Origin of the sequence: Planosporangium spinosum (assembly GCF_049999945.1) — a bacterium.
Lineage (GTDB): Bacteria > Actinomycetota > Actinomycetes > Mycobacteriales > Micromonosporaceae > Planosporangium > Planosporangium spinosum.
The window spans coordinates 1-48,535 of the sequence record NZ_JBLYUB010000042.1 but is presented as its reverse complement, the minus strand read 5'-3'; the positions used below and the strand labels follow the sequence as shown (position 1 = coordinate 48,535).

Genomic DNA, 48,535 nt, shown 5'->3' with positions numbered 1-48,535 from the left:
GGGTCATCGCGTACTCCGTCCTCTGGGTGTTCTTGGTCGTTCACACAGAGACTCACGCGATGACCCTCTTCATGTCTGCGATACGCCGAAGTGGATCAGCTTCTACACCACTCGGTGGGACGCAACCTGTTCCCTGTTCCCCCGCGTCCGCTACACGCTGCGCGGCACGTCCTACCTGTCGCACCGCATCGGCTGGTCGGTGCAGGTACCCGCACATCGTGCGGTCGAACGCGCCGAGCAGGCGGTCGCGGCGTGGCGGCGGGAGGCATGGCCGGCGGGAAAACGGTAGCGGCGCAGCGCGACGCGTGGATCTGCTTCGAGGACGAGGCGGGTCAGACGCTGCGCCCGCCGAAGGCGCGTACTTGGGGCCGCCGAGGCCGTACCCCGGTGGTGGCGGTGCCCGGCAAGGGCTCCGGGCGCGTATCGGTCGCCGGCTTAGTGTGCCTCAAACCGGGCCGGCGCAGCCGCCTGATCTACCGCACCATCGTCCACCGGGGACGCAGGAACGAGCGGCGCAGCTTCGCCGAGACCGACTCATCGCCCTGCTGGATGCTGCACACCAACAGTTGGGCGGCCCGATCGTGCTCGTCTGGGACAACCTGAACAACCACGTCAGCGTCGCGATGCGGCAGTTGATCACCGCCCGGGACTGGCTGTACGTCATCCGGCTGCCCGCCTACGCCCCTGACCTCAACCCCACCGAGGGAGTCTGGTCGCATCTCAAGCGCAGCATCGGCAATCTCGCCGTCTATGGCGTCGATCATCTTCAGGCCGTCGTCAAGCAGCGGCTCAAGCGGATCCAGTACCGCACCGACCTGATCGACAGCTTCGTCGTTCACACCGGCCTGACCCTTGAGCCGCACCAGCCCTAGCCTGAACGGTCCACCAGCTGGTCGTCGGCGACCTTGGCCTGTCCGAACCACAGGTCAGCAACCGCGCCCTGGCTGTCGTCTGGTGGATCGGGCAGCACCTGGAAGAACTTCCACGCGTACCCGTGAGGGTCCTCGACCTCGACGTAGCGCTCGCCCCAGGGCGCATCCAGCGGGCCGGCCCCGATCACGCAGCCCGCGGCTCGGCAACGCCGGGCCGCCTCATCAACATCGTCCACCTCGATCCCGATGACCACGCCAAGACCGCGTGGCCCCACCTTCGTCTGACGCTCCCGCACGCTGTCCGCGAACGGCATGCCCACCAATGCATCGACCAACAGCTGCAACGGACCCCGACGAAGGATCGCCATCACCACCTGGCCGTCCAGTCCGGGCACCGTTCCGACCGGAACGAAACCGAAGCTCTCGTACAACGCCGCAGCCGCGCTCACGTCCTTGACCCGCAGTCCGACCCGCACCGGAGGCTCGTCACTCATGGCCACGACCGTACCGAACGCCCCACCGCGCGAACACCATTCAACCTGGCCTTTCAAGATCTGTAGCGGCGATTGACACCGCAGGACGCAACCGGAGCGCTTGGAGCCCCCAGCACGCCATAAGTGTTGTCGAATCTGCTGCGAGCCGAGGTCGCCTGACCGGATAGCGAAGCACTCAGGTCCAGGAACGCCCGGATTGGCCCCGATCGCGCTCCCGAGTACAGGCGACTAGCTGACCCTGTGCAGGCCCACAAAAAAGGATTGGCACGTAACAACAATCATGATATAGGCAGATTTGAACGCGAGTTATACAACATGACTATCACGACAAAGGTTGCTTAATCAGCGCAAACTACACCGGTACATGCTGATCTCTTGATATCTAGGGGCTACTTGATTCAAGCTGTCAGTGACGTACAGCTATCGGAAGGGAGCAGTACGTATGCCTCTCTGTTCTGGCTAGGTCTTGACCGGTTTCTGCCGAACGGGAGGCACGCCGATGGCACGCACGCCCAACCACAGCAAGAGCGAAGGATCGACCGGCGCTTTTCCTGCGCAGGTTGAACGAGCGGTCGCAAAGTTTGGTGCAGTCGTAGCGCCACTCCTACGAGCGCAAGTTGGACAAGCAGAGGCGAACCTGACCGCCGCAGTGGAAACGCTCCTCAGGGACGTCGCGCACGCACTCGGGCTAGATTTACTCTCCCACCGAGAAGCAGCAGAAAAGTCACTCAGAATCCGACCAGACCTGGCAATCGACGTTTCTGGTGCACGCGTCGGTGTCGTGGAATTGAAGGCGCCGGGCATGGGAGTACCGGGCTCGCCGCGCTGGGGGAAGGCCAGGGATCGGGAGCAGTGGGAGAAGCTAAAGGCGCTCCCAAACGTGCTCTACACCGATGGAACTAGTTGGGCAGTCTATCACTACGGACAACAGAGCGGTGATGTCGCAGCCCTGGAAGGAGATCTGGCACGGTCAGGATCCCGACTTCGCCCCAAGAACGACACATTCGCGTCGCTGCTGCAGAACTTCCTCTGCTGGAAACCGACACCGCCCCGGGATCTCCGCGATCTAATCAAAATTTCCGCAAGACTGTGCCACCTTCTGCGAGACGAGGTCGCCGAAGCGCTTCAGAGGGAACGCCGAGGCAACACAAAGGCATTGTTCTCCGAGCACCTTGCAGACTGGCAAGAGTGGCTGTTTCCGGACCTCACTGACGATGAGTTTGTCGACGCATATGCCCAGACCATAACCTTCGGACTGATGCTCGCCCGGCGGGAAGGTGTCATTTTCGAGGGGCTGGAGATATCGGACATCGGCGAAAAGCTTGCCAAACGGCATCTCCTGGTCGGCCGGGCTCTTTCCATCCTCACAGCTCGCCCTGACCGCGGAATGAGCATCGAAGAGCGCAGCATTGCCCTGCAAACGATGCGTCGGGTCATCGGTGTAGCGGATTGGAGTCGCTGGCCCGCAGCTGGCACCCACCACTGGCTTTATGAGGAGTTTCTGGAGGCTTACGATCCAGTAATACGGCGACAGACGGGGGCGTATTACACCCCGACAGCGGTCACTGATTTCATGACCCGCTTCGTCGACGAAGTGCTGCGGACCAAACTAGGCGTTGAGCGGGGCCTCGCCGACAATCACGTGGTGGTCCTCGATCCCGCCATGGGTACCGGCACCTTCCTTCAGAGCGTGCTAGACCGAGTAGCAGAAACAGTTAAGGGCGAGGGTGGCGATGTTCCCGCGTCGCTACGCGCCCTGCTGACTCGACTAGTCGGGTTCGAAAGACAGATCGGTCCGTACGCGGTCGCAGAACTCAAGCTCGACCAAGCGTTGGACGCCTACCACGCCGAAGCCAAAGACGAAGACTTTCGGCTCTACGTTGCGGACACCCTCGATGATCCGAATAAGATGCCGTTGCCCGCGCGCGCCCGGATGTACGCGCCACTTGCCGACTCCCGCCGAGCGGCGAACAAGGTCAAGACCGACGAGGGAGTGATGGTGGTCCTGGGCAACCCGCCATACCGAGCGAAGGCGAAGCCGTATGGCAAGTGGGTACTGGACCAACATCCGGGCCAAAGATCACTGTTGGATGATTTCCGAGCGCCGGGAAACTGGAGACATGAACACAAGCTACACGACTTAGCAATCTACTTCTGGCGATGGGCACTCTGGAAGGCATTCGAGTCGACACCCGAACAGCCGGCTGGAGTGGTGGCCTTCATCACCACCTACGCATACCTTAACGGACCGGGCTTCGCCGGCATGAGACGCTACCTACGCGAGCACGCGGACTTCGGCTGGATCGTCGACCTGTCCACCGAAGGCCACTGGTCCAATACCAAATCCCGCGTATTCCCCGGCGTACCACATCCAGTCTGCATCGCAATTTTCGCGCGACGTTCAACATCTAAACGTGCCGAACCAGCATTGATTCAACACCTGGCGTTGTCCGGAGACCAGGCGGAGAAGTTCAGCCTGCTGAGGCAAATCCAAATAGACGATTGGCGCTGGCGGGACTGCCCGATCGACTGGGAAGCGCCGCTGCAACCGACCCAGGATGGTTCTTGGACCCGGAACCCACGGATCGAGGAAGTGCTCCCGTACACGTCCCTGGGCGTGAAGTGCAATCGGGCTTGGGTTCACGCTCCGGACCGAAACGTTCTCCTGCAACGTTGGCGAGCGCTCATCAATGCCAACCCTACAGAAAAGGCTCGGCTAATGAAGGAGACTCGCGACAGGGATGTCAACAAACGGCTCGTACCATTCCCAGGCGAGACAGATTACGTAACAATCAGAGACGAGAAGTCACCGACACCCAGAATACAGCGCATCGGATTTCGAAGCTTTGACCGCCAGTATCTGATCGCCGATCAACGCGTCATTGATTTCCTCCGTTCCGACCTCTGGCGGATCGCCGGCCCTCGTCAAGTTTATCTGACCACACAACTACGCGAACCGCTTACCAGCGGTCCTGCCGCCGTCTTCACGGCCTACGTGCCCGACACCCACCACTTCAGAGGACATCACGGCGGTCGCGTCATCCCGCTCTACCGTGACACGAGCCGGACACTACCAAACGTGGCGCCGAACCTTGCGACGCTGCTGCGCCAGCGCCTCGGTATCGCAACCGACGACACGGACGTTATGGCTTACGTGGCCGGAGTAGTTGCACATTGCGGCTACACCAGGAGATTCCACGAGGAGCTTCGACAGCCAGGTGTTCGAGTACCGCTCACGGCGGTCCCAGACTTATGGCACGAGGCAGTTCTGATAGGCAGGCGTGTGATATGGCTACATACCTTCGGTGAACGTTTCGAAGACATCGTGGACGGCAGATCACCTAGGCAACTTTCAGCCAAGCGGCCGGCCGTCCTCTCCCCGATCTCCGGACACGCAACGGACATGCCAGACTCAATCACTTACGACGAGGTGGACCAAAGCGTCGTGATTGGCTCAGGCCGGGTCGGTCCTGTCAGCGCCGCCGTGTGGTCCTTCGAAGTATCTGGTATGCGAATCATCAAGCACTGGTTCGACTACCGGAAACGAAACCCATCTGGTCGGCGCGGCGGGTCGGAGCTCGACGAGCTCACCTCCGCGCGATGGACGCTGGACATGACCGACGAGCTACGCGACTTGGTTGCCGTCCTCGAAGGCTGCGTGGAGCTTGAGGCCAAGCAGGCAGATCTCCTTGAGCGGATCATCGCCAACCCGCTTGTTACCGTGACCGATCTAGAGGATGCCAACATTCTGCCGCCGCCGCAGCATGCACACCGTATCGTGCAGAACGGCGATGGCGTCACACTCTTCTGACAGCCCGTTTGCGTAACAGAAGCCAGGTCTAGCTCGACTCCCGCCATCCTTTGTCGAGCCGCGAAAGGTGAGCCAGTAGCGCCTCGATGTCCGACGCGTCGGACGAGTCGGGTCCGTGGACACGGCGTACATGAGCCAGAAGTTCCTGGAGCTGCCGCCGGGCCTCGTCGACGTCCCCAACACCCGCGGTCAGAAGGGCGATCTCATGTTGCAGCGGGAATGTCTCAGCCGCACCGACGCCGAGCACCCGCCGCTGATCCGCCAGCAGCGCCCGCAGCGACCGCAGCGCCTCGGTCGCCTCCCCGAGCTCGGCCTGGCAGGTGGCGCCCTGCTGCCGGCAGTACCACACCAGCTCGTCATCGGGGCCCATCCGCGCGGCGAGGTCGGTGGCCAGCCTCTCGAACTCCGGCAGCGCTCGCCTATAGTCACCGGCGAGCAGCAGCATGCTGGCGAAGTCGAGCCGGGCGTCGAGGACCCTGGGATGCCGTCCGCCGTACGCGCCGAGCGCAGACCGCAGGGCGCTTTCCAACGCCTCGGCGGCCTGGCTGAACCGCTCCTCCTCGGCCAGCGCGGCAGCCCGGTCCCGGACCTCCTGCAACTCCGCGAGTGTCGGGACCGAAACCTGCCTGCCGTCCGCCTTGGTCGGCGCGGTCGCTCGACGGCGGGGCAGCGGGCCGAACGGGTACCGGTACGGCATCGTCGGGTCCGCCACCGCACCGTCCGACCCGGACATGACGGCCTCGCCACCGGCCACGCCGACATCCTCGGCGGCCCACGGCATCAGCAGCTCGTACACCTCGACGGCTGACTCCGGGCGGTCCAGCGGGTCTTTGGCGAGCAGCCGGGCAACCAGTTTCGTCAGACCGTCGGGTACGTCGTCGCGGTGGTCGTCCACCAGCGGCACCGGATCGTTCATGTGGCTATGCAGCATGCCCAGCGCGGTATCCGCCTGGTACGGAGGCTCCCCCACCAGCAGCTCGAACAGCACACACCCCAGCGCGTACAGGTCGGCGCGCGGTCCGACGGCGCCGCCCAGGGCCTGCTCGGGCGCCATGTAGGTGGGTGTGCCGAGGGTTTCGCCGGTGACCGTCAACCGGGGCACGTCGGCCGGGCCGAGCAGCGCCGCGATGCCGAAGTCGAGCACCTTGACCGTACCCGCCGGGGTGACGATGACGTTCTGCGGCTTGAGGTCCCGGTGCACCAGCGAGTCGGCGTGGGCCGCGGCCAGTACGGAGCAGATCTGCGCCCCGATCGCCGCCGACCACGGCACCGGCAGCCGGCCCCGCTCGGCGACGAGGTCGGCGAGTACGACCCCGGACACGAGCTGCATGACGATGTAGATGTCACCGTCGTGGAAGCCGACGTCGTGGACGTTCGGTACGCCCGGGTGGTCAAGCCGGGCGGTCACGCGGGCTTCCCGCATGAAGCGTTCCACCGTGGTGTCACGGTCGGCTTCGGCCATCGCGACCTGGTGGAGCACCTTGACGGCGACCGGCCGGTCGAGCTTCCGGTCGTACCCAGCCCAGACCTCGCCCATGCCGCCCCGCCCGACCGGGTACGTCAGCTCGTACCGGTCACCGACCAGCGTTCCCGCCTGCATGCGTCAGATCCCGTCGCCGTACCTGGTGTTCAGCTCGCGGTATGCCGCCATGACGGCCTCGGTCTGGTCGGCCAGGGCCGCACCGGCCCGCGACTCGCCAGGCAGGTCGTGTGGGGCCAGCTCGGCGAGTCTCTGGTCGGCGTCGCGAACCAGCTCGCCGATCTCCCATTCCCGGATGATGTTCTCACCGGCCACAGCGGTCGCTGTCAACTCGGCCAGGCGACGGCCGACCTCGGCGTCGAGATCCGCCAGCGCCGTCGCGACCTTCGTGCGCTGAGCCAACAGATTGCGAACAGCGGGACTGTCGGCAGGCAGCCCTTCGTGATCATGCTCGGCCAGGTCGTCTCGCATCTCCCGGAAACCCTGCCGGCGTTCCAGGAGATCGGCCAGCTCCCACAGCGCGTGGGCGAGCAGGCGCTCCGCCGCCACCGTGTCGACCATGCCCCGCAGCGCCGGCCACGTCTCGGCGATGCGCTCCCCCAGATCAACCGCCGCCGAGAGCGCCTGACGGTCCTCGTCGTCGACCAGGATCCTGTGGTCGTCCCGCCGGTGACGTAGCTGTGGGGCGAGAATGGTGCCCGCCTCCTGCGGTACGGGGTAGACCGCGGCGACCACCAGGGTGGCGAACCCGACCAGGCAAATAGCCGGCCACCATCGGATGCCTACCCATCCGACAAGCGCCGAGAGCACAAGAAGTGCGGAGCCGACGAGACGGCACAGACGTCGGACGTCCACGCCTTCACCAGGCGGCGCCGGGCTGATCTCGAGAACGCTTCCCCAGCGGTACGTTTCCGCTCTGCCGCCATGGACCTTCAGCGGGAGGATCGAGACGATGACCGTACTGTCGTCATGGGCGACGTACAGCGCCGGCGGATCTACCTGCCCCACAGCGGGCTTACTCCTTCGTGGTCGACCGACGAGCTAGGCGATGCCTTTCTGCCGGCGGATCATCTGGTACGCCTGGCGCCGCGCGAACTGCTTGAGCTGGGTCTGCAGCGTCTTGTCGTCGAGGTACCGCTGCATCAGCTTGCCGTTGTCGTCGTGGCGCGAGATGACGATATCTTCAAATCGCTTGTCGAAGACGACGCCGAAGTTCGATTCGTCGTTGACGATGGCGGCCGCCTGGAGCGTACCGTCCTCGGCCGCGGCGGCGATCTGCTGCTCCACCCAGATCTTGTCCGAGTCGCCCAGGCCGATGCCGAAGTGGTTGTTGAACTCCTCGATCAGCTCGGACAGCGCGACCTTCTCCGACTCGTGTTGCGGGCCGGCGCCGCCACCGGTGAACCCTGGCAGCACCTGCTCGCCCTCCGACGTAAGGCTGACGTCGTGTTGGCCGGTCTTGCTGATGCGCAGGTGGGTGAGCACGACCTCGCCGATGTCGACGGAGGCGTCGCGCTGGCGCGGCAGCCGGTTGAGCAGGGCCCGGCCGAACAGGTACAGCCGCTCCAGCTCCTCGTCGTGGTAGGGCACGACCTGGGACAGGAAGGCATACATCCGCACGTAGTCGCGCAGCGCGGCGCGGAAGCCGTCGGCCCGCTCACGGTCATCGGCGGCCAGCGCGACGTACCGGTCCCGGGCAGAGTCGGTGAGGTGGTAGAGCGCGGCGTGGGCCCGCTGGATCGCGGTGTCGCTCTTCGCCTTCCGCTCGGCGGCGAGCAGTTCCTCGGCGTACTTCTGCATCTCCGCATCGACGAGCAGCGCGTACCCCATGACGTTGTTCTGCGCGGTGTAGAGCAGGTTCGGGTCGGTCGGGGTGGTGGTGGCCGTCTCGTAGAACGGCTTGAACTGCTCGGCGATGGCCTCGGCGTCGTTGCGGAAATCGAGGACGAAGATGTCGCCCTGCGTCTTCAGCGGGTGGGTACGGTTGAGCCGCGACAGGGTCTGCACCGCGGCGACGCCCTTGAGCGCCTTGTCGACGTACATCGTGGTCAGCAGCGGCTGGTCGAAACCGGTCTGGTACTTCTCGGCGACGACCAGGATCCGGTACTGCCGGTCCTGCTTGGCGGCGGGCGTGCCGGCGTGCTTGTCGTCGGCGGCGGTGTAGGCGAACCGCGCCGGCAGCTCGCCTTCGCCGAAACCGTTGAGGCGCGCCTCGGTCACCTCGACACCGTCGATCTCCAGGTCGCCGGAGAACGCGACGAGCGTCTCGCAGTCCGGGTAGCCCTGGTCGTCGACGTACTTCTTGATGGCCCGGTACAGCCGGACCGCGTTCTCGCGTGACTGGGTGACCACCATGGCCTTGGCGCGGCCGCCGAGCCGGGGCGCGGTGTGCCGGCGAAAGTGCTCGACGATGATCTCGGCGCGCTGGGAGTTCGAGGTGGGGTGCAGGCTGACGAACCGGGCGAGCTGCGCGCCGGCCTTCTTCGGGTCGACCTCGGGGTCATCCGGGTTGGCGTTCGCGAGCTTCCAGTACGACTGGTAGGTCACATAGTTGCGCAGCACGTCGAGGATGAAGCCCTCCTCTATGGCCTGGCGCATCGAGTACGTGTGGAACGGGTGCGGGTTACCGGTGACCGGGTGCGGTGTACCGAAAAGTTCGAGGGTCTTCGGCTTCGGGGTGGCCGTGAAGGCGAAGTACGACAGGCTGTCGTGCCGGCCGCGGGCGAGCGCCGACGCGGTGAGCGGGTCGCCGTCGGCGTCGATGTCGTCGCTGCCGAGTTTGAGCAGCACCTTCTTGAGCGCCGCGGCGGACTCGCCGGCCTGCGACGAGTGTGCCTCGTCGACGATGATGGCGAACCGCTTACCCTTCAGTCCGCTGACCTTGTCGAGGATGAACGGGAACTTCTGTACCGTCGTGATGACGATCTTCGCGGTCTCACTCTGGAGGGCGGCGGCGAGTTGGGCGGAGTCCTTCTCGATGCGCTGCACCACACCGGGCACGTGGTCGAACTGGAACACGGTGTCCTGCAACTGCCGGTCGAGCACGAGCCGATCGTTGATAATGATGATCTTGTCGAAGACCGGCTGGTTGGGGCCGAGGCCGGCTGCGTGGGCCTTCGGGTCGAGGGCGGCCGGGTCGGCCGGGGTGTGCAGGCTGGACAGCCGGTGGGCGAGCCAGGCGATGGTGTTGGACTTACCCGAGCCGGCGGAGTGCATGACCAGGTAGTTGTGGCCGGAGCCGTGCCGCGCCGCGTGGTCGGCGAGATTGACCACGGCGTGCCACTGGTGGAAGCGCGGGAAGATCAGGCTCCCCTTCCCCTCCGTATGCAGGAACCGGCGTACCAGGTCGAGCCAGGTGTCCGGGTGCCAGATCTGCTCCCACAGGTACGAGGTCCGGTAGCCGCCGGGCTTGGCGGGCGGGTTGCCCGCACCGCCGGATACGCCCGGCCCTTCGGAGCCCATGTTGAACGGCAGGAACCTGGTCTTGTCGCGGTCCAGCCTGGTGGTCACGAAGACCAGGTCCGGGTCGACGGCGAAGTGCACAAGGGCGCGGCGAGTGAACAGCAGTTCCTTCGGGTCACGGTCGTCGCGGTACTGCTTCTTGGCGTGCTCGACGGTCTGCCCGGTGAGCGGGTTCTTCAGTTCGGCGGTGGCGAGCGGGATGCCGTTGACGAACAGCACCAGGTCGAGCGCGTTGGTGTTGCTCAGTGAGTACTGAAGTTGCCGGGTGACGGTGAGCCGGTTCTTCCGGTAGAACGCGAGCGCATCGTCGGTGATGGTGTGGGCGGGCTTGAAGTACGCGAGCCTGATGAGGACACCCCGGTCCTTCACGCCTCGGCGCAGCACGTCAAGGACGCCGCGCTCGTCGATCTGCTTGCCGAGGTACTGGGCGAAGGCACGCTGCGCGTCGTCCGGGTCGTTGCCGTGGTACGCGAGAAGCTTCTCCCACTCCTTCGGCTGGGTGTCACCGATGAAGGCGAACAGTTCGGCGGTGTCGAGGCCGAGGTCGGGGCGGTAGTTGTTGGGAGTGCCGGGTAGCCAACCGGAGTCGAGCAGCGACGCCTCAATCGCGGCCTCGAACGAGTGCTCCTTGTATACCAAACCCACAGTCATCACACTCCAAAGTCCACCTGATCAGGGGGCCAGCCGACTCTCAGTCGGCATCGTTCTGTTTGTTGAGGATCTCGTCGGCAAGCTGGGCCAACGATCCAGCACCGGTCACAAACCACCGCGCTGGCCCCTGCACAGCCCTTGGTCGTCCGTCTTCCCAGCCGGCCAAATCCCACATTCGTTGGACCAGCCCCGTGGGCGTGTACTGACGGCCATCCTCAGCCCAGAGGAGTGGTCGAACCCGATCATTTATCCACGAAGCCTGACCACGCCGCGGGTCGTCAGCAAGCCACGACTCCAATGCGGCAATCTCAGGCTTGTTCTGCCCTCGGTACGAGAGGATAGTGCCATCCTTGACTGCGCCGGCCTCAACGATTGTTCGCACCGCGTTTGGACGACGGGGAGCGCGGAGACGACTGTAATCCGCCGATAGTTCCGGCGCTGGCCCACCTAGGTCTAGACTTGCCGAAACCTTGGATGCCAACAGCACTAGTCGCGCAGGATTCGAGAAGGTGTTTGTTATTGATGAAGTCGCACCAAATTCATCATCAATATGCTTAATCAGCCAATCGGTGACTAGAACAGCCGTCGCAGGCACCGACTCCAGCAAAGCCGATATGCCCAAATCCGGCTTGTCGATGTCCCTGAGATCCAGCCTCCTCAGCGTTAAGTGAGCAATAAGAAGCTCCCCCTGTTCAACAACCGCTTCAGCCCGGCCACGGCGACTGTTTCGACTATCAGCCAATGCGGTCTTGACAGCACGCAGAAACAGCACCGACCGCCAGATCTCTAGGGCGGTACGCGGCCTACGGTGAAACAAGATTGCATAAGCACCCTGCGGACCTCGCTCCCAGAGCAAATCAAGATCAGCAATCGCACGGATCACAAGTTCCGGATCCCTACGTGCGCACGCCAGCGCCTCAGCCGCCTCCTCGACCGTGCAACCATCCTCCGGTGCCGGAATTTCGTCACCCCTCATTACCACATATCGCTGTGGCAGGGATAGCCGAAAGTCCTCTTCAATATCTGCCTGAACAGGATCGAGGGCCACAAAGTCGCGCAACTCTACCTGGTTCTGCCTATTGGTGGCCTGCGTAATTTGGACACCTAGCTCTGGAGGCGCGTCCCGCAGGGAAATCACCTTGACCGAAACATATCCCACCTTTGTTGCCGTCGGGTCCTGTCGCACCGCCTCTCGAACAGCCGAAACTGTTTGCGCTCCATTAACCACGCTCGCACCAATGACCGTGAGATTTACGGGACTCTCAGCGGCACTTGGATTCCAAAGGTTAGGAACCACGGATTCACAAAGCATAGTAATACCGTTATTGAGGGCGCAGAAGTTTTCCGGCTCCCTGAGTAAGGTATTGACCATGCCCAGATTAACTTCAGTTTGACCGAGAGGCTTGCGGAGGTTCCGCTCAAACAAGCGGTCACCGTGTTCGTTGTACCATGCAGCTACCGAACCAACCGCAACTTCGCCTTGGTACGCCTCGAGATGGCCCGACAACTTGTGCCAGGTACCCATGCCAACCGTCAAGCTAATCGGCGCTTCCCGAAGGTCATCTTTAAGTATCTGACGAAGATCCTTCATCAGGAATACTCGGTAGTCCAGTATCGGGTCATCTCGGTTATACCGGTTAGATTCGACGACGGCATCATCGAGCCGACGTGCCACATCCCGTGAAATCTGCTGAGAGCCCATGACCGAAAGGACGAGGGTAATCTTCCGCTTCGGATTATTTAGTACTTCGGTGATTTGCGGCTCGAAAGCTTGCAACCGAGGGTTGAGGCCCGAAAACTCTCTCCTACTTAGAAGACGAAAGCCATCTAGCAGACTGTTAACTTCCCCAACAGAGATACTTTTGTCGCCGTGATCGCTCCACTTACTTTGAACTAACCAAAGCCGCGCAGTGGCATCAGTCGCGACAGCGTCAATTCCTTCGTCATTGAAACCATCGACGATACCCCCAGCCGCCGCAGCGCTGTCACAACCTGTTAAGCTCCTTACCACCAACGCTGCTGCCGCTCGACTTCTGAACATTTGCCCATTAGAATCGCGCTGCCCGGCTGGGTCCGTCATGTCGATCAGGCCGCCGAATTCCCTCTCCAGCGCCTTTCGCAACTGCCATGCGGCGAGCGGAACGCTACTGCCCATGGACCTACCTGCGGTCATACTCCCACCTCCCGGTCATCGCGCATATGCGCCCGCCTACTCGCCGCCTCAGCCAGCGCTCAGTCGGCCGCCGTACCCACTGGATCCATGACGCCGGGTTTCCCGGTGACTGCCGCAGCTATCACGGCCTGTTTCCGTTCTTCGATAAGGAGAAGCTGACGCCTTATAGCCTCCGCGGCCGCCTCGCATTTTCTGCGCAACTCTGAAAGCTCTTCAACCACCCCAAATTGCACAGCCATGGGCGGAACGGGTAGCACAATCTCGCGAACTACTTCTAAGTTGATGCGAGATCTGGTAGAACCGCGCTTTAGAGCCGAAATCTGCTGAGAGATTGGGCCAGAACTGAGTGCCCAAGCCGCAAACTCATGGGAGATCCTAGTCTGATCCAAGCGAAGCCTGAAGCAATCTGCCTTTACAATTGCCCGCCCAAGCCCAGTAGGCACGACTGACGCGCGCCCAAGCGGATGGTTCTCGTCGCCTAGGCCGGCCATCACCAAATCACCCGCGCATGCTTCGTGTCGCCGAAGTTGCGAGAAGTAGGCTCCCGGAATGAAAGCCGCATCGCGATTTATGAATTGCGCCCGCCCGATGTTGCCGAGACGAATTACTCGGGCACCTTGGTCCGAGTAATGACGACTAGTCAACGCACTACCAAATGGCCCATCACACATCGCCATGATCAATCGACGCATAGGGATCGGACGGTATGCATCTATGAGTTTTGCGAGGCGAGTGGACCATGCCGCTTCGAGTCGGCTCTCCACCAGCGCCAACTGGCGGCGTCGCGCCATCGCGAGATGGTCGAGCCGCGTGGTGACTTGGTCTATATAAGCTATCATTTGCAGTTGCACATCCACGGGAGGAAGTGGAGTCCGCAACTGCTCGATGTCCGGCATATAGACAGTCTTATGGGTTGAACCAGCAGCGATCCGTCGAAGATCCGGCGCGGTTGCACGCAATACGTACAGAAGAAACCGTGGGTGCAACTGTGGTCCGCACGTCCAAGTAGCAAAATCCTGGCTCGTCGCCATACTTCTCTTCATAATTCCAGAGAAGCCTACCGAAGCAGTCCTAGAAAGGATGACAGTGCCGGCCGGATGAATTACCGCCGCCGAATTAGCCAAGCCTTTCTGACTAATTTTCTCCTTCGTATCTTCTATAAAGTCGACCGCACCACTTCGGAGTTGCCAGACATCAGCAAGTGTAATCCAAGGTATCGTGCAGTCTTCCCAATAGTCTGGCCTGCTACGACTAGGAGTATGGCCGGTTCCCAGCTTTGCGACGAACCTAATCGGCACTGTTTCCCAGCGCGTGTCGGTAAGCCACGGAGCCAAATTCGTCACTTCCGCGTCACCTGCTTTAGGAGACTCTGAATTTCGGTGTCAAGGGCCACAATCTCTGCGTCGATCGCTGAAATCGCCCGAGGCGGCTCATATACGTAGAAGTAACGAGTAAACGGGAGTTCGCACCCGATCTTCGTCTTCGTCTCGTCAATCCACGCGTCCGGTACGTGCGGCAGCACCTCGCGCTTCAGGTACTCGTGGATGTCCTCACCCAACGGCACGTTCTCGTTGTCACGCAGGTCAGGGTCCGGCAGCGGGTTGCCTTTACGGTCGGTCTGCACCTCCCCCTCCGGGTCGGGCACCGACACGGCCTCCCATACCGCCTTCTCCACGGGAGCTGGCAACTTGCCAAGCCCTGCAATCGCCTGGTCGAGCTTCGACACGAAGCCCTGACGCGTCGACGCGCTCGTACCGATCAGCGACTTCACCGCCGCCAGCAGATCGTCCCGCCAGGTGTACTTCGCCAGCGCCTTCGCCTCAGCCAGCGCCGCGACGCTCTCCTCGGTAACCTCGAACCGCAGCCGCAACGGACGCTCGACGGTGATCCGCTGGTACCCGAAGTCGGTCGTCTTGAAGATCTTGACCTTGCCGTGGTCCGGGTGCTCCGGGTCCTCCGCGATCGGCAGCGCGGCCCCGTACATCCGGGTCAGGTCGGCGATCTGCTCCTCGGTGATCTGCTTGCGCTTCTCCCCCAGGCTCTTGCGCATCTTGGCCCAGTGCTCGCGCCCGTCGAGCAGGATGACCTTGCGCTCCAGCGAGGGATCCTTGCGGTTCGACAGGATCCAGAAGTACGTGGAGATGCCGGTGTTGTAGAACAACTGGTCAGGCAACGCGATGATGCCTTCCAACAGGTCTCGATCCAGGATCCAGCGGCGGATCTCCGACTCGCCCGACCCGGCCGCGCCGGTGAACAACGGCGAGCCATTGAAGACGATCGCGAGCCGCGTGCCCCCGTCCTCGGGCCGCTTCATCTTCGAGATCATGTGCTGAAGGAACAGCAGCGAGCCGTCGTTGATGCGTGGCAGACCGGCCTTGAACCGGCCGCCATCGCTGACAGCGGCCTCATCCTTGATGAACTTCTCGACCTTCTTCCACTCCACGCCGAACGGCGGGTTGGCCAGCATGTAGTCGAAGCGTTCGTCGGTGTGCCCGTCCTGGCTGAACGAGTTGCCGTACGCGATCTTCGTGGGATCGCCGCCCTTGAGCATCATGTCGGAGCGGCAGATCGCGTACGTCTCGCCGTTGAGCTCCTGGCCGTACACCTCGACGGTGGCGTGCGGGTTGAGCTCCTGGATGTGCTCCTGCGCCTCGGTGAGCATGCCACCGGTGCCGCACGCCGGGTCATACACCTTCTTCACGATGCCCGGCGTGACCAGGTCCTCGTCATCCGGCGCAAGTAGCAGGTTGACCATCAGCTTGATGACCTCGCGCGGGGTGAAGTGCTCACCGGCGGTCTCGTTGGAGATTTCGGAGAAGCGCCTGATCAACTCCTCGAAGACGTACCCCATCTGGTGGTTGGACACGACGTCCGGGTGCAGGTCGATGTCGGCGAACTTCGCCACCACCTGGTAGAGCAGCCCGGCCTCGGCGAGCCGGCCGATCTGCGTGTCGAAGGCGTACTTGTCCAGCACGTCGGCCGCGCCCGGCGAGAAGCCGCCGATGTAGCCACGCAGGTTCGTGGCGACGTGGTCCTGGTCGGCGAGCAGCCCACGGAACGTCAGGGGGCTGGTGTTGTAGAAGGACAGCTTCGCCGTCCGCCGCAGCACGGGCTCCATGTTGGTCACGCCCTGCTCCTTGAGCTGGGCGTACCGCGCCACCACGGCGTCCTTCGTCGGCTCCAGCACGCAGTCGAGACGTCTCAGCACGGTGAACGGCAGGATCACCCGCCCGTACTCGGACTGCTTGTAGTCGCCGCGCAGCAGGTCGGCCACCGACCAGATGAAGTTCGCCAGCTCGGTGTGCTTGGTACTCACCAGATTCCTTCCGTGGACGTCAATGCAGTATCAGCGTGGTTGCGGATCGGAGTCTTCACCCGGTCGGAGTACACCTCGCGCCAAACCGTCAGCAGTCATGCGGACCAATTCGGCACCCAGCTCGGCCGCGCGCCGCAGCGCGCCGTCGAAGGCGTCCAGGCGGCGGAACGCCTCACCCTGCCGTCGCTGCTCGTCGAGCGGCACCCGGGGCACCTGGGCACGCCGCACGTCGAACCGCAGGGTGCCGGACAGGCTGCTCGCCTGGCGTTGGTTGGCGGAGGTGCGCAGCTGCCCCACCAGGAACCAGGGATCGAGCGCCGCCGGATTGGGTCGCAACAGGTAGAGATTGTTGCCGAGCAGCTCGCCGTCGGTACTCGCCACGCGGGCAGTGAGCTTTGTCGCAATCATCGGCACGACGACGTCGCCCGCCCGCACGACGACCTCCGGGGTGAGGGGACGCTCTGGTCGGCCCGAGGCCGGCCGGCCGTTCACCACGTCCGCCACGGTGAGCACCGGCCGGTCGTCGGCCGCGCCAGTGTCCCGCGACGCCGGCCGGACCGGGCCGACGATCTGGAGCGCACCGGCCTTGGCCAGCTCGGCGATGGACACGGTCGGCGAGGCACCCGCCTCCTCGTCGGCCACGACTTCGGGCATCAGCCCCGGCAGCTCCGTCATCAGCGCCGCCAGCCGCTCCCGGGTACGGACCAGGTGCTCCCCCGTATCCTCGGCCGCCACGGCCGGCTGCCGGCGCGCCGGGGTCAGGTCGACCTCCTCGTCGAGCAGCTCGATGACCGGTACGGCGCGGGCGAACCCCGGCTCCTCGACCGGCGCGTCCGGTGCGGCGGTGAACCGGCGGAACGTCTCCAGGACCCGGGCATACACCGGGGCGAGGTCGCCGTCGGAGGCGTTCACCAGCAGCGCGTGTGCCGGCAGCGCGGCGTCCGGTGCGGGGCGCCGTAGCACCCACAGGTGCAGGGGCACGCCGTGCGGCGCGGCCGCCCGGGCCGGTAGCGCGATGAGCGCACGCAGCGCACCGCGGCGTAGCAGTTCGGCGCGGATCCGCCGGCCGGCGCGCCGGCTGGCGGCCGAAGGCGGCATCAGGATGACGGCGGTCCCGCCCGGTCGCAGGTGCGCGAGGGCGTGCTGGATCCAGGCCAGCTCCGGCTCGGTGCGCGGCGGCGTGCCGTACTCCCAGCGCCGGTCGTACCCGAGCTCCTCCTGGCCCCAGTTGGTGTCGCCGAACGGTGGGTTGGTCACCACCGCGTCGACGGTGAGGTCGCCGAAGGCGTCGGCACGCAGCGAGTCGCCGACGTGGATGCTGCCGGGGACGCCGCGCATGGCCAGCCACAGGCCGGCCAGCCGGGCGGTGTTCTCATCGATCTCCTGCCCGTACGCGGTGGTGCAGCCGGCGCGCACGGCGGCCCGGAGCACGCCACCGGTGCCGCAGGCCGGGTCAAGCACCGCCCCGCCGCCGGCCTCGGCAAGGGCGACCATGAGGTCGGCCAGTTCGTCGGGGGTGACGCCGATGCGCCGCGTCTCCCGGCGGATGAAGCGCCGCCACAACTCGTCGAACGTCTCCTGCGGCCCCTGCCGGTCGGTGAGTTCGGTGACCGCCTCCCGTACCGCCGCATCGACGTGGCGGAGCGACGACGTCTCACCGCGCTTGCGGGCGAGCAGGTAGGCGCCGACCACCCCGACCGTCGCCGCGAGGTTGTCAGCGGCTCCCGACAGGTGTGACCACAGCCGGTCCTGGGTGGACACCTCCGGCAGCTTGCCCTGCTCGCGGAGCCAGCTCTCGACCTGCACGAGGTCGAACTCGGGACTCGCGGCCGTACCGCCGACCGGCGCGGGGAAGTCCGCGTGGCGCTTGCGCCAGTTGCTGACCGCAGCGCGACCGACACCCGCCAAGCGGGCGATGTCGGCGGCGGTGACCCTCGGAGTTTCGTGCACCCAGACAGCATACAGGTGTGTCAAGGAATTCGTCTGTTGACAGTGTTCTCGAACGATGGTCTCATTGACGGCGACTTCACAACGAGGAGGAGCAATGCGTAAGACCACTCTCATCGGGCTGCTCGTCGGGGCGACCGTGGCACTCGGCTGCGGGGCCGGCGCCGGCCAGAACGCCTCGGGCGGCTCGGACGGTGGCGCGAAGGCGGCGGACAAGACCGCGAAGGTCGGGGAGGCCGTCCGCGACGGCAAGTTCGAGTTCACCGTGCAGCAGGTCAAGTGCGGGGTGCCCCAGGTCGGCACCGACCTGGTGGGCAAGAAGGCCCAGGGCCAGTTCTGCCTGGTCACGGTCCAGGTGAAGAACATCGGCAAGGAGGCGCAGTCCTTCAGCGACATCAGCCAGAAGGCATTCGGCGCCGACAAGACGAAGTACTCCGCCGACTCCGGTGCCGGCCTCTACGCCAACTCCGACGGCGCCACGCTGTTCAACCAGATCAACCCCGGTAACCAGGTCACCGGCGTGCTGGTCTTCGACGTCCCGGCGACCGCCACCCTCGCCAAGCTCGAACTGCACGACTCGCCGTTCTCCGGCGGCGTCGAGGTCGCGCTCAGCTGACGTCCCCACCGTCCGGGGCGGTCACCCACCCGCCCCGGACCATCCCCTCCCCCGGTGTTCACAGAAGCTCAGCGTTCACAGGAGACGTCATGCGGCTGGACGAGTTCGCCACGGCGCTGCCCCTGCTCCCCGAGGACCTCCGCGACCGCGCCGAGGCGCTGCGCCCCCACCTGACCCTCAACCGCTGCACACACTGCCGGCAGATCAGCGACGCGGTGAACCTCGCCCTGATGGCCGCCCGGTACGACGAGCTCGCCTCGGCGACGCGGCAGCTCGAGGCGGCGGAGGCCCTCGCCGGCGCCCACGACCGTCTCGCGGCGGGCGGGTGCCGGGCCGGCGTGCGCCGCGATGCCACCGCACGCGGTCGCGGGGTGGTGACCCGTTGGACCCGCGCCACCACCGACCTGGTCGCGGCGACCGACGCGAGCTGGAAGGGCCAGGTCGGCGGCATCGCGTACGTGGTCAGCGACGGCCACTTCGGGCTGCGGGGGCGCAGGACCGGCCGCCTCGACCCGACCGGACCGTCCCGAGCGATGATCAACGAGCTGCGTGCCGTCGAGTACCTGCTGTCCGGGTTCGTCACCGCCCCTGACCATCTGACGGTGCTGGTCGACAGCCTCGGCGCACTGACCTACCTGCACCGCTGGCAGGCCGGTGACACCACGGCCATGCCTACCGGGTACGACCTGCGCGCCCGCAAGTGGGACGCACAGCCGACCCTGGTCCGGCTCGCCGAACTCCTCCCCATCCTGCCCGGCGTCACCTTCCAGCACGTCAAGGGCCACGCCGGCCACCCCCTCAACGAGGCCGCCGACGCGCTCTCGCACATGGCCCGTCGGCGGCTGACCGAACAGTTCGACCTGCACGGTCGGGCTTCCGACCTCGTCGACGCCTTCCTCCGCGACTGGCACACCGCCAGCGCCGCAGCATGAACCGGAGGCACAGTGAACCGCGAAGCACCCCTCCTGGACCTGCTCTTCGACCGTCTCGCCGCCGACTCCGTACCCGATGACACCGCCGAGACCGTGCTCGCCGCCCTGTGCGGCGACGACGACCTGGCCGCCGCCCTGGCCGGTCGACCGACGACACTCGAGGCCCGGCGCGCGAACGCCGACCGGCCCGAGCGCCACGTCTACCTGTCGTCCGTCACCGTCGCCGGCTTCCGGGGCGTCGGCCCCGAACGGACCCTGCCGATCCGCCCCGGGCCGGGCCTGACGCTCGTCGTCGGCCGCAACGGCTCCGGCAAGTCCAGCTTCGCCGAGGCCGTCGAACTCGCCCTCACCGGCGACAGCGCCCGGTGGGCCGACAAGAACAGCGTCTGGCGTACCGGCTGGCGCAACCTGCACACCCCGGACCCCTGCCGGATCGCCGTCGACCTGCGCACCGACGGGCAGCCGACGCCGGTACGGGTCGAGCGGTCCTGGGCCGCCGACGCCGAACTGGCCGCCGCCAGCGTGACCGTCACCGACGCCGACGGCCGCTCGACCGACCTCGCCGGGCTCGGCCTGGCCGAACCGCTCAAGCTCTACCGGCCGTTCCTGACCGCCGCCGACCTGGGCAAGCTCGTCTCCGGTACGCCGAGCGAACTGTTCGACGCCATCAACGCGATCCTCGGCCTGGACGCGCTCGCCGACGCCGACAAGAGGCTGCTCGCCGCGGCAAGGCCCCTCGACGCCGCCGTCAAGCAGGTACGCGCCCGGCGCGAGCCGCTGCGCGACCGGGTCGCCGCGGTCGACGACGACCGGGCCCGGCGCGCCGCGACCGTGCTGGCCGCGACCCGGCCCGACCTCGACCGGCTCGACGCCATCCTGGCCGAACCGTTCGACGGCGGCCCCGACGAGACGGCCGCCCACTGCCGGCGGCTGGCCACCCTCGTACTCCCCGACCGCGGCGAGGTCGCCCGGCTCGCCGACGACCTGGCCGCCGCGTCGGCCGATACGCAGCGCCACGACGGGTCCCGGTCGCGGGTCCTGGTACACACCGCCGAGCTGCTGCGGCTGGCCCTCGACCACCACACCGACGCCGGCGACGGCCCGTGCCCGGTCTGCGGCACCGGCACCCTCGACGCCACCTGGCGGGAGAACGCCGAGGCGTCACTGGGCGAACTGCGCGTCGCCACGGTCGCCGCGCAGCGGGCGGCGGCGCGCCTGACCGACCTGACCCGCCAGGCCCGTACCCTCGTCGACGGTGTGACCGTCCCGGACGGCGACGTGCCGGGCGTACCCCTCGACGGGCTGCGGGCCGCCGTGGCCGCGCTGCGCGACGCACCCCGTACCCCCGCCGAGCTCGCCGCCCACCTGCACGCGCGGTACCCGGCGGTCGCCGATGCGGCCGATACCGTACGGGCTGCCGCCGCCGAGTGGCTGCGGCAGCGTGACACCGGCTGGCGGCAGGTCGCGGCCGACGTGCACGACTGGGTTGACGCCGCGCGGACGGTACCCGACCACGGGCGCTCGCTCGCCCGCGTCAAGAGCGCCCGGACCTGGTTGAAGAAGGTCGGCGAGGAACTCCGCAACGACCGGGTCGCGCCGTTCGCCGACCACTCCCAGCGGATCTGGCAGGAGCTGCGCCAGGAGAGCAACGTCCGGCTCGGCACCATGACGCTGACCGGTACGGCCACCAGGCGCCGGCTGGTGTTCCCGGTCAGCGTCGACGGCGCCGACAACGGCATGGCCCTCGGTGTGATGAGCCAGGGCGAGATGCACGCCCTCGGCCTGGCGACGTTCCTGCCGCGCAGCTGCGCCGACGAGAGCCCGTTCCGGTTCATCGTCATCGACGACCCGGTGCAGAGCATGGACCCGTCGAAGGTCGACGGGCTGGCCCGGGTACTGGCCGGCCTGGCCGACGACCGCCAGGTCGTGGTGTTCACCCACGACACCCGGCTGCCCGACGCGGTACGCCGGCTGGAGATCGACGCCGACGTGCTGGAGGTGGTCCGCGCCGAACGGTCCGTGCTCACCCTGCGGCCCAGCCTCGACCCGGTACGCCGCTACCTCGACGACGCCCGTGCGGTGGCGCGGTCGACGGAGGTACCCGACGACGTACGCGCGCCGGTGGTCGCCGAACTGTGCCGCTCGGCGCTGGAGGCGGCCTGCCACCGGGTGGTCTGGCGGGTACGCGTCGCGCGCGGCGACCGGCATGCCGACATCGAGGATGCCATCGAGCAGGCGCGCAAACGGCTGACCACGACGCTCGCGCTGGCGCTGTTCGACGACGCGGACCGGGGCGGCGACGTGCTCGGGTACCTCAACCGGCGGTACGGACGCTGGGCCGCCGACACCTACCAGGCCTGCCGCAAGGGTGTGCACGGCGCGTACTCCGGCGACCTGCACCTGCTCGTCGACGACACCCGCCGGCTCGCGGAGGCGCTGTCGTGACGACGATGACGCCGGATCGTTGCCTCGGCGCGGCCGACCAGCTGCTGCGCGGCAGCGGGGCGCTCGGCACCACCGCGGTGACCGGGGCGTGGTGGCCGAAGGCCTGCGCCTGCCTGGTCCGGCTGGCCCTGGAGAGCGGCCTCGACGACTTCTGGCACCGCGCGTCACCGCCGGTCGCCGCCTGCGCCAACGGCCGCACCAAACAGCTGCTGCTGCGCCGGTACGACCGCCGTCTGGCCCGCCGCATCAGCTACGCCTGGGCCGCGCTGTCCGCCGCGACCCACCACCACTGCTACGAGATGGCGCCGACCGCGGGCGAGCTGCGCCGGCTGCACACCGAAGTGATCACGCTGCTGGAGACGTTGCACGCGCTCCGCGCCGCGAGGACCGACCGATGACCCCGCACGGCCCGCGGATCGACGCCGGGTCGCCGACCGTCCGGATGGGAGACCCCATGAGTACCGAGCACCCCGAAGCCAGTACGGAGCCGTCGGCCGTAGCAGCCCAGTTACCGGCGGCGAGTACCGAACCGTCGACGGCGGACACCGAACCGCCGGCGGAAGACGCCGCAGCACCGGCGGAGGAAGACGATGCGCCACCGGCGGCCGACGTGCCGCCCGACGCGCCGGTACGGAGGCCGCTGTCCCGCGTCCTCCGCCGGCCGCGGCTGTGGGTCGCAGGTGTCCTCGTGGTCGCGCTGGTCTGCGGCTGGGCGCTGGCGCTGCACTACCGCGGCACCAGCGAGGCCCAGCACCGCGCCAACGACAAGAACCGCGCCACCATCCGTGACCTCACCGGGCGGCTGGAGACCGTGACCCGGGAGCGCGACACCTATAAGGCGCGCGACGACCAGATCCGCACCCGCGAGGACGCGGCCAAGCAGCGCGAGGACCGGGTCCAGTCCCGCGAGGACGCGGTGAAGCAGCGTGAGGACGCCGTGACCCAGGCCGAGAAGGTCCAGGCCCAGAACACCATCCACGAGGGCATCTGGGCCGTCGGCGTCGACATCCAGCCCGGTACCTACCGGGTGAAGGACCCGGTCTCGGGAAGCTGCTACTGGGGCATCTACTCGGACGCCAACGGCAACAACATCGTCGCCAACGACATCGTCACCGGCGGCCGGCCGACGGTGACCCTGGCTGGTGGCCAGTACTTCACCACCCGCCGCTGCGGCGACTGGACCAAGGTTTCTTAGTACGGCAGCCGCCGTTCGAGATTCCGCTGGTGAGAGCGGGTTGACGTGGCGCGGCCACCGCGTGATCGTCTGTACGTTGTAGACGCGACTTCAGATCAGGCGGTGGCCGCGTGCCACAGCACGGCCTGGTTGACTGCGACCCAGATGGACGCTGTTCGAACCGCCCACGCCGCAGGCGTCCCAATCGACGGACTCGCCTGCCAGTACGGCAATCCACCGTTCAACGATCTGGTGCAAGGTCCACTCGACTGGTCGAATAGGAGACTCAGTTGGGACCTGATGATCTAAGGAGTTCAAAGCATGGCAACAGGTGCCCCCGACGGACCGGAGCCGGCAGCAGCCTTACGTGGGCAGCGAGTCCTCGACCTCCTGGATAAGGCAATCGGCATCCAGAGCCTACTGGTGCGCAAGAACATCGCCCGGGCCCGCCAGCGGAACCCAGAGGCGACACCAGCACAGGTGATCCGCAATCTGGAGCGGATGTACGTCAGCACCTTGACCGGGGCGGGTGCCGCAGTTGGAGGAGCTGCGGCCGCGCCCGGCGTCGGCACGGGAATCGCGCTGGCGCTGTCGGCAGGCGAGGTTCTCTCATCTCTTGAGCTGAGCGCCCTCTTCGCGCTCTCGATCGCCGAAGTCCACGGAGTCCCCATCGACGAGATCGAGCGCCGCCGAACGATCGTGATGGGAATCATGCTCGGCGGGTCCGGCTCCGCCACCATCGCCAAGGTCGCCGAGCGTACGGGGCAACACTGGGGACGTCAGGTTGTCGCCAAGGTGCCGGTCGAGACGTTGCGTCAGATCAACAAGGTCCTGGGGAAGCACTTCGTCACGAAGTACGGGACCAAGCAGGGAATCATCGTTCTCGGTCGAGTGGCACCGTTCGGTATCGGCGCTGTGATTGGTGGTGGCGCCAACGCTGCCCTCGCCGCTCTGGCGGTGAGGGCCGGTCGTCGCGCATTTGGCCCACCCCCGGCGTCGTGGCCATGGCTGACGCCCAGCACGCCGCCAACGTCCGAGAACTCGCCTGGCGGTCCCTCCGTGGACTGAATGGCGTCGAACACCCCGCCTCCGCCGCGCCACGTCTACCCGCTCCCACCAGCGGAATCTCGAACGGCGGCTGCCGTACCAGGACCATCGAGAGTTCGTGAGGCCGCCGGCGGGGTATCACTATCCCGGCGGCGACCTCGGATACCGGACGATCGACCCGCCGACCGACGAGGAGGAGCTGACCGTGGGCTTCAGTCCCGACATGGGTGACGACCAGGCCGAGGTGGACGCCAGGTTCGCGGAGATGATGCGGTCCCGGGACGGGATCGAGATCCGGGTTCGCCTCGCGGCGGCGGAGATGGGCGTCGAGGTCCTAGACGAGCCGCCCCCGGGCAGCTACGTCGATCGGGTCATCGGGTTGCGGCACCGGCTCGAGGCCGGCGAGCTGACCGAGGAGCAGTTCAGCGACGAGTTGCGCAAGCTCCGCTCGATTCGCGGTGCCCTACAGACCGAGGAAGACACCGATCAGCCCGGCGGAGGCGCCGACCGGCCCGGCGACGACGGGCCCGATCCGTGGGGGCGGCGGGCCGGCTGACAATGCCGGGTCGGACGGTGTCACGCTTCCTCGGGGTCGCGGCCGAGCGCCGACCGGCCACCGTCGACGGGTACCGTCGCGCCGTTGATGAAGCTCGCCTCGTCCGAGAGCAGGTACGCGACGGCGGCCGCGACCTCCTCGGGACGCCCCACCCTGCCGACCGGGTGGAGCAGGCGCATCTCGTCCTCGATCCGCGCCGCCGTCGCCGACTCCTGCCGGCCGAGGAATTCCTCGTACCGTTCGGTGCTGATCGAACCCAGCGCGACGGCGTTGACCCGCACCCCGCTCGGCCCGTAGTCGACGGCCAGCGCGCGGGTCAGTCCTTCGACGGCAGCCTTGGCCGTCACGTACGGCAGGGCTCCCCGCACCGCTCGTTGCGCCTGATGGGAGGAGACGTTGACGATGGCGCCGCCGGTACCGGCCGCGAGGAGGCGACGGACCGCGGTGGCGCACCCGACAATGGCGGGGTTGAGGTTGCCGGCGATGAGGTCGAGTACCTCGCGTGTGGACGCCGAATGCAACGAGGCGTCCCGGAACACCGCGGCGTTGTTGACCCATCCGACGAGGGTGCCCGCTTCCTCGGCCAGGTCGGCGGCCCGTTCGGCGACGGCCTCGTCGGCGGCGTCACCGACCACCGTGGCGATCCGCGAACCGGCCGGGTGGGTACCGGTCCAGGTGAGCGCGGCCGGGTCCCGTTCCATCACGACGACGGTGCCGCCGTCGTCGAGGAGCCGTTCGACGACGGCGCGGCCGATACCGCGGCCACCTCCCGTCACGACATAGGAACGGCCCACGTCACCCCCTCGACGAGATCGAACCGTATCACTGTCGCGCGCTGGACTCCCTCCGTCATCGACAAAGGGTCCGTAGGGCGTGGCCCACGGACCCTTTGACGGATCACGAAAATTCAGGGCAGCGCGGCCATCGTCTCGGCGAGGTCGTCGTGCCAGTACGTCACCCGGTCGACGACGTCGACGACACCGTCGACGCGCTGGGCCAGCCGCACCACGGCCTCCGCGGTGCGCCGGTGCTCGACCTCCCCGGCCAACGTGACGACACCGTGGCTGACCAGGACGTCCACCTGGCCCATCGCGGCGACGGGCAGCTGGCGCAGCGTCTGCCACACGTCGGCACGGATCTCCGCGTCCGGGCGCAGGAACACCTTCAACAGGTCGCTGCGGGTCACGATACCCACCAACAGGCCCGCCAGGTTGACCACCGGAAGCCGCTTGACCCCGGTCGACGTCATCAGCTTGGCCGCGGCGGTGACCGGCGTACCGGTCAGTACCGTCACCGGCGGTGAGGTCATCAGGTCGCGTGCGGTCTCCGCACCGGCCTTCTCGCGCGCCAGGCGGGCACGGCGCCGCTCGAACCGCCGCGGCCGCTCCGCGCCGTCGGCGAACTCCATCCGAGCCAGCAGGTCCCGCTCGCTGACCACACCGACGACCAGGTTGCCGCGGTCGACGACCGGCACGCCGCTGACCTTGTACGTTTCCAACAGATCGACGATCTCCCGGAACGGTGCCTCTTCCCGCACCGCCACCACCGGAGTCGTCATCACGTCGCCCACCGTCCACCGAGTCATGGCGGACCTCCTTTTCGGTTCGCCATCACGCTATGGCGCGGCATTCACCGGTGACAGAGCCGACGGACCCACAGGCATCGGGACCTTCGCAACCGTCGAGATCCGACCGGCAGGCCGAAACGACACCGGCGCCGCACGGTGCACCGTCCCGGACATTCACGGGCCAAGGGACCGGCGGCTCGGGCCGTTGGACCCTGCCGGCCCGCGGCGGCGGAGACCAAAGTCTAGGTATGACTGACATCAAGAACGACCGGCGGATCGTTGTCGGCGTGGACGGCTCGGAGTCGTCCACACTCGCGTTGCGGTGGGCGATCCGGCAGGCCGAACTGACCGGCGCCGCGGTCGAGGCGATCTACGCCTGGGAGATCCCGACGTACGCCGGCATGGCGCCGATGGTGGAGACCGGCGCCGAGCCGGAGCTGCTCGCCAAGGCCGGCGAACAGGTCCTGGCCGACGCCCTCGCCGAGGTGGCCGCGGACCGGCAGCCCCGGGCCACGGTCGACACCCGCGTCGTCGCGGGACACCCGGCGTTCGCGCTGATCCAGGCGGCCGAGGGCGCCGACCTGCTGGTCGTGGGCAGCCGCGGGCACGGCGGCTTCATGGGTGCCCTGCTCGGTTCAGTGAGCCAGTACTGCGTGCACCATGCCACCTGCCCGGTCGTGGTGATCCGCGACTCCCACCACCGCTGACCGACCACGGACGACCGAGCACCCGGGGCTCGACCTGCCGGACGGCCGGAGCACCGGGGGCTCGATCCGCGCTGCGCCGGTACGTCCGGTGCGGCGGGACGGCATTCCTGGCATCATGTCGCTCATGCCGCCACGCCGTGTCCGAATGATGCGCCCCTTCCCGGGGCTGCTCGGCGTGCGATAGCAAGACCGTCAACGGCCAGGCCCCTGCCTCGCGGGGGCTTGGCCGTGTCGTCTCCCCGCTCGGGACAGGGCGAGCGAAAGAGGGAGACGATGACCACCGGTGAACGCTTCTACGTCACGACCGCCATTCCGTACGTCAACGCCGCGCCGCACCTGGGGCACGCGCTGGAGCTGGTACAGGCCGACGTGCTCGCCCGCCACCGCCGGCTGCGTGGACAGCCGGTACGGTTCCTGACCGGCACCGACGACAACGCGCTGAAGAACGTCACCGCCGCACGCGCCGCCGGGGTGGACGTGCGTACCTTCGTCGACGGCAACGCCGCCCGGTTCGCCGCGCTCCGTGACCCGCTGGACCTGTCGTTCGACGACGTCATCCGGACCAGCGTCGACCCTCGCCACGCCCACGGCGTGCGGCGGCTGTGGCGGGAGTGCGCCGCCGCCGGTGACTTCTACCGCCGCCGGTACTCCGGCCTGTACTGCGCCGGCTGCGAGCAGTTCTACCCGCCGGCGGAGCTGGTCGACGGGCTGTGCCCGGAGCACCGGGTGGCGCCCGAGCCGGTTGCCGAGGAGAACTGGTTCTTCCGGCTGTCCCGGTACTCCGACCGGCTGCGGGACGTCCTGGAGTCCGGGCGGGTACGTGTCGAACCGGCCGCGCGGCGCAACGAGGTCCTCGCGTTCGTCCACGCCGGTCTCTCCGACTTCAGCGTCTCCCGACCGGCCGCCCGGGCCGGCGGCTGGGGCATCCCGGTTCCCGACGACCCGGACCAGGTGGTCTACGTCTGGTGGGACGCGCTCACCAACTACGTCACGGCGCTCGGCTACGGCACCGGTGACCCGGCGTACCACCGGTGGTGGGTGGAATCGGCCGAGCGGATCCACGTCATCGGCAAGGGCGTCGTGCGCTTCCACGCCGTGTACTGGCTGGCCCTGCTGCTGTCGGCCGGCCTGCCGCTGCCCACCGCCGTGTTCGTCCACGACTACCTGACCGTGGACCGGGCCAAGCTGGCCAAGAGTGCCGGGAACGCGGTCGACCCGGTCGCGCTCGTCGACCGGTACGGCGTGGACGCGGTGCGCTGGTGGCTGCTGCGCGAGGTCGCCCGGGTCGGCGACACCGACTTCACCGAGGAGCGGCTGGTGCACCGGTACGACCTCGACCTGGCCAACGCCCTCGGCAACCTCGTCAACCGCACGCTGGCCCTGGTGCACCGGTACCGCGACGGGCACGTACCCGAGTCGTTGCCGCTCGCCGGTGCGGCCCGCCTGACCAGCGTGTGCGCCGCGCTTCCCGGTCGGATCGACCGGGCGCTGCGGGACTTCGACTTCCGGGCCGCCACCGACGCCCTGTGGTCGGTCGTCGATGCGGGCAACCGGTACGTGGAGGCCGAACGGCCCTGGGAACTCGCCCGTGCGCACGCGGCCGGCGACCGGGAGGCCGGCGCGCGGCTGGACGCGGTACTGGCCGACCTGGTCCGCGCCTGCCGCGTGCTCGCCGGCGAGTTGCGGCCGTTCCTCCCCACCGGTGCGCAGCGCCTGCGCGGCCAACTGCTCGCCGGCGACCGGGTCGGCCGGCCGCAACCGGCCTTCCCCCGGTTGGCGCAGCGTGCCTTCCCCGTTGGCGGGGAGCGGAGCTGAACGTCGCACGGCAGGGCAGGCAGGGTCCGGTCCGAGCGGCTCGCCGACCACGGTCAGGCGCCCGGTCCGAGCGGCTCGCCGACCACGGTCAGGCGCCCGGTCCGAGCGGCTCGCCGACCACGGTCAGGGGTCGGGGGACACGCTCATTTGGCGCCAACCGCCTGCCGTAGAGGGGAAGAGGCGCCTGACCCACTTTCCGGTGGGCGCACCGGCCGGGATGCCCGAACCGGCGCGGCCGTTACCTCCGTGTCCACAATGGCGCGACGGTCCGCTCCGAGGGAGCGGACCGTCGCACGGAGACGCGTCGCCGGTGCCGTAGCGCGCCCGACCGGCCCGGCCCGATCAGCGCCCGGCCGTCACGGCGGTGACCTCGGGAACGCCGGCCAGGTCGTCGGTTGCGGTTTCCCGCAGGACGAGGATGGAGCCGACGGTGAGCAGACACCCGGCGGCGATGATGATCGCGATGGTCATGGTGCTGCCACCCCCGGCGAGGACGGAGGCGAAGACGACGGGTGCGAGTCCGGCCCCGATTCCGGAGATCTGATAGCCGAGCGAGGCGCCGGTGTAGCGGGCGCGGGTGGTGAACAGTTCGGCGTAGAGCGCGGCGAGTGGGCCGTACATCGCGGCGTGCACGATACCCTGGCCGGCGACCACAGCGAGGGTGAGCATCACCGTGGACCGGCTGTTGATCAGCGGAAAGAGCAGGAACGCCCAGACGGCCATCGCGGCCGCGCCGCCCAGGACGACCGGGCGCCGCCCCAACCGGTCCGACAGTGCCGAGAAGCCGATGATGCCGAAGACCGCGGCGGCCGAGGAGAGCGTGAGGGCGTTCAGCACGGTGGAGCGGGGGAAGCCGGCCTGCACGGCGTAGGAGATGACGAACGTGGTCAGCGTGCCCTGGGCCACGAACGCGCCGAAGCCGACACCGACCGACAGGGCGAGGTTGCGCGGGTGGTGGCGCAGGACCTGGAGCAGCGGGGGCGCGGCGGGCTTGCCGGCTGCCGCCTCTGTGAACACGGGCGTCTCGGTGACCCGCGCCCGCACGAACAGCCCGATGGCGAGCAGCACGATGCTCAGCAGGAACGGGATCCGCCAGCCCCGGGCGAGGAACTCCTGCTCGCCGGTGACGGCGGCGGACAGCGCCAGAACCAGCGTCGAGAGGACCATGCCGCTGGGCGCGCCGGCGTTGGTGAAGCCGGCCCAGAGCCCACGCCGGGACGAGGCGTGCTCGGCCGACATGAGCACGGCGCCGCCCCACTCACCGCCGACGGCGATGCCCTGTACGACACGCAGGAACACCAGCAGGATCGGTGCCCACACCCCGATCTGGGAGTACGTGGGCAGCAGACCGATGAGTGCGCTGCCGATGCCCATCAGGGCCATGCTGAGGACGAGCATCTTCTTGCGCCCGATCCGGTCGCCGAAGTGGCCGAACAGGATCCCTCCGAGAGGCCGGGCGAAGTAGCCGGTGGCGAGGGTCCCGAAACTGGCGACGGTGCCGGCGAGCGGGTCCAGGTTGGAGAAGAAGATCTTGTTGAACACAACGGCCGAGGCGGTCGCGTACAGCAGGAAGTCGTAGTACTCGATCACGCTTCCGAGGTAGCTCGACAGCACGGCACGCCGGAGTTGGGTGCGCGAGAACTGGGTGTGCGTCATTGCGGTACCCGATCTGTGCTGGGTGACTGGGATCTGCCGGGTGGCCGGCAGAGGGGCTTGCGGCGAGCTTCGCGAAATCGAACGTGCCCTGGGTCACAGATGCCACGCATGTTAGGCATCTTGGTAATGACCGTCAATATTGTGCCCAACAAGATCGGCGTTAGAGTGGCCGCGTGATCGCTGCGGACAGCGCGGAACCGGAGGACGACGGGGCCACCGCTCCCGTCGGCGCGCCACGTCCTCAGGCCCTGCTCCTCACCTTCTTCGGCGGCTACCTGCTCGGCCGCGGCGTGCACGTCGCCACCAGCAGCGTCCTCGGGGTCCTGGACCGGGTGGGAGTTTCCGAGCACGCGACCCGTTCGACACTGAGCCGGATGGCCCGCCGGGGCCTGCTGCGCCGGGTACGCCACGGACGCCAGGTCTACCTCGGCCTCACCCCGCGCAGCCGCGAGATCCTCCGCGACGGGGAGGCGCGGATCTGGCGTACGGGTGCGGTGAACACCCAGTGGGACGGCACGTGGACGCTGCTCGGTTTCTCCCTGCCGGACTCCTGGCAGCGGCAGCGGCACGAGCTGCGGTCCCGGCTGCTGTGGGCGGGCTTCGGCCCACTGCAGGGCGGGCTGTGGATCGCACCGTCGCACGTGGACGTCGCCGCGGTGGGCGACGGCCTGGAGGCGGGCGGGCACCTCCGCGTCTTCGCGGCCCGCGCGCTGCCGCCGACGGACACGGACCGCCTGGTACGCGACGCCTGGGACCTCGACGCCATCGCCGCCCGCTACCGCGGGTTCCTGGAGCGTTGGGAGTTGCCGGCGCGGCGGCCGCGGCTGCCCGACCACCTCGCCGCGCAGCTTGCGCTGCAGACCGACTGGCTCCAGGTGATCCGGGGGGATCCCCGGCTCCCGCCGCGGCACCTGCCGGAGCGGTGGCCGGCGGCACCGGCCCAGGAGCTGTTCCGCGCGCTGTACGCCGAGTTCGACCGGGAGGCGCGGGCGATCGCGGCCGAGGTCCTCGACGTCATCCCCGACGAGGAGGCACGCAACCGCTGACCACCGCCCACGTATCAAGGCACTGGATACGCTACGGGTCATGACGGAGCTCGCGGCACGCCCGACGGGTCAGCGCGGTCAGCGGCTGACGTACCTGGTGAAGCGGTTGGAGATGGCCGAGCGGGCGCGGATGGAGGAGGTGCTGCGGCCGCTCGGGGTGACGCTGCACCAGTACACGGCGCTGAGCATTCTCGAACGGCGCGAGGGTCTGTCGTCGGCGCAGCTGGCCCGTCGTCACGTCGTGACGCCGCAGGCGATGCACCAGCTGGTCGCGACGATGGAGCGCGACGGGCTCATCGAGCGCCGTCCCGACGAGGCGAACCGCCGGATCCTGCGCGCCTGGCTGACCGGGCACGGCGCCGGGGTCCTGCGGTCGTGCCACCTGGCGGTCGACCGCCTGGAGGAGCAGATGCTGTCGGCGCTCACCCCGCGGGAGGCCGCCGCGTTCGCCGTCGCGCTGGAGCGGTGCCTGGCGGCCCTCACCGAGCCGGTCACCTGACACGGGGGCGGTTGACGCCATATCAAGGTTCTTGTTATCAAGGGCGCATCGACAAGCCTGATACTCCGCGATCCGGGGCCCTCACCGCCCCGCCGCATCAACGAGGAGGCGTAGATGAGCCTGATCGCCGGCCCGAACCTGGGCCTGGGTACCTGGCCCGCCCGCCGGGCGCGGATCTCGCCGGGCCGGACCGCCCTGGTCGACCCGTACCGCTCGCTCACCTACGCCGAGCTGGCCGACCGCACCGCGCGCTACGCCGGGGCGCTGCGCCGGCTCGGGACCGGGCCCGGCGACCGGGTGGCGTACCTGGGCATGAACGCCGTCGAGGTGTTCGAGACGTTCTTCGCCGCCTGGCTGCTCGGGGCGATCGCGGTTCCGTTGAACTACCGGCTGTCGGGCCCCGAGATCCGGCACCTGCTCGATGACTCGGGTGCCTCGACGCTGGTGCACAGCGCCGACACCGATGCGCTGATCGCGGCGGCGCCGCTGCCGGCCGGGCTGCGGGTACTCGCGGTGCACCCGGCCAGCCGCCCAGCCGGTGGGCTGGACTACGAGGCGGAGATCGCGGCCGGTCCAGCGCTCGTCGAGGAGCCACCGGTCGGGTTCGACGACCCGGCGATCCTGCTCTACACCTCCGGCACCACCGGCAAGCCGAAGGGCGCCGTGCTGACCCACGGCAACCTCACCTGGAACACCGTCAACTACCTCGCACACGTCGACGTGCTGAGCACCGATCGGGCGCTGTGCATCGCACCGCTGTTCCACTGCGTCGGTCTGAGCCAGCTCACGCTGCCCACGCTGTTCAAGGGCGGCAGCGTGGAACTGCTGCCGAAGGCCGACCCGGAGCGGGTGCTGGAGCGGGTGTCGTCCGCGCGGATCACCGGCTTCTCGGCCGTGCCGACCATGCTGCAGATGATGTGCGAGCACCCGGCCTGGGACACCGCCGATCTGAGCTCGCTCACCCTCGTGCAGTACGGCGGGTCCCCGGTGCAGGAGCGGGTCGCGCGGGCGTGGCTGGACCGTGGAGTGCGGCTGCTGCAGGGCTACGGCATGACCGAGGCGTCGCCGGGGGTGTACATGAGCACTCACGACGGTACGGTGGCCCGGCCGACGGCCGTCGGAGTACCGCACTTCTTCACCGATGTGGCGCTGCTGCGCGACGGCCGGACGGAGCCGGTCGGCGGCGAGCCGGCCGAGTTGGTGGTGCGGGGGCCGCACGTGTTCGCCGGCTACTGGAACCAGCCGGAGGAGACCGCCGCCGGCTTCGTCGACGGGCGGTGGTTCCGCACCGGCGACGTGCTTCGCGTCGACGACGACGGCTGGGCGTACGTGGTCGACCGCGTCAAGGACATGTACATCTCCGGCGGGGAGAACGTGTACCCCGCCGAAGTGGAAGCCGTCATGCTGCGACTCGACGCGGTGGCCAACTGCGCCGTCGTCGGGGTGGCCGACCGCCGGTGGGGCGAGGTCGGGGTCGGCTACGTCCAACTGCGCGACGGCGCGACGCTGACCGAAGCCGCGCTGCGCGCCCACCTCCAGGCCAACCTGGCCCGGTACAAGGTGCCGAAGTACCTGGAGTTCGTGCCGGAGCTGCCGCGCAACGCCACCGGAAAGATCCGCCGGGTCGAGCTGCGCCGCCGGGCCGCCGACGCGCACCCGGACAACGATGTCGATCGTGCCGCGGCGACGTGGCCGGAAGGAGTTTCATGAGCAGCTCCGCAGAGCGGTCCGCCGACGAGCACATCCAGGCCCTGCTGCCGCCGTCGCTGCGCATGGAGCGCCACGGCGAGGTGGTGGTGCTGCGGCTGACCCGCGCCGCGAAGCGCAACGCGCTGGACGACCCGACGGTGCTCGGGATCGAGACGTTCTTCAGCCGCCCGCCCAGCGGCATCAGGGCGGTGGTCCTCGACGCCGAGGGCGAGCACTTCTGCGCGGGACTGGACCTGTCCGAGTTGACCGAACGCGACGCGTTCGAGGGCCTGGAGCACTCGATGATGTGGCACCGGGCGTTCGAACGGCTGGAGCGTGGGCGGTTCCCGGTCGTCGCGGTCCTCAAGGGAGCGGTGATCGGCGGCGGCTTGGAGCTGGCGTCGGCCACCCACATCCGGGTGGCCGACTCCACCACGTTCTACGCGCTGCCGGAGGGACAGCGCGGCCTGTTCGTCGGCGGCGGGGCCTCGGTACGGGTACCGCGGCTCATCGGCGCGCACCGGGTGGCCGACATGATGCTCACCGGACGCGTCCTGGACGCCCACGAAGGACAGGCGCTCGGGCTGTCGCACTACCTGACCGGACCGGGTGAAGGGCTCGCGCACGCACTGGACCTGGCGAAGAAGATCGCGGCGAACTCGCCGGTGACGAACTTCGCGGTGCTGCAGGCGCTGCCGCGGATCGCCGAGGCCAACCCCGCCGAGGGTTACCTGATGGAGTCGCTGATGGCGGCGGTCGCCACCGGCAGCGCCGAGGCGAAGGAGCGGATGCAGGCATTCCTGCAGGGCCGCGCGGCGAAGGTGCGGCGGCAGCGAACGCCGCAGCCGGAAACCGAGCAGCAGGAGCACAGCTCATGACGGCGCCGGAGCTGCTCCGGCCGCCCGCCACGGACGTGCGGGAGACGACGGAGATCGGACGGTTCCTGGGCTGGCTGGAACGGCAGCGCGGGCTGCGCTTCGACGGCTACGACGACCTGCACCGCTGGTCCGTCGACGACCTCGACGGGTTCTGGTCGGCGGTCTGGGAGTTCTTCAGGGTACGCGCGCACAGCCCGTACGGGCGGGTGCTGGGCCGGCGGGAGATGCCCGGCGCGGAGTGGTTCCCGGGCGCGACGCTCAACTACGCCGAGCACGCCGTCGGGCTGGTCGACGATCCGGACTCCGACGCCGACCAGGTGGCGGTGCTGGCGTTCGCCCAGACCCGCGAGCGCGTGGAGCTGACCTGGGGGCAGCTGCGCGAGCAGGTGGCCCGCGCCCGGGCCGGGCTGCGGCGGCTCGGGGTGGGCCGCGGCGACCGGGTGGTTGCGTACCTGCCCAACATCCCGGAGACGCTGGTGGCGTTCCTGGCCACGGCGAGCCTGGGGGCGGTGTGGGCGAGCTGTGCGCCGGAGTTCGGCGCCCGCAGCGTCGTCGACCGCTTCGGCCAGATCGAGCCGACGGTGCTGCTGGCGGTGGCCGGGTACGGCTACGGCGGCAAGGACGTCGACCGCCGCGATCAGGTGGCGGAGATCCGGGCGGGCCTGGCAGGCGTGCGGCACGTGGTGCACGTCCCGTACGGGAAGAACTCCCTGCCCGACACGGTCGGCTGGGACGCGCTGCTCGCAGAGCCGGGCGAGCCGGCGTTCGACCCGGTGCCGTTCGCGCACCCGCTGTACGTGCTGTTCTCCTCGGGTACGACCGGCAAGCCGAAGGCGATCGTGCACGGCCACGGCGGGATCCTGCTCGAGCACCTGAAGAACCACGGGCTGAGCTGGGACCTGCGCCCGGGCGACCGGATCCTGTGGTTCTCCACCACCGCCTGGATGATGTGGAACGCGCTGGTGTCGGCACTGCTGGTACGGGCGTCGATCGTGATGGTCGACGGCAACCCGCTCCACCCCGACCTGCGCTGGCAGTGGCGGCTGGCCGCCGAGACGCAGGCGACGCTGCTGGGCGCCAGCCCCGGCTTCCTGATGGCGTGCCGCAAAGAGGGCGTGCGGCCGGCGGCGGAGTTCGACCTGTCGCGGGTCCGCCAGATCGGCGCGGCGGGCAGCCCGCTGCCGGTGGAGGGCTACCGGTGGGTGGCCGAACAGTTCGGGCCAGGCGTCCTGCTGAACGTCGGCAGCGGCGGTACCGACGTCTGCTCGGGGATCATGCAGGGCGGTCCCCTGCAGCCGGTGTGGTCCGGAGAGATCTCCGGCCGCTGCCTGGGGGTCGCCGCGCAGGCGTTCGACGAGCAAGGCAACGCCGTGGTCGGCGAGCTGGGTGAGCTGGTGATCACCGCGCCGATGCCGTCGATGCCGGTCGGTTTCTGGAACGACCGCGACGACGAGCGCTACCGGAGCGCCTACTTCGACGTGTACCCGGGGGTGTGGCGGCACGGCGACTGGGTGCGCTTCTCCGCGGTCGGCAGCGCGGTGGTCGCCGGACGGTCCGACGCCACTCTCAACCGCGCCGGCGTCCGGCTGGGCACCGCGGAGTTCTACCGCGTCGTGGAGGAGCTGCCGGAGGTCGTCGACAGCCTGGTGGTGCACCTGGAGGACCCGGCGGGCGGCAACGGGGAGCTGCTGCTGTTCGTCCAGTTGCGCGCTCGCGTCGCGCTCGACGACGCGCTGCACAGGCGGATCAGCACCGCCCTGCGTACGCAGCTGTCACCCCGGCACATTCCCGACACGATCACGGCGGTACCGGTGGTGCCGCGTAACCGTACGGGCAAGAAGCTGGAGCTGCCGGTCAAGCGGATCCTGCTCGGCGCGGCGCCCGACGACGTCGCCAGCCGCGACGTGCTCGCCGACCCGACGGCGCTCGACGCGTTCGCCGCCCTCGCCGCGGCCAGGGTGCGGCGATGAGCGTGGCCGGTGTCAACCGGGTCGCCGTCGTCGGCACCGGGGTGATCGGGGCGAGCTGGGCGGCCCACTTCCTGGCCCACGGCCTCGATGTCGTGGCGACCGACCCGGCGCCGGGGGCCGAGGAGCGGCTGCGCGCCGACGTCGCGGCACACTGGTCGGCCCTCACGCCCGTCGAGGGCGCGTCGCCGGACCGGCTCACGTTCACCCCGGACCCGGCCGAGGCGGTCGCGGACGCGGACTTCGTGCAGGAGAACGGCCCGGAGCGCGAAGACGTCAAGCACGCGCTGTTCGCGACGCTCGACACCGCGGCCCGGCCCGCCGTGGTACTGGCATCCAGCTCGTCCGGAATGCTGCCCAGCGTGATCGCGCGTGGCTGCCCGCGGCATCCGGAGCGGGTCGTCGTCGGGCACCCGTTCAACCCGCCGCACCTGATCCCACTGGTCGAGGTGGTACCGGGGAGAGAGACCGCGGAGCGGGCGGTCTCCACGGCCCTGGCCTTCTACGCGGGAGTCGGCAAGCGGCCGATCCGGCTGCGCCAGGAGCTGCCCGGACACGTCGCGAACCGGTTGCAGGCCGCGCTGTGGCAGGAGGCGTACTCCCTGGTCGAGCGCGGCGTCGCCACGGTGGCCGACATCGACACCGCCATCGCCCATGGCCCCGGGCTGCGGTGGGCGGTGCTCGGACCGTTCCTCAACCAGCACCTGTCCGGCGGCCCCGGCGGCCTCGCCCACGTCCTCGAGCACCTCGGCCCGCCCACCGAGGCGTGGTGGCGCGACCTCGGCCAGGTCACGCTCACGCGTGAGCTCGTCGCGAAGCTGGTGGCCGGGATCGACGAGGAGCTCGCCGGGATCGACCCGGCCGAGCTCGTCGCCCACCGTGACGCGGTCCTGACCGCCCTGCTCGCCGCCAAGGCCCGCACCCGGCTTCCCTGACCGCTCCCCCGACACATCCCTGGCCGCTTCTCCCCCGACACATCCCTGGCCGCTCCCCCGGTCCGGCATCTCCTCCAGGAAGGCACGCATGGATCTCGCCGCACTCGACGCCATCGACGTGCACGTGCACGTCGAGCAGGACGGCCACGGCTGCTACGCGCTCGACCAGGAACTGCTCGACGCCTCGGCGAAGTACTTTCACGCCGGCTCCGACCGCACCCCGACGGTGGCGGCGATCGCCGGGCACTACCGCGCCCGCCGTACCGCCGCGGTGGTGTTCACCGTCGACGCCCCCGCCGGGACCGGGCATCCCCCGCTGTCCAGCGAGGAGATCGCCGACGCCGCCGCCGAGCACGCCGACGTGCTGATCCCGTTCGGCTCGGTCGACCCGCACGCCGGTAAGGCCGCCGTTGCCCGCGCCCGCCGGCTGGTCGCCGAGCACGGGGTGCGCGGGTTCAAGTTCCACCCCAGCCTCCAGGCGTTCGAGCCCAACGACCCCCGCTACTACCCGCTCTACGAGGCGCTGCAGGAGTTCGGCGTCCCCGCGCTGTTCCACACCGGGCAGACCGGTATCGGCGCCGGGCTGCCCGGCGGGCGGGGTATCAAGCTGCGGTACTCCGACCCGATGCTGCTCGACGACGTGGCCGCCGACTTCCCGCACCTGACGCTCGTGCTGGCGCACCCGTCGGTGCCCTGGCAGGACGAGGCCATATCCATCGCGACTCACAAGGCGAATGTCTACATCGACCTGTCCGGCTGGTCTCCCAGGTACTTTCCGCCCCAGCTCGTCCGCGCCGCGAACGGCCTGCTGCGGCGCAAGGTGCTCTTCGGCTCCGACTTCCCGGTGATCACCCCGGACCGCTGGCGGGCCGACTTCGAGAAGTTGGAGATCAAGGAGGAGGTACGGCCGCTGATCCTCAAGGACAACGCCGCCCGGATGCTCGGGCTGCGCTGACGGACCGAGCATCCGGGTGAGGATGCCGAGGAAGGTCATCGCGCCGGCCCGCCGCCGGGCGTGACGCGGCCGATGGCCGGTCCGGGCAAGTCGCCGGATAACCCTCACCTGCGCCACGCCCGTGCCGATCCCGCCGACACAGGGAACTCATGTAGGGAAGGACGGGGCGACGCCGATGAGGCGGAAGGCCATTGACATCCTGGGCTCGATCAGCATCCGCCAGAAGATCGGCTTCGCCATGGTCGCCATGATCCTCGTGGCCATGGCTGTCGGCTTGTTCGGCCTGACCCAGATGTCGGTGCTCAAGAACCAGGCCGCGGACGTGCACCGCCGCGGCGTGCTGCCCACCCAGGATCTGGCCGACCTACGGGAGGTCGTGCAGAAGGCCCGTATGGACGGCCTTTCCCGGGCCACGGCCGGCACCCCGCAGGCGAAGGAGCAGTACACGGCAGCGGTGGCCGACGACGAGAAGCGCATCGACAGCGTCCTTGCCAGCTACGGCAAGCGAGACCTGACCAGCGCCGAGCGTCAGCGGCTCGCGGCATTCAGGACCCTGTGGCAGCGCTACCGCGAGCTGCGCACCCAGGGCGACTCCCTCGCCGCCCAGAAGCGGATGGCGGAGTTCGAGGCGCTGCGGAGCCAGCAGATGACGCCGACGATAGCGGAGATCACCAAGACGCTGACCGAGCTGACCCAGGCACGCGACGCCGCGGCGCGCCAGCAACTCGACGCGGCCTACGCCGCGTACGACCGGGCGCGACTGGTGGTTCTCACCGCTCTGGGCTTCGGTGTGCTACTGGCCATCGGTCTCGCCGTGCTCATCGGCGAGGCCGTGATCCAGCCGCTGCGCCGGGTGCACGTGGTGCTGACCGCGGTGGGCGACGGCGACCTGACCCGACGGGCCGACGTGAAGAGCCGCGACGAGCTCGGGGAGATGGCCGGCGCGCTGCACCGGGCAACCGATCGGATGCGCACCACGGTCGACATGCTGGCCACCAACGGCGCCGCGCTGGCCCAGCGGGCGGAGGAGCTGTCCCAGGCCAGTGACGTGCTGGCCGAGGGCGTGGAGCGCACGTCGAGCGAGGTGGCCGACGCCAGCGCCACGACCGGTCGGGTCTCCGAGCGGGTCCAGGCGGTGGTCGGCGGCGCGGAGCAGATGGGCGCGTCGATCCAGGAGATCTCGCGTACCGCGGCCGAGGCGGCCCGGGTCGCCGAGGAGGCGGTCACGTTCGCCGGCGCCGCCGAACAGACGATGACCCGGCTCGGCACCTCCTCGGAAGAGATCGGCGACGTGGTCAAGGTGATCACGTCGATCGCCGAGCAGACCAACCTCCTGGCCTTGAACGCCTCCATCGAGGCCGCCCGCGCCGGCGAGGCCGGCAAGGGCTTCGCCGTGGTCGCCGGTGAGGTGAAGGACCTGGCCCAGGAGACCGCCAAGGCCACCGACAAGATCAGTCGGCAGATCGAGGCGATCCAGGCCGACAGCTCCGGCGCGGTCGAGGCCATCGCGAAGATCAACGAGGTCGTCGAGCGGATCAGCGGCTACCAGACCACCATCGCCTCGGCCGTGGAGCAGCAGAGCGCGACCACGGCGAGCATGGGCACCGACCTGCTGGACGCGGCCGGCGGCAGCGAGCAGATCGCTCACGTGATGAGCCGGGTGGTCCAGGAAGTGGACAGCACCCGCACCGCCGCGTCCGCGACGCGGGAGGCGGCGGCGGAGCTGACCCGGATGTCGGATGAATTGCGCGCGGCGGTCAGCAGCTTCCGGCACTGAGAGCCCGCGCAGCGGTCGGGCACCAGGCGACCAGGTGCTCGACCGCCGCGCGGCGCCCCGGTAGCGACCGCTACCGAGCGTCCGCCATCGCGTCGGCCGGGCGCGGAACGGGCAGAAGGCCCTCGAGCAGTTCGGCCACGGTGTGCGTGCCGATGCCCGGCCGCGGGCCGTCGACGAACCGGGCCACGGTCCGCAGGACGTGGCGCAGCGCCGGTTCCGCCAGACCGTCGTAGATCTCCACGAACACCTCCCGCGCGTGCTCCCGCAGCCACCCCTCGGGCATCAGCCGCATGGGCAGCCGGGGGTCGACGACGACGAACCGCCGGTACATGTCCATCACCTCGGTACGGGCCCGGAGCGCCTCGGCGCCGCTGACCCTGCCGGAACGTACCCGCGGCAGCAGGGGGCTCCACCGCCGCACGAACGCGTCGTAGTGCTCGCCGATGCTCGCCAGGTCCCAGGCGACGAGCGGGTCGCGGCTGGCCGGACCGTCGAGGTCGACCAGGCGGGCCCGGAACACCGTCATCGTCCCGACGCTGATCCCGCCGAGCGCCGCCGCCCTGGTCGACAGACCGCGCGGGGACACCCAGAGCCCGTCGTACAACGGCGCGTAGCCCAACCAGCGCAGCCGGCCGCGCAGGGCCCGCCGCTCGGACTCCCCCTCCTGCGGCATCGAGAACGCGATGAGGGTCCAGCAACCGTCCCAGGACTCCGCCGTCGTGGCGAACCCGACGACGCCCCTCCCGCCGACGGAGAGGGCGGTGGCGGCGGGCTCGGTCAACCGGTAGTGCGTGTGCCGCCCCTGGCGGCTGCTTTCGATCACGCCCCGCCGGGCGAGCCGGCTGATGGCGGTACGGGCGCCGCCGGCGGTCACCTTCGACTCGGCGAGCAGCGCCACGATCGCCGCGGACGGCAACGAGGCGCGGTTGCGCAAGGTGTAGTCGGCGAGCAGGGTCACGGCCAGACCCTGCGGCGAGCCGCTGGCCTGCCGGCGGGGGAACCGCACCGGCCCGAGCGCGACGTCGGGGAGAATCTCTTCGACATCGAACGAGCTCATCACGGGAACACTCCGCCGGTCGGGCATTGACATCGATGTCGACTGTAGCCGCCGCTGGGCGCGGAGCAGGGTGACGTGCGGGCGCACGGTGTCGCCCGCGGCCTCGTCGGGCGGCGCCACCCCCGGCCGGCCGCGTCGGCGTCACCCCGAGCGGCCGCAGCACCTCCTCCATCCGCGCCCGCTCGGCCATCTCCAAACCCCACCGGTCGTGAAGATATCGTCAAACATCGATTGACATTTCGTGACCCGACCGGGACATTAATTGACACACATCTTCAGAAGCGGGCCGGCTGGTCGGACACCCCGCCCAGCCGCCATCTCGGCACGCCAGGGCCCGCACGGCGAACACCCACCACTCGGGTCTCCCCGCCGCGTCGGCAGCGACGGGGAGCGACGGCCAGGGAGACCGGGCTGGACCCGTACCGGGACCACCGGTCGCCGGCGCCGCGGCGCGCTCCCGCCCGCGCGCGCCGGTCCAGCCGCCTCCGGCCAGAAGGAAGGAGCAGACCATGAGAACCATCCGAACAGCGCTCGCCGGCCTGGCCGCCGCCGCGGCCGTGGTCGGCCTGGCGGTCGTCGTCCCGGCGCTGACCAGACCGGCCGCGGCGGCGTCACTGACCGAGGTGACCAACTTCGGCAGCAACCCCGGCAACATGCGGATGCACATCTACGTCCCGAACTCGGCACAGGCCAGCCCGGCGATCGTGGTGGCCATGCACGGCTGCGGCGGCTCGGGCCCCGGCTTCTACTCCGGCAGCGAGTTCGCCTCCCTGGCCGACCGGTACGGGTTCATCGTCATCTACCCGACCGCCACGCAGCAGGCGGGGTTCGGCAACTGCTTCGACACCTGGTCGGCCGCGGCCAAGCGCCGTGACGGCGGCAGCGACCCGGTCTCGATCATGTCGATGGTGACCTACGCCGAGCGGCAGTACGGTGGCGACCCGAGCCGGGTCTACGCCACCGGAAGCTCGTCCGGCGGCATGATGACCAACGAGATGCTCGCCCTCTACCCCGACGTGTTCTCCGCCGGCGCCGCGTTCATGGGCGTGCCCTTCAACTGCTTCGCCAGTGCGGCCGACTACCCACCCGGAAGCAGCCAATGCACCGGCGGGAACATGAACCGGACCCCGCAGCAGTGGGGCGACGCGGTCCGGCAGGCGTACCCCGGCTACACCGGCACCCGCCCCCGGGTGCAGCTGTGGCACGGCACCAACGACACCCTCGTGCCGTACCAGCTGCTGCAGGAGGAGATCGAGCAGTGGACCGACGTGTTCGGGCTGAGCCAGACACCGACGTCCACGGACACCCCGCAGTCGGGCTGGACCCGACGGCGCTTCGCCGACGCGAGCGGCACGGTCCGGGTGGAGGCGATCAGCGTGTCCGGCGCCGGGCACAGCCTGCCGATGAGCGGCATGGCCGCTGCCGCGGTCGCGTTCTTCGGATTGACCACCGCGACGCCGCCGACCTCGACCCCCACCACCCCCGGCACGTCGCCGTCCCCCACGACCACGCCGGGCCAGCCGTCGAGCCCACCGGCGACCGGCGGCGGCTGCCGGATCACCTACACCACCAACACCTGGAACACCGGCCTCACCGCCACCATCACCATCGCCAACACCGCCAGCTCGACGGTCAACGGCTGGTCCCTGGTGTTCACCCTGCCCAGCGGCCAGACCATCACGTCCGGTTGGAACGCCACCTACTCACCCACCAGCGGCCAGGTCACCGCGAGAAACGCCAGCTACAACGGCACCATCGCGCCGGGCGGCTCGGTCGGTATCGGCTTCCAGGCCACCCACACCGGCAACACCGGCAACCCCACCTCGTTCACCCTCAACGGCCAGGCCTGCACCACCACCTGACGGGAGTGGTCGGGTAGAGCCGCTGGCAGACCCGATACCCGGTAGCCGCGGGCCGCACGCCCCGGGTCCGGCACGGCCGGGACCGAGGGCCCCGAGGCGCGGACCCCGCGACGGATGCCACACCGCACGGCCGGCGGCCGGCACTGCCGGTCGCCGGCCGTGGTCCGCCGGCCAGGCATCAGCTGCCATCTACCATGGGCCGTGACGTGCTCACCTGGCTCGCCGCCACGCCTGGCTGCGCGCCGTCGAGGCGCTCTCGACGGTCCTGCTGACCGCCGTCGCCGACAACCTCGCGGTGTCACCGATGAGCGACGTCGTCGAGGTACCCACCACCCGCGCCCGGCTGGGCGCCCTGCTCGGCGGCATCGGGTACCCGTTCCTCGTGCTGCGCGTCGGCGTCGCCGAGCCGGCCAGCGGGGTGCCGGCGGCCCCGCGACGCCACCCGGACGAGGCCGCCGAGACCATCTCCTGATCCGCTCCCCGGCTCAGCCGCCTGCACCACCGTGGCGAACTCCGTCGCATCCCGCCAGGCCACACCATCGCCGTGCGCCACCCGCCGCGCGGTACCCAGGCCCACACAGCCCGGCGCGACAGGACCGGCGGGCCCGTTCTCCATACCCCGCCGCGCCGGCACGCGTCCACGGCGGCGCCCCCGTGCCGACGGCCGGGACAAGAGGGGCCGAACGGCCTTAGTACGGACCGCGACCACCGGTCACCGTTAGTGGGGCTGACGAAGGAGATCCTGAATGGCGACGATCGAGCTGACCGACCGCAACCCGGCGACGCGGGTCGGTCCCGCGACACGCGCGTTGACGCGAGCGGCGATGGCGGCACAGCGCGCGCCGTCAATCTTCAACACTCAGCCGTGGCGCTGGCGCATCCATGACGAGCTGGCCGAGCTGCGCGCCGACCGGGAACGGCAGCTGGCCGCCGTCGACTCCGAGGGACGCATGCTCACCGTGAGCTGCGGCGCGGCGTTGCACCACGCCCGGGTGGCGCTGGCCGGCGCCGGGCACGTACCCGTCGTGTCGCACCGGCCCGACCCGGACGATCCCGACCTGCTCGCCGTCGTGCGCATCGCCGGGGACGTCTCCGGTCCACCGGCCGCGGTACGCCTTCTCCAGGCCATCGCCCTGCGCCACACCGACCGTCGGCCCTTCGCCGACCGGCCGGTACCGGACGCCGCGCTCGACCGGCTGCGTGCGGCCGCCGAGGAGTACGGCGCGCACCTGCACCTGGTGCCGCCCGACAGCGTGGCACTGCTGGCCGTGGCGGCCGGGCACGCCGCCGAGGTCGAGTTCGCCGACCCCGCGTACCGGGCCGAGCTCGACGCCTGGACTCGCGGCGCGGCCGTGTCCACCGGCACCGGGGTACCGGTGGACACGGCCGGCCCGGTCGGACCGCGCCAAGTACCGGTGCGTGACTTCGCCCCCGACGCGGTAGGTCGGCCGGCCGTCAGCGGCCTCGCCGACCGGTACGCCCGGTACGCCATCCTGTTCGCCGATGCCGACACCCCCGCCGCATGGCTGGCCGCGGGCGAGGCGCTGTCGGCGGTCCTGCTCACCGCGACGATCGACCGGCTGGCCGCCTCGCCGATGAGCGACGTCGTGGAGGTGCCTGCCACCCGGCAACTGTTGTGCGATCTCATCGGCCGTACCGGTCAGCCCATCCTCGGCCTGCGCCTCGGGATACCGGCCGGTGCCACCCCTGCGGCCGGTACGCCCCGCCACGCCGGCGCAGACCTCGCCGCCACCACCGACCTGGAGTCGTGACGCCACACGCCTCCCCACGCAATGTCGCGAACATTGCTGCCATCGACGCTCCGGTAGCAGCAATGTTCGCGACATTGCATCGATCTTGACGGCGGCACGGGCGGTTCAGCCGGTCGGGCGGTCACCGCCTGAGGTGGAGCCCGGGCCGTCAGCGGTGACCCGCATCCGCCCCGTGTCACACGTCCACTCCGTGTCACGCTCCGTGTCCCGCAACCGCTCCGTGTCCCGCATCCGCTCCGTGTCGCGCTGGGGCGGGTCGACCGGCTGTGCCGCCCCCATCTTTCCGACCATTCCGCGCTGCTGTGCCTTCTCGATGCGGTCCAGCCGTTCGTCGATCGCGCGTAGCCGGGCGAGCACCAGATCCTGTACCCGCTCGATCTCCTGCTCCTCGTCCTCGATGCGGTGCTCCTCACCGATGACGATCGCCGACGCGGCGACCGCGGTGAGAAACGCGAAGGAGCCTATGCCCAGCAACATGACCGCGGCGGCCAGCAGCCGGCCGGCGCCACTGGCCGGCACGACGTCGCCGTACCCGACGGTCGTGAAGGTGGCGATGGCCCACCAGAGCCCGGTCGCCAGGTCGGGAAAGCGGTCCGGATCGGTACGGGTCACCAGCGCCGCCGAGACCAGCACGACCAGCGCGGTGATCCCGGCGACCAGCCCGAGCGCCTGTACCCAGGACAGCCGCCGTCGGTGCCGGATGACCACCCGCAGTACCGGCACCCGATGATCCGCCGGCGGTTTGCTCGTCATCTGCCCATTCGATCCAGCCGGCACCGAGGTTCGGAAGAGCCCTTGTGCCTCCGGCGTGGGCCATCCGCCCCGGGCAACCGCGGTTCCGCCGGCGATGACCGCTGGCGGCATCCGCCGGCAGCACCGTCGACGGCACCTGCCGCCCGGACGGCGAACGTCCTTGCCGACAGGGCCGTTGGCCACTAACGCCCACCACGGGTACGGGCGATGGTGAGATGGACCGAACGGAGGCCCGGACATGCCCACCACCCCGGAAACACCGATCGTCGTCGGCGTTGACGATTCGCCGTCGGCGAGCCACGCACTGGACTGGGCCGCCGCGGAGGCCGGCCGCCGGCACCTGCCGCTGCGTCTGGTACACGTCGTCGAATGGCAACCGTACGGTCCCTGCCCGCCGGAACCGCCCGCGGACACCGGGCAGACCGTGGCCCGCGCCCGTGACCGGGTCCTCGCGGCAGCGCCCGACCTGACGGTGACCACGAGCACCTGCCAGGGCGACGCGGCCGGCGCGCTGGTCGCGGAGTCCGTACGCGCGGCCATGGTCGTGGTCGGAAGCCGGGGCCTGGGCGGGTTCCGGGGCCTGCTCGTCGGCTCGGTGAGCATCCAGACTGCCGCTCACGCGCGATGCCCGGTCGTGGTGGTCCGGCCACCCGCACCGGTACCGGCCGACCGCGACGTCGGACGCCCCGAGCCCGAACGCGGCGGCGCGGACGACCACGACACCGAGCACCACGGCGCGGAGCATCCTGGCGGCGGTCCGGTCGTCGTCGGCGTCGACGGTTCCAGCCTGTCCGACATGGCTGTGACCTTCGCCTTCGAGGAGGCCGCCCTGCGCGGTGTCGGCGTGACCGCCGTGCACGCCTGGCAGGTCCCGTCCGCCGCCAGCCCCATCGACCTGGCCCTCGCCGCCTACCAGCGCATCGACCTGACGGACATCGAACGCAAGCTGCTCACCGACAGCCTCGCCGAGCAGGAGAAGCGCCACCCGGAGGTACCCGTACGGCGGCTGCTGCGGCAGGGCAACGCCGCCGCCCTCCTGGTGCGGGAATCCGTCGGCGCGCAGCTACTGGTCGTCGGCTCCCGGGGTTACGGCGGGTTCACCGGGCTGCTGCTCGGCTCGGTGAGCGACGCCGCCCTTCGCCACGCCGAGTGCCCGGTTGCGGTCGTACGCTGACCGCCGTCGTACGTTGACCGCCGTCGGTCGCCTGGCCCATACCCGTTTGCGCGTCCACGGCCTCCCGAGGGGCTCATCCACCGCGACCGGCCGCGGATTCCGCCGAACGGGCGGCCGGATCGTCTGTACCCGACCGCAGATCCAGCTCGTACACCTGGCCGACGAGATCCACGCCGAAACTGTGATGCGCCTCCTCCTGCACCAGGGCGAACCCACGCGACAGGTAGACGTGGCGAGCCGCGACCAGAGGATCGTTGGTCCACAACCTCATCCTCACGTACCCGGCCCGGCGGGCGAAGGTCACGCACTCGTCGACCAGCCGGCCACCGAGGCGGATCCCGCGTGCCGACGGGTCAACGAGCAGAATCCTCAACTGCGCGGTGGCCTGATCGGCAGCGACACAGAAGATGCATCCGACCCGACGCCCGTCGACCTCAGCGATCCATGCGGCCTCCCGGACCGGATCGCGGTCAGCGGCATAATCGGCGACGATCCGGGCCACCAGCGCCTCGAAGCTCGTGTCCCAACCGAACTCCGCCGCATACATCTCCCCGTGGGCCATCACGACCCAGCCCAGGTCGCCGGGGTGGCCCAGCGGACGGATCACGATCTGTGCGCTCATCTCGCCTCCACCGCCACTGAAACGGTCGTTTCAGTGGCAGAGTAGCGCCATGAGCGACGCACAGCGACCCCCTTCTCCGCGCAGGGAGGAACTACTCGAACACGCCTACCGCTACGTCCTGCGGCACGGCCTGGCCGACCTGTCGCTACGCCCGCTCGCCGCCGCCGTCGGATCGAGCCCACGCGTGCTGCTGTTCCTGTTCGGTTCCAAAGAGGCTCTGATCCGAGCCCTGCTCGCCCGCGCCCGTACCGACGAGTTGGCCCTGCTCGACCAGGTCCAGGCGGACGGAATACACCACGATCTCGCGACCGTCGTGAGAACCACATGGCGATGGTTGGCCGACGAACCACACCGGCCACTGCTGACCCTCTGGCTCGAGGCCTACGCTCGGTCGCTGACCGAACCGGACGGCCCCTGGGCCGACTTCGCCCGCCAGACCGTCGACGACTGGCTCGCCGTACTCGCCAGCGCCCAGCCTCCCGACGTCCGACTGGGCGCTGCCGGCACCACCGAACGTACCCTCGCCCTCTCGGTCCTACGTGGCGCCCTACTCGACCTCCTCGCCACCGGCGACGTCGACCGCACCACCGCCACGGTGGAGCGACACCTGCGCCTCATCGCCGCTAATGGCGACCGGAACTGACGTCGCCGACCATGGCTCGCGCAGCCGGCCCGTCCGGACGGCGCCCGGTCGCGACCTCCGCGGCGTCGGCGCGCCGAGATCCGCGCGATGTCGCGGACATTGCGGCTAGCCACGGGCCCGAGGCCGCAATGTTCGCGACATTGCGGTTCCTGGGGCGGCCGCGCCGCGGCGGTCACCCGGGTCCG

General features: G+C 69.1%; 39 protein-coding genes. 25 read left to right on the top strand and 14 right to left on the bottom strand.

Annotation, left to right across the window (positions count from 1 at the left end; all coding sequences use genetic code 11):
- Window positions 1-289: helix-turn-helix domain-containing protein (locus ACNTMW_RS32425; protein ID WP_426637854.1), on the top strand; the 289-nt coding region annotated here is incomplete at its 5' end.
- On the top strand, window positions 219-872 hold the full coding sequence (locus ACNTMW_RS32420; RefSeq protein WP_426637852.1) for a transposase: 654 nt from the start codon (window positions 219-221) through the stop codon (window positions 870-872). The genes ACNTMW_RS32425 and ACNTMW_RS32420, both read left to right, overlap by 71 nt.
- Here ACNTMW_RS32420 and ACNTMW_RS32415 read toward each other — a convergent pair.
- Entirely contained in the window at window positions 869-1,366 is a 498-nt protein-coding gene (locus ACNTMW_RS32415; protein WP_426637851.1) for a VOC family protein, read from the bottom strand. The genes ACNTMW_RS32420 and ACNTMW_RS32415 overlap by 4 nt on opposite strands.
- Before the next feature lie 649 nt (window positions 1,367-2,015).
- Here ACNTMW_RS32415 and ACNTMW_RS32410 point away from each other — a divergent pair.
- Window positions 2,016-5,177 (top strand): type ISP restriction/modification enzyme, encoded by a 3,162-nt coding sequence (locus tag ACNTMW_RS32410; RefSeq protein WP_426637849.1) that lies wholly within the window; start codon window positions 2,016-2,018, stop codon window positions 5,175-5,177.
- A gap of 28 nt (window positions 5,178-5,205) precedes the next feature.
- On the opposite strand, the gene ACNTMW_RS32405 is transcribed toward ACNTMW_RS32410, so the two are convergent.
- From ACNTMW_RS32405 to ACNTMW_RS32375, 7 genes are all read right to left on the bottom strand, one after another.
- The gene (locus ACNTMW_RS32405) at window positions 5,206-6,777 is read right to left on the bottom strand and encodes a serine/threonine-protein kinase (RefSeq protein WP_426637848.1); all 1,572 of its coding nucleotides are present in this window, start codon (window positions 6,775-6,777) and stop codon (window positions 5,206-5,208) included.
- A 3-nt stretch (window positions 6,778-6,780) separates the two neighbouring features.
- Window positions 6,781-7,512, bottom strand: a complete 732-nt coding sequence (locus tag ACNTMW_RS32400) for a hypothetical protein (protein WP_426637847.1) — start codon at window positions 7,510-7,512, stop codon at window positions 6,781-6,783.
- Window positions 7,513-7,698: 186 nt separating this feature from the next.
- On the bottom strand, window positions 7,699-10,764 hold the full coding sequence (locus ACNTMW_RS32395) for a type I restriction endonuclease subunit R (RefSeq protein WP_426637845.1): 3,066 nt from the start codon (window positions 10,762-10,764) through the stop codon (window positions 7,699-7,701).
- 46 nt (window positions 10,765-10,810) lie between these two features.
- A complete protein-coding gene (locus tag ACNTMW_RS32390) occupies window positions 10,811-12,925 on the bottom strand; it encodes an AIPR family protein (protein ID WP_426637843.1) in 2,115 nt (704 codons plus the stop codon).
- A 77-nt stretch (window positions 12,926-13,002) separates the two neighbouring features.
- Window positions 13,003-14,286 carry a restriction endonuclease subunit S gene (locus ACNTMW_RS32385; protein WP_426637841.1) on the bottom strand — a complete coding sequence of 428 codons (1,284 nt, stop codon included), beginning with the start codon at window positions 14,284-14,286 and terminating at the stop codon, window positions 13,003-13,005.
- Window positions 14,283-16,259 (bottom strand): type I restriction-modification system subunit M, encoded by a 1,977-nt coding sequence (locus ACNTMW_RS32380; protein ID WP_426637840.1) that lies wholly within the window; start codon window positions 16,257-16,259, stop codon window positions 14,283-14,285. The genes ACNTMW_RS32385 and ACNTMW_RS32380 overlap by 4 nt, the downstream gene beginning before the upstream one ends.
- A 30-nt stretch (window positions 16,260-16,289) precedes the next feature.
- On the bottom strand, window positions 16,290-18,209 hold the full coding sequence (locus ACNTMW_RS32375; RefSeq protein WP_426637839.1) for an N-6 DNA methylase: 1,920 nt from the start codon (window positions 18,207-18,209) through the stop codon (window positions 16,290-16,292).
- 94 nt (window positions 18,210-18,303) lie between these two features.
- Between ACNTMW_RS32375 and ACNTMW_RS32370 the strand changes: the two genes are divergently transcribed.
- The 7 genes from ACNTMW_RS32370 to ACNTMW_RS32340 all read left to right on the top strand — a co-directional run bounded on the left by ACNTMW_RS32370 (window position 18,304) and on the right by ACNTMW_RS32340 (window position 24,976).
- A complete protein-coding gene (locus ACNTMW_RS32370) occupies window positions 18,304-18,822 on the top strand; it encodes a DUF4352 domain-containing protein (protein ID WP_426637838.1) in 519 nt (172 codons plus the stop codon).
- An 89-nt stretch (window positions 18,823-18,911) separates the two neighbouring features.
- Window positions 18,912-19,754: a ribonuclease HI gene (locus ACNTMW_RS32365; RefSeq protein ID WP_426637837.1), complete on the top strand. Its 843-nt coding sequence runs from the start codon at window positions 18,912-18,914 to the stop codon at window positions 19,752-19,754.
- A 12-nt stretch (window positions 19,755-19,766) separates the two neighbouring features.
- Window positions 19,767-22,199 (top strand): AAA family ATPase, encoded by a 2,433-nt coding sequence (locus ACNTMW_RS32360; RefSeq protein WP_426637836.1) that lies wholly within the window; start codon window positions 19,767-19,769, stop codon window positions 22,197-22,199.
- Window positions 22,200-22,204: 5 nt separating this feature from the next.
- Window positions 22,205-22,597 (top strand): hypothetical protein, encoded by a 393-nt coding sequence (locus ACNTMW_RS32355; RefSeq protein WP_426637834.1) that lies wholly within the window; start codon window positions 22,205-22,207, stop codon window positions 22,595-22,597.
- A gap of 56 nt (window positions 22,598-22,653) precedes the next feature.
- Window positions 22,654-23,394 (top strand): Rv1352/Rv1906c domain-containing protein, encoded by a 741-nt coding sequence (locus ACNTMW_RS32350; RefSeq protein ID WP_426637832.1) that lies wholly within the window; start codon window positions 22,654-22,656, stop codon window positions 23,392-23,394.
- Window positions 23,395-23,694: 300 nt separating this feature from the next.
- Window positions 23,695-24,441, top strand: a complete 747-nt coding sequence (locus ACNTMW_RS32345; protein WP_426637830.1) for a hypothetical protein — start codon at window positions 23,695-23,697, stop codon at window positions 24,439-24,441.
- Between the two features lie 97 nt (window positions 24,442-24,538).
- Entirely contained in the window at window positions 24,539-24,976 is a 438-nt protein-coding gene (locus ACNTMW_RS32340) for a hypothetical protein (RefSeq protein ID WP_426637828.1), read from the top strand.
- Window positions 24,977-24,996: 20 nt separating this feature from the next.
- Here the strand turns inward: ACNTMW_RS32340 and ACNTMW_RS32335 are convergent, their stop codons facing one another.
- Both ACNTMW_RS32335 and ACNTMW_RS32330 read right to left on the bottom strand, forming a co-directional pair.
- Window positions 24,997-25,770, bottom strand: a complete 774-nt coding sequence (locus ACNTMW_RS32335) for an SDR family NAD(P)-dependent oxidoreductase (RefSeq protein WP_426637827.1) — start codon at window positions 25,768-25,770, stop codon at window positions 24,997-24,999.
- A 113-nt stretch (window positions 25,771-25,883) separates the two neighbouring features.
- Entirely contained in the window at window positions 25,884-26,561 is a 678-nt protein-coding gene (locus ACNTMW_RS32330; RefSeq protein WP_426637825.1) for a CBS domain-containing protein, read from the bottom strand.
- Between the two features lie 230 nt (window positions 26,562-26,791).
- Between ACNTMW_RS32330 and ACNTMW_RS32325 the strand changes: the two genes are divergently transcribed.
- On the top strand, window positions 26,792-27,250 hold the full coding sequence (locus tag ACNTMW_RS32325) for a universal stress protein (protein ID WP_426637823.1): 459 nt from the start codon (window positions 26,792-26,794) through the stop codon (window positions 27,248-27,250).
- Between the two features lie 273 nt (window positions 27,251-27,523).
- Window positions 27,524-29,065, top strand: coding sequence for a methionine--tRNA ligase (locus ACNTMW_RS32320; RefSeq protein ID WP_426637821.1), 1,542 nt, complete (start codon window positions 27,524-27,526; stop codon window positions 29,063-29,065).
- A 342-nt stretch (window positions 29,066-29,407) separates the two neighbouring features.
- Here the strand turns inward: ACNTMW_RS32320 and ACNTMW_RS32315 are convergent, their stop codons facing one another.
- Entirely contained in the window at window positions 29,408-30,721 is a 1,314-nt protein-coding gene (locus ACNTMW_RS32315; protein ID WP_426637820.1) for an MFS transporter, read from the bottom strand.
- Window positions 30,722-30,894: 173 nt separating this feature from the next.
- Between ACNTMW_RS32315 and ACNTMW_RS32310 the strand changes: the two genes are divergently transcribed.
- The 8 genes from ACNTMW_RS32310 (at window position 30,895) to ACNTMW_RS32275 (ending at window position 40,467) form a co-directional block, all read left to right on the top strand.
- On the top strand, window positions 30,895-31,767 hold the full coding sequence (locus ACNTMW_RS32310; protein WP_426637819.1) for a PaaX family transcriptional regulator: 873 nt from the start codon (window positions 30,895-30,897) through the stop codon (window positions 31,765-31,767).
- Window positions 31,768-31,807: 40 nt separating this feature from the next.
- Window positions 31,808-32,266 carry a MarR family winged helix-turn-helix transcriptional regulator gene (locus tag ACNTMW_RS32305; RefSeq protein WP_426637818.1) on the top strand — a complete coding sequence of 153 codons (459 nt, stop codon included), beginning with the start codon at window positions 31,808-31,810 and terminating at the stop codon, window positions 32,264-32,266.
- 114 nt (window positions 32,267-32,380) lie between these two features.
- The gene (locus ACNTMW_RS32300; protein ID WP_426637816.1) at window positions 32,381-33,976 is read left to right on the top strand and encodes an acyl-CoA synthetase; all 1,596 of its coding nucleotides are present in this window, start codon (window positions 32,381-32,383) and stop codon (window positions 33,974-33,976) included.
- Window positions 33,973-34,833 carry a crotonase/enoyl-CoA hydratase family protein gene (locus tag ACNTMW_RS32295; protein ID WP_426637815.1) on the top strand — a complete coding sequence of 287 codons (861 nt, stop codon included), beginning with the start codon at window positions 33,973-33,975 and terminating at the stop codon, window positions 34,831-34,833. Before ACNTMW_RS32300 ends, ACNTMW_RS32295 begins: the two co-directional genes overlap by 4 nt.
- Entirely contained in the window at window positions 34,830-36,803 is a 1,974-nt protein-coding gene (locus ACNTMW_RS32290) for an acetoacetate--CoA ligase (RefSeq protein WP_426637814.1), read from the top strand. Before ACNTMW_RS32295 ends, ACNTMW_RS32290 begins: the two co-directional genes overlap by 4 nt.
- The gene (locus ACNTMW_RS32285) at window positions 36,800-37,735 is read left to right on the top strand and encodes a 3-hydroxyacyl-CoA dehydrogenase NAD-binding domain-containing protein (RefSeq protein ID WP_426637812.1); all 936 of its coding nucleotides are present in this window, start codon (window positions 36,800-36,802) and stop codon (window positions 37,733-37,735) included. The genes ACNTMW_RS32290 and ACNTMW_RS32285 overlap by 4 nt, the downstream gene beginning before the upstream one ends.
- An 88-nt stretch (window positions 37,736-37,823) precedes the next feature.
- Complete coding sequence (gene couO / locus ACNTMW_RS32280) at window positions 37,824-38,690, top strand: 4-hydroxyphenyl-beta-ketoacyl-CoA hydrolase (RefSeq protein WP_426637811.1); 867 nt, start codon at window positions 37,824-37,826, stop codon at window positions 38,688-38,690.
- A 175-nt stretch (window positions 38,691-38,865) separates the two neighbouring features.
- The gene (locus ACNTMW_RS32275) at window positions 38,866-40,467 is read left to right on the top strand and encodes a methyl-accepting chemotaxis protein (protein ID WP_426637810.1); all 1,602 of its coding nucleotides are present in this window, start codon (window positions 38,866-38,868) and stop codon (window positions 40,465-40,467) included.
- A gap of 70 nt (window positions 40,468-40,537) precedes the next feature.
- Here the strand turns inward: ACNTMW_RS32275 and ACNTMW_RS32270 are convergent, their stop codons facing one another.
- Window positions 40,538-41,524: a PaaX family transcriptional regulator gene (locus ACNTMW_RS32270; protein ID WP_426637808.1), complete on the bottom strand. Its 987-nt coding sequence runs from the start codon at window positions 41,522-41,524 to the stop codon at window positions 40,538-40,540.
- Window positions 41,525-42,033: 509 nt separating this feature from the next.
- Here ACNTMW_RS32270 and ACNTMW_RS32265 point away from each other — a divergent pair.
- The 3 genes from ACNTMW_RS32265 (at window position 42,034) to ACNTMW_RS32255 (ending at window position 45,158) form a co-directional block, all read left to right on the top strand.
- Window positions 42,034-43,386 (top strand): extracellular catalytic domain type 1 short-chain-length polyhydroxyalkanoate depolymerase, encoded by a 1,353-nt coding sequence (locus tag ACNTMW_RS32265; protein ID WP_426637807.1) that lies wholly within the window; start codon window positions 42,034-42,036, stop codon window positions 43,384-43,386.
- Between the two features lie 304 nt (window positions 43,387-43,690).
- Window positions 43,691-43,858: a hypothetical protein gene (locus tag ACNTMW_RS32260; protein ID WP_426637806.1), complete on the top strand. Its 168-nt coding sequence runs from the start codon at window positions 43,691-43,693 to the stop codon at window positions 43,856-43,858.
- 274 nt (window positions 43,859-44,132) lie between these two features.
- Window positions 44,133-45,158, top strand: a complete 1,026-nt coding sequence (locus tag ACNTMW_RS32255) for an Acg family FMN-binding oxidoreductase (RefSeq protein WP_426637805.1) — start codon at window positions 44,133-44,135, stop codon at window positions 45,156-45,158.
- A 105-nt stretch (window positions 45,159-45,263) separates the two neighbouring features.
- Here the strand turns inward: ACNTMW_RS32255 and ACNTMW_RS32250 are convergent, their stop codons facing one another.
- Window positions 45,264-45,911 carry a potassium channel family protein gene (locus tag ACNTMW_RS32250; RefSeq protein WP_426637803.1) on the bottom strand — a complete coding sequence of 216 codons (648 nt, stop codon included), beginning with the start codon at window positions 45,909-45,911 and terminating at the stop codon, window positions 45,264-45,266.
- Between the two features lie 238 nt (window positions 45,912-46,149).
- On the opposite strand from ACNTMW_RS32250, the gene ACNTMW_RS32245 reads away from it, so the two are divergent.
- Window positions 46,150-47,085, top strand: a complete 936-nt coding sequence (locus tag ACNTMW_RS32245) for a universal stress protein (RefSeq protein WP_426637802.1) — start codon at window positions 46,150-46,152, stop codon at window positions 47,083-47,085.
- Window positions 47,086-47,158: 73 nt separating this feature from the next.
- On the opposite strand, the gene ACNTMW_RS32240 is transcribed toward ACNTMW_RS32245, so the two are convergent.
- On the bottom strand, window positions 47,159-47,707 hold the full coding sequence (locus ACNTMW_RS32240) for a GNAT family N-acetyltransferase (RefSeq protein WP_426637801.1): 549 nt from the start codon (window positions 47,705-47,707) through the stop codon (window positions 47,159-47,161).
- 49 nt (window positions 47,708-47,756) lie between these two features.
- On the opposite strand from ACNTMW_RS32240, the gene ACNTMW_RS32235 reads away from it, so the two are divergent.
- Window positions 47,757-48,350, top strand: coding sequence for a TetR/AcrR family transcriptional regulator (locus tag ACNTMW_RS32235; RefSeq protein ID WP_426637799.1), 594 nt, complete (start codon window positions 47,757-47,759; stop codon window positions 48,348-48,350).
- The last annotated feature ends 185 nt before the right edge of the window (window positions 48,351-48,535 follow it).

Coding starts and splice junctions, on each gene's coding strand:
- ACNTMW_RS32415 (WP_426637851.1), bottom strand. CDS start 1,366: ATGAGTGACGAGCCTCCGGTGCGGGTCGGACTGCGGGTCAAGGACGTG.
- ACNTMW_RS32405 (WP_426637848.1), bottom strand. CDS start 6,777: ATGCAGGCGGGAACGCTGGTCGGTGACCGGTACGAGCTGACGTACCCG.
- ACNTMW_RS32390 (WP_426637843.1), bottom strand. CDS start 12,925: ATGGGCAGTAGCGTTCCGCTCGCCGCATGGCAGTTGCGAAAGGCGCTG.
- ACNTMW_RS32370 (WP_426637838.1), top strand. CDS start 18,304: ATGCGTAAGACCACTCTCATCGGGCTGCTCGTCGGGGCGACCGTGGCA.
- ACNTMW_RS32365 (WP_426637837.1), top strand. CDS start 18,912: ATGCGGCTGGACGAGTTCGCCACGGCGCTGCCCCTGCTCCCCGAGGAC.
- ACNTMW_RS32355 (WP_426637834.1), top strand. CDS start 22,205: ATGACGCCGGATCGTTGCCTCGGCGCGGCCGACCAGCTGCTGCGCGGC.
- ACNTMW_RS32350 (WP_426637832.1), top strand. CDS start 22,654: ATGAGTACCGAGCACCCCGAAGCCAGTACGGAGCCGTCGGCCGTAGCA.
- ACNTMW_RS32345 (WP_426637830.1), top strand. CDS start 23,695: ATGGCAACAGGTGCCCCCGACGGACCGGAGCCGGCAGCAGCCTTACGT.
- ACNTMW_RS32330 (WP_426637825.1), bottom strand. CDS start 26,561: ATGACTCGGTGGACGGTGGGCGACGTGATGACGACTCCGGTGGTGGCG.
- ACNTMW_RS32325 (WP_426637823.1), top strand. CDS start 26,792: ATGACTGACATCAAGAACGACCGGCGGATCGTTGTCGGCGTGGACGGC.
- ACNTMW_RS32320 (WP_426637821.1), top strand. CDS start 27,524: ATGACCACCGGTGAACGCTTCTACGTCACGACCGCCATTCCGTACGTC.
- ACNTMW_RS32315 (WP_426637820.1), bottom strand. CDS start 30,721: ATGACGCACACCCAGTTCTCGCGCACCCAACTCCGGCGTGCCGTGCTG.
- ACNTMW_RS32305 (WP_426637818.1), top strand. CDS start 31,808: ATGACGGAGCTCGCGGCACGCCCGACGGGTCAGCGCGGTCAGCGGCTG.
- ACNTMW_RS32300 (WP_426637816.1), top strand. CDS start 32,381: ATGAGCCTGATCGCCGGCCCGAACCTGGGCCTGGGTACCTGGCCCGCC.
- ACNTMW_RS32295 (WP_426637815.1), top strand. CDS start 33,973: ATGAGCAGCTCCGCAGAGCGGTCCGCCGACGAGCACATCCAGGCCCTG.
- ACNTMW_RS32290 (WP_426637814.1), top strand. CDS start 34,830: ATGACGGCGCCGGAGCTGCTCCGGCCGCCCGCCACGGACGTGCGGGAG.
- ACNTMW_RS32285 (WP_426637812.1), top strand. CDS start 36,800: ATGAGCGTGGCCGGTGTCAACCGGGTCGCCGTCGTCGGCACCGGGGTG.
- couO (WP_426637811.1), top strand. CDS start 37,824: ATGGATCTCGCCGCACTCGACGCCATCGACGTGCACGTGCACGTCGAG.
- ACNTMW_RS32275 (WP_426637810.1), top strand. CDS start 38,866: ATGAGGCGGAAGGCCATTGACATCCTGGGCTCGATCAGCATCCGCCAG.
- ACNTMW_RS32270 (WP_426637808.1), bottom strand. CDS start 41,524: ATGAGCTCGTTCGATGTCGAAGAGATTCTCCCCGACGTCGCGCTCGGG.
- ACNTMW_RS32265 (WP_426637807.1), top strand. CDS start 42,034: ATGAGAACCATCCGAACAGCGCTCGCCGGCCTGGCCGCCGCCGCGGCC.
- ACNTMW_RS32260 (WP_426637806.1), top strand. CDS start 43,691: ATGAGCGACGTCGTCGAGGTACCCACCACCCGCGCCCGGCTGGGCGCC.
- ACNTMW_RS32255 (WP_426637805.1), top strand. CDS start 44,133: ATGGCGACGATCGAGCTGACCGACCGCAACCCGGCGACGCGGGTCGGT.
- ACNTMW_RS32250 (WP_426637803.1), bottom strand. CDS start 45,911: ATGACGAGCAAACCGCCGGCGGATCATCGGGTGCCGGTACTGCGGGTG.
- ACNTMW_RS32245 (WP_426637802.1), top strand. CDS start 46,150: ATGCCCACCACCCCGGAAACACCGATCGTCGTCGGCGTTGACGATTCG.
- ACNTMW_RS32240 (WP_426637801.1), bottom strand. CDS start 47,707: ATGAGCGCACAGATCGTGATCCGTCCGCTGGGCCACCCCGGCGACCTG.
- ACNTMW_RS32235 (WP_426637799.1), top strand. CDS start 47,757: ATGAGCGACGCACAGCGACCCCCTTCTCCGCGCAGGGAGGAACTACTC.